Annotated in this window: 52 protein-coding genes (1 of these 52 running past the window's edge); 38 read left to right on the top strand and 14 right to left on the bottom strand. The window is 67.0% G+C overall.

Translation table 11 applies throughout. The annotated features are described in order from the left end of the window. Both EJE94_RS04305 and EJE94_RS04300 read left to right on the top strand, forming a co-directional pair. Positions 1-473, top strand: partial view of an SGNH/GDSL hydrolase family protein gene (locus EJE94_RS04305; protein ID WP_121240232.1) — the 3' portion only. It extends 301 nt beyond the left edge of the window; 473 of the gene's 774 nt are visible here — the last part of the coding sequence; its start codon lies beyond the left edge, outside the window; its stop codon occupies positions 471-473. Then, entirely contained in the window at positions 470-1297 is an 828-nt protein-coding gene (locus EJE94_RS04300; RefSeq protein ID WP_124962393.1) for a class I SAM-dependent methyltransferase, read from the top strand. Before EJE94_RS04305 ends, EJE94_RS04300 begins: the two co-directional genes overlap by 4 nt. 142 nt (positions 1298-1439) lie before the next feature. On the opposite strand, the gene EJE94_RS04295 is transcribed toward EJE94_RS04300, so the two are convergent. Further along, on the bottom strand, positions 1440-2201 hold the full coding sequence (locus tag EJE94_RS04295) for a class I SAM-dependent methyltransferase (RefSeq protein ID WP_121240626.1): 762 nt from the start codon (positions 2199-2201) through the stop codon (positions 1440-1442). Between the two features lie 24 nt (positions 2202-2225). Here EJE94_RS04295 and EJE94_RS04290 point away from each other — a divergent pair, with 24 nt between their 5' ends. From EJE94_RS04290 to EJE94_RS04270, 5 genes are read left to right on the top strand one after another with little or no spacing between them, the layout of a single operon-like run. Then, complete coding sequence (locus tag EJE94_RS04290; protein WP_165904758.1) at positions 2226-3356, top strand: glycosyltransferase family 9 protein; 1131 nt, start codon at positions 2226-2228, stop codon at positions 3354-3356. Continuing rightward, complete coding sequence (locus EJE94_RS04285; protein ID WP_121240229.1) at positions 3353-4582, top strand: glycosyltransferase; 1230 nt, start codon at positions 3353-3355, stop codon at positions 4580-4582. Before EJE94_RS04290 ends, EJE94_RS04285 begins: the two co-directional genes overlap by 4 nt. Beyond that, positions 4579-5706 carry a glycosyltransferase family 9 protein gene (locus EJE94_RS04280; protein WP_121240228.1) on the top strand — a complete coding sequence of 376 codons (1128 nt, stop codon included), beginning with the start codon at positions 4579-4581 and terminating at the stop codon, positions 5704-5706. The genes EJE94_RS04285 and EJE94_RS04280 overlap by 4 nt, the downstream gene beginning before the upstream one ends. After that, positions 5703-7004: an O-antigen ligase family protein gene (locus EJE94_RS04275; protein ID WP_165904757.1), complete on the top strand. Its 1302-nt coding sequence runs from the start codon at positions 5703-5705 to the stop codon at positions 7002-7004. The genes EJE94_RS04280 and EJE94_RS04275 overlap by 4 nt, the downstream gene beginning before the upstream one ends. Continuing rightward, entirely contained in the window at positions 7001-8077 is a 1077-nt protein-coding gene (locus tag EJE94_RS04270) for a glycosyltransferase family 9 protein (protein ID WP_121240226.1), read from the top strand. Before EJE94_RS04275 ends, EJE94_RS04270 begins: the two co-directional genes overlap by 4 nt. On the opposite strand, the gene polA is transcribed toward EJE94_RS04270, so the two are convergent. Further along, on the bottom strand, positions 8055-10775 hold the full coding sequence (gene polA / locus EJE94_RS04265) for a DNA polymerase I (protein WP_121240225.1): 2721 nt from the start codon (positions 10773-10775) through the stop codon (positions 8055-8057). The two genes, EJE94_RS04270 and polA, sit on opposite strands and share 23 nt — an antisense overlap. Positions 10776-10792: 17 nt before the next feature. Here polA and EJE94_RS04260 point away from each other — a divergent pair, with 17 nt between their 5' ends. The 12 genes from EJE94_RS04260 (at position 10793) to EJE94_RS04205 (ending at position 20291) form a co-directional block, all read left to right on the top strand. Continuing rightward, a complete protein-coding gene (locus tag EJE94_RS04260; protein ID WP_121240224.1) occupies positions 10793-11521 on the top strand; it encodes an LOG family protein in 729 nt (242 codons plus the stop codon). A gap of 47 nt (positions 11522-11568) precedes the next feature. Beyond that, a complete protein-coding gene (locus tag EJE94_RS04255) occupies positions 11569-11910 on the top strand; it encodes a DUF2782 domain-containing protein (RefSeq protein WP_121240223.1) in 342 nt (113 codons plus the stop codon). A 7-nt stretch (positions 11911-11917) separates the two neighbouring features. Beyond that, on the top strand, positions 11918-12337 hold the full coding sequence (locus tag EJE94_RS04250) for a DUF4870 family protein (RefSeq protein WP_243642524.1): 420 nt from the start codon (positions 11918-11920) through the stop codon (positions 12335-12337). A gap of 21 nt (positions 12338-12358) precedes the next feature. Beyond that, positions 12359-13171 (top strand): BPSS1780 family membrane protein, encoded by an 813-nt coding sequence (locus tag EJE94_RS04245; RefSeq protein WP_121240222.1) that lies wholly within the window; start codon positions 12359-12361, stop codon positions 13169-13171. Next, positions 13164-13805, top strand: a complete 642-nt coding sequence (gene nadD / locus EJE94_RS04240) for a nicotinate-nucleotide adenylyltransferase (protein WP_121240221.1) — start codon at positions 13164-13166, stop codon at positions 13803-13805. Before EJE94_RS04245 ends, nadD begins: the two co-directional genes overlap by 8 nt. 132 nt (positions 13806-13937) lie before the next feature. Beyond that, the gene (gene rsfS / locus EJE94_RS04235; RefSeq protein ID WP_121240220.1) at positions 13938-14405 is read left to right on the top strand and encodes a ribosome silencing factor; all 468 of its coding nucleotides are present in this window, start codon (positions 13938-13940) and stop codon (positions 14403-14405) included. Continuing rightward, entirely contained in the window at positions 14402-14872 is a 471-nt protein-coding gene (rlmH, locus tag EJE94_RS04230; RefSeq protein WP_121240622.1) for a 23S rRNA (pseudouridine(1915)-N(3))-methyltransferase RlmH, read from the top strand. The genes rsfS and rlmH overlap by 4 nt, the downstream gene beginning before the upstream one ends. Beyond that, positions 14869-15486 carry a Maf family protein gene (locus tag EJE94_RS04225; RefSeq protein ID WP_121240219.1) on the top strand — a complete coding sequence of 206 codons (618 nt, stop codon included), beginning with the start codon at positions 14869-14871 and terminating at the stop codon, positions 15484-15486. The genes rlmH and EJE94_RS04225 overlap by 4 nt, the downstream gene beginning before the upstream one ends. Before the next feature lie 18 nt (positions 15487-15504). Next, a complete protein-coding gene (locus EJE94_RS04220; RefSeq protein WP_121240218.1) occupies positions 15505-15972 on the top strand; it encodes a CZB domain-containing protein in 468 nt (155 codons plus the stop codon). Between the two features lie 11 nt (positions 15973-15983). Then, positions 15984-17438, top strand: coding sequence for a ribonuclease G (rng, locus tag EJE94_RS04215; RefSeq protein ID WP_121240217.1), 1455 nt, complete (start codon positions 15984-15986; stop codon positions 17436-17438). A 128-nt stretch (positions 17439-17566) separates the two neighbouring features. Continuing rightward, positions 17567-19264, top strand: a complete 1698-nt coding sequence (locus EJE94_RS04210) for a ShlB/FhaC/HecB family hemolysin secretion/activation protein (RefSeq protein ID WP_121240216.1) — start codon at positions 17567-17569, stop codon at positions 19262-19264. Between the two features lie 157 nt (positions 19265-19421). Beyond that, the gene (locus EJE94_RS04205) at positions 19422-20291 is read left to right on the top strand and encodes a dienelactone hydrolase family protein (RefSeq protein WP_121240215.1); all 870 of its coding nucleotides are present in this window, start codon (positions 19422-19424) and stop codon (positions 20289-20291) included. A 26-nt stretch (positions 20292-20317) separates the two neighbouring features. On the opposite strand, the gene EJE94_RS04200 is transcribed toward EJE94_RS04205, so the two are convergent. Continuing rightward, positions 20318-20845 carry a C40 family peptidase gene (locus EJE94_RS04200; protein ID WP_121240214.1) on the bottom strand — a complete coding sequence of 176 codons (528 nt, stop codon included), beginning with the start codon at positions 20843-20845 and terminating at the stop codon, positions 20318-20320. A gap of 58 nt (positions 20846-20903) precedes the next feature. Here EJE94_RS04200 and EJE94_RS04195 point away from each other — a divergent pair, with 58 nt between their 5' ends. Continuing rightward, positions 20904-22355 carry an NAD-dependent succinate-semialdehyde dehydrogenase gene (locus EJE94_RS04195; protein ID WP_121240213.1) on the top strand — a complete coding sequence of 484 codons (1452 nt, stop codon included), beginning with the start codon at positions 20904-20906 and terminating at the stop codon, positions 22353-22355. Here EJE94_RS04195 and EJE94_RS04190 read toward each other — a convergent pair. The 5 genes from EJE94_RS04190 to EJE94_RS04170 form a co-directional block, all read right to left on the bottom strand. Further along, a complete protein-coding gene (locus tag EJE94_RS04190) occupies positions 22330-23934 on the bottom strand; it encodes a B12-binding domain-containing radical SAM protein (protein ID WP_121240212.1) in 1605 nt (534 codons plus the stop codon). The genes EJE94_RS04195 and EJE94_RS04190 overlap by 26 nt on opposite strands. Positions 23935-24141: 207 nt before the next feature. Beyond that, the gene (locus tag EJE94_RS04185) at positions 24142-24474 is read right to left on the bottom strand and encodes a YqjK-like family protein (protein ID WP_121240211.1); all 333 of its coding nucleotides are present in this window, start codon (positions 24472-24474) and stop codon (positions 24142-24144) included. Continuing rightward, positions 24471-24863, bottom strand: coding sequence for a phage holin family protein (locus tag EJE94_RS04180; protein WP_121240210.1), 393 nt, complete (start codon positions 24861-24863; stop codon positions 24471-24473). The genes EJE94_RS04185 and EJE94_RS04180 overlap by 4 nt, the downstream gene beginning before the upstream one ends. A 19-nt stretch (positions 24864-24882) precedes the next feature. Beyond that, positions 24883-25194, bottom strand: coding sequence for an ElaB/YgaM/YqjD family protein (locus tag EJE94_RS04175; RefSeq protein WP_121240209.1), 312 nt, complete (start codon positions 25192-25194; stop codon positions 24883-24885). 75 nt (positions 25195-25269) lie between these two features. After that, positions 25270-26052, bottom strand: a complete 783-nt coding sequence (locus EJE94_RS04170) for an exodeoxyribonuclease III (protein WP_121240208.1) — start codon at positions 26050-26052, stop codon at positions 25270-25272. 44 nt (positions 26053-26096) lie between these two features. Between EJE94_RS04170 and pyrE the strand changes: the two genes are divergently transcribed. Both pyrE and EJE94_RS04160 read left to right on the top strand, forming a co-directional pair. Further along, positions 26097-26741: an orotate phosphoribosyltransferase gene (gene pyrE, locus EJE94_RS04165; protein WP_207855765.1), complete on the top strand. Its 645-nt coding sequence runs from the start codon at positions 26097-26099 to the stop codon at positions 26739-26741. Then, positions 26731-27399 carry a hypothetical protein gene (locus tag EJE94_RS04160; protein ID WP_124962392.1) on the top strand — a complete coding sequence of 223 codons (669 nt, stop codon included), beginning with the start codon at positions 26731-26733 and terminating at the stop codon, positions 27397-27399. The genes pyrE and EJE94_RS04160 overlap by 11 nt, the downstream gene beginning before the upstream one ends. Here EJE94_RS04160 and gatB read toward each other — a convergent pair whose 3' ends face one another. From gatB to gatC, 4 genes are all read right to left on the bottom strand, one after another. Then, positions 27400-28842: an Asp-tRNA(Asn)/Glu-tRNA(Gln) amidotransferase subunit GatB gene (gene gatB, locus EJE94_RS04155; protein WP_207855715.1), complete on the bottom strand. Its 1443-nt coding sequence runs from the start codon at positions 28840-28842 to the stop codon at positions 27400-27402. Between the two features lie 17 nt (positions 28843-28859). Next, positions 28860-29390 (bottom strand): hypothetical protein, encoded by a 531-nt coding sequence (locus tag EJE94_RS04150; protein ID WP_207855714.1) that lies wholly within the window; start codon positions 29388-29390, stop codon positions 28860-28862. Positions 29391-29424: 34 nt separating this feature from the next. Next, on the bottom strand, positions 29425-30882 hold the full coding sequence (gene gatA / locus EJE94_RS04145; RefSeq protein WP_121240203.1) for an Asp-tRNA(Asn)/Glu-tRNA(Gln) amidotransferase subunit GatA: 1458 nt from the start codon (positions 30880-30882) through the stop codon (positions 29425-29427). A 105-nt stretch (positions 30883-30987) separates the two neighbouring features. Continuing rightward, complete coding sequence (gene gatC, locus EJE94_RS04140; protein WP_121240202.1) at positions 30988-31275, bottom strand: Asp-tRNA(Asn)/Glu-tRNA(Gln) amidotransferase subunit GatC; 288 nt, start codon at positions 31273-31275, stop codon at positions 30988-30990. A 93-nt stretch (positions 31276-31368) separates the two neighbouring features. Here gatC and EJE94_RS04135 point away from each other — a divergent pair, with 93 nt between their 5' ends. The 13 genes from EJE94_RS04135 to EJE94_RS04075 all read left to right on the top strand — a co-directional run bounded on the left by EJE94_RS04135 (position 31369) and on the right by EJE94_RS04075 (position 44399). Next, on the top strand, positions 31369-32412 hold the full coding sequence (locus tag EJE94_RS04135; RefSeq protein WP_121240201.1) for a rod shape-determining protein: 1044 nt from the start codon (positions 31369-31371) through the stop codon (positions 32410-32412). Positions 32413-32551: 139 nt separating this feature from the next. Next, positions 32552-33469 (top strand): rod shape-determining protein MreC, encoded by a 918-nt coding sequence (gene mreC / locus EJE94_RS04130; protein ID WP_121240200.1) that lies wholly within the window; start codon positions 32552-32554, stop codon positions 33467-33469. Then, positions 33466-33990, top strand: a complete 525-nt coding sequence (mreD, locus tag EJE94_RS04125; RefSeq protein ID WP_121240199.1) for a rod shape-determining protein MreD — start codon at positions 33466-33468, stop codon at positions 33988-33990. Before mreC ends, mreD begins: the two co-directional genes overlap by 4 nt. Then, positions 33990-35879 (top strand): penicillin-binding protein 2, encoded by a 1890-nt coding sequence (gene mrdA / locus EJE94_RS04120; protein WP_370685655.1) that lies wholly within the window; start codon positions 33990-33992, stop codon positions 35877-35879. Before mreD ends, mrdA begins: the two co-directional genes overlap by 1 nt. Beyond that, positions 35876-36961 carry a rod shape-determining protein RodA gene (gene rodA, locus EJE94_RS04115; protein ID WP_121240197.1) on the top strand — a complete coding sequence of 362 codons (1086 nt, stop codon included), beginning with the start codon at positions 35876-35878 and terminating at the stop codon, positions 36959-36961. Before mrdA ends, rodA begins: the two co-directional genes overlap by 4 nt. Then, a complete protein-coding gene (locus EJE94_RS04110; RefSeq protein ID WP_121240196.1) occupies positions 36958-37893 on the top strand; it encodes a septal ring lytic transglycosylase RlpA family protein in 936 nt (311 codons plus the stop codon). The genes rodA and EJE94_RS04110 overlap by 4 nt, the downstream gene beginning before the upstream one ends. A 13-nt stretch (positions 37894-37906) precedes the next feature. Further along, positions 37907-39040, top strand: a complete 1134-nt coding sequence (locus EJE94_RS04105; protein ID WP_121240195.1) for a D-alanyl-D-alanine carboxypeptidase family protein — start codon at positions 37907-37909, stop codon at positions 39038-39040. Next, complete coding sequence (locus EJE94_RS04100; protein WP_121240194.1) at positions 39037-39897, top strand: D-amino acid aminotransferase; 861 nt, start codon at positions 39037-39039, stop codon at positions 39895-39897. Before EJE94_RS04105 ends, EJE94_RS04100 begins: the two co-directional genes overlap by 4 nt. A gap of 4 nt (positions 39898-39901) precedes the next feature. Next, a complete protein-coding gene (locus tag EJE94_RS04095; RefSeq protein ID WP_121240193.1) occupies positions 39902-40168 on the top strand; it encodes a YbeD family protein in 267 nt (88 codons plus the stop codon). Then, positions 40165-40761 carry a lipoyl(octanoyl) transferase LipB gene (lipB, locus tag EJE94_RS04090; protein WP_243642523.1) on the top strand — a complete coding sequence of 199 codons (597 nt, stop codon included), beginning with the start codon at positions 40165-40167 and terminating at the stop codon, positions 40759-40761. The genes EJE94_RS04095 and lipB overlap by 4 nt, the downstream gene beginning before the upstream one ends. Beyond that, entirely contained in the window at positions 40758-41693 is a 936-nt protein-coding gene (lipA, locus tag EJE94_RS04085) for a lipoyl synthase (protein ID WP_121240191.1), read from the top strand. Before lipB ends, lipA begins: the two co-directional genes overlap by 4 nt. Positions 41694-41718: 25 nt before the next feature. After that, the gene (locus EJE94_RS04080) at positions 41719-42411 is read left to right on the top strand and encodes a DUF4197 domain-containing protein (protein ID WP_121240190.1); all 693 of its coding nucleotides are present in this window, start codon (positions 41719-41721) and stop codon (positions 42409-42411) included. Between the two features lie 8 nt (positions 42412-42419). Beyond that, positions 42420-44399 carry a UvrD-helicase domain-containing protein gene (locus EJE94_RS04075; RefSeq protein WP_121240189.1) on the top strand — a complete coding sequence of 660 codons (1980 nt, stop codon included), beginning with the start codon at positions 42420-42422 and terminating at the stop codon, positions 44397-44399. A gap of 32 nt (positions 44400-44431) precedes the next feature. On the opposite strand, the gene EJE94_RS04070 is transcribed toward EJE94_RS04075, so the two are convergent. Next, positions 44432-46489 carry a TolC family outer membrane protein gene (locus tag EJE94_RS04070; RefSeq protein ID WP_165904756.1) on the bottom strand — a complete coding sequence of 686 codons (2058 nt, stop codon included), beginning with the start codon at positions 46487-46489 and terminating at the stop codon, positions 44432-44434. A gap of 97 nt (positions 46490-46586) precedes the next feature. Between EJE94_RS04070 and EJE94_RS04065 the strand changes: the two genes are divergently transcribed. Genes EJE94_RS04065 through EJE94_RS04055 form a run of 3 tightly spaced genes read left to right on the top strand, consistent with a single transcriptional unit; the run spans position 46587 to position 48268 of the window. After that, positions 46587-47144 carry a transglutaminase-like cysteine peptidase gene (locus EJE94_RS04065; RefSeq protein WP_207855712.1) on the top strand — a complete coding sequence of 186 codons (558 nt, stop codon included), beginning with the start codon at positions 46587-46589 and terminating at the stop codon, positions 47142-47144. A 21-nt stretch (positions 47145-47165) separates the two neighbouring features. Next, the gene (locus tag EJE94_RS04060; protein ID WP_207855711.1) at positions 47166-47714 is read left to right on the top strand and encodes a LapD/MoxY N-terminal periplasmic domain-containing protein; all 549 of its coding nucleotides are present in this window, start codon (positions 47166-47168) and stop codon (positions 47712-47714) included. After that, positions 47711-48268: a hypothetical protein gene (locus tag EJE94_RS04055; protein ID WP_121240187.1), complete on the top strand. Its 558-nt coding sequence runs from the start codon at positions 47711-47713 to the stop codon at positions 48266-48268. The genes EJE94_RS04060 and EJE94_RS04055 overlap by 4 nt, the downstream gene beginning before the upstream one ends. A gap of 74 nt (positions 48269-48342) precedes the next feature. Here EJE94_RS04055 and EJE94_RS04050 read toward each other — a convergent pair. After that, positions 48343-57038 (bottom strand): cadherin-like domain-containing protein (locus EJE94_RS04050; protein WP_124962391.1); only part of this gene is annotated, 8696 nt, incomplete at its 5' end.

Below are 57038 nucleotides of genomic sequence, written 5' to 3'. Positions count from 1 at the left end.
ATGACACCATGGTCATCATGCTGGGCGAGGTGGATTGCTGTGTCGCCATGTGGAACCGGGCGGAGCGGCGGCAGGAACCGGTGTTCGAGCAGATCGAGCCTGCGTTGCGCGGCATCCAGCGCCTCATCGACTGGCTGCAGGCGCAGGGCAAGCGGGATATCGTCATCCTCGGCTCCATCCTGCCGACCGTCGCCGATGCCGAGCGCGCATTGCAGCTCGACCCGATGCGCCAGGCGATCCGCGCCAGCCAGCGCCAACGCACCGATCTCGTGCTCGCCTTCAACGAGCAGCTGCACCAGCTCGCGCAGCGCAACGGCCTGCCCTACATCGACGTGACGGCGGAAACCCTGAATCGCGACAGCGGCCTCGTCGATCCGACCTTCCTCATCGATGGCGCCGTCGACCATCATCTGGCGCAGGAAAAGAGTGCGCCGCTGTGGGCGACCAGGCTGCGCGCGGTGCTCGACAGATGAACGCTCCCAACACCGACTGCCCGCTGTGCCGCCGTGGGCCGCTGCGCGTGCTCGACGCACATGCCGCGCGCTGCGACGCCTGCGACCTGCTGGTCAACCTCGACACCGCGCCGCTCGACTATGCCGAGGGCGGCGGCCAGGCCGTGCCCGATGCAGGCAAGATGCGCTGGCGCCGCGAGAACGCGCGCGGCCGCTTCCGCCTGCTCGAACCGTGGCTTGCCGGCGTCGAGGTCTTCGTGGACATCGGCTGCGGCTCGGGCGAAATGCTCGATGTCGCCGCCGCCCGCTTCGCCCGCGTCGTCGGCTTCGACACCAACCGGCCGCTGATCGCGCACATCCGCGCCGCCGGCCGCGCCGTCGCGATCGAGGGACATTTCGATGCTGCAACCCTGCCGCCCGAGGCAACCGGCAAGCGCACGCTGTTCGCGGCATCGCACGTGATCGAGCACCTCGAGCAGCCGCTCGCGCTGGTGCGGCAGATCGCCGCGGCGATGAAATCCGGCGACCTGCTCTACCTCGAGGTGCCGCTGTTCACCGGCGCCTCGTTCAGGAAGCTCGGCTACCGCTGGTCGCTGTGGAACCGAGAGCACCTGATGCTGTTCTCGCCGCAGGCGCTCGCCTACGTCGCCGACCACAGCGGGCTGGCGACGCTGGCGCAGGGCACGCGCATCTTCGCCCGCGGCTCGCACAGCACCAAGACGCGCCTCAAGCTGCTTGCGCGCCGTCCCCTCGACTTCGTGCGCACGGCGTTTTCCAAGGGACGCCACAGCTTCGCCGACGTGATGATCGCCGACTACGGTTATCTGGTGCTCCGCAAACCCTAAACCGGAGCCGCCGCAGGCGGCGAACACCCGTCACCTCCCCGCGAGGGGGCGAAGGCGGGGTTTCGCGAAGCACCGCTTCGCGCCGCCGCAGCCGGCTGGCTATGCAAAGCCTGCCGTGGGGGTGGGAGGGGCGAGTCTTTGGTTAGCGCTTCTTCGCGACGAGGACGTAGCCGAGCGTGAAGCGCCGGTTGCGGTCGAGCGGATCGAGCGCGAGCAAGGCCGGCGCCAGCAGGTAGGTGCAGCACAAGCGTGCCAGCGGCTTCATCAGGCGCGCGAAGCCGCCGCCGTTGCGCACCAATTCGTCCGGCACCCGCGCTACCAGATAGGCGGCCAGGGTGAAGAAGCCGCCGCGCGCTTCCAGCGACTCGATGTCGAAGCCGGCGTCGGCCATCAGGCGTTCGAGCGCGTAGCGCGTGAAACGATGGAAGTCCCAGGGCTGCATGTGCTCGCCGTAGCAGAGCGGGCTGGTCAGCAGCAGGCGCGCACCGGGCGCGAGCACGCGGGCGAGCTCGGCGAGGAACTCGCGGGTCTCAAAGACATGTTCGATCACCTCGACGCACATGGCCGCGGCGACGACGCCATCGGCGATGGGTAGGCGACGGATGTCGCCGGCGACGTCGAGCCCGGCGTAACCCGGCTGTTCAAAGCCGCGATCGACGGCGACGTAGCGCTGCGCGGCGAAATGGCGGCGGTAGTGACCGCCGCCGGCGCCGACGTCGAGCATGGCGATGCCCGCCGGCAGCGAACCGGCGAAGGACGCGACGGCGCGGTCGATCAGATAGCGGTTGAGGTTCTTGAGTCGAGCTCTCACGCGGCGGCGGTGTGGCGGGTCGGGGTGGACGCGATGGTAGAATCCGCCGGCTATTCCGGCATCTCCGGTCTCCACCGCGGCAGCAGGCGCCATTCTATCCTCCTCTCCCAGACCGCCGTGCGCATCCGCCCCCTCGATACGCTGCTAAGCTGGTCACTGCGTCTCGCCAAGGCGCTCGATCGCCGCACCGACAAGCTCGGCGACATCGACCCCGCTGCGGTACGCGGCGTGCTGCTGATTTCCTCCACCGCGCTCGGCGACACCGTGCTGTCGACCGCGGCCTTCGCTCCGCTGCGCCGCCGCTTTCCGGTCGCGCGCATGGTCGCGCTGATCCATGCTCCCTACGTGCCGCTGTTCCGCCACTGCGTGGAACTCGACGAGGTTGTTCCTTCACGCGGCGCCTGGCGCGGCTTCGTTGGCCTCGTGCGGCGGCTGCGCCGCGAACGGCCGGATCTCGCGCTGATACTGCACGGCAACGAACCGCAGGCCACGCCGCTGGCCTACCTCGCCGGCGCGCGCTGGATCGTCAAACTGCCCAACGCCAGCAACCCCTTCCGTTTCCTGCTCGCCAATCGCGAGCCGCCGGTGGCCTGGGCCGCGCTCGGCCACGGCCTCAACCAGCGCCTGCGCACGGCGGAACTCGTCGGCGCCGACGTTCACGGCGCGCGCATGACGCTGCCCGTGCCGAAGGCAGCGGTCGCGGCCGTCGATGCCTTCCTCGCCGATGGCGGGCTCGCCGGCCGGCGGCTGATCGGTTTCCAGTGCGGCGCCTCGGCGGCGAGCCGCATGTGGCCGGCCATGCATTTCGCCGAACTCGGGCGGCGGCTGCTGGCGTCGCATGCCGATGCGGCCATCGTGCTGACCGGCTCGCCGGCCGAGCGCGACTATCTCGAAAATCTCTGCCGCGATCTCGGTGAGCGCTGCCACGTCGCCTGCGACCTGCCGATCGAAGCCCTGCCGGCGCTGATCGGCCGCTTCGACGTCCTCGTCAGCGGCGACACAGGCAGCATGCACGTCGCCGTCGCCACCGGCACGCCGACCGTCTGCCTGTTCGCGGTGTCCGACCCGGCCACCTCGGGTCCGGCCTACGACAATGGGCACGATGGGCGGCATATCGTGATTTACCACCCCTGCCCGGACCTCGCGATCGGTACCAAGACCGCCGATCCGCGCTGCATCGCCCGCATCGGCGTCGACGAAGTGCTGGCGGCTGTCGAAAAGCAGCTGGCGCGGGAGCGGACGCGATGACGCGCGTGCTGGTTCTCGACACCGGCAAGGAGTGGGGCGGCGGCACCAACAGCCTGCTCGAGCTGCTCAAGCGCATCGACCGCAAGCGCTTCGACATCAGTGCCTGCTTCTACCATGACTACGCGCGTGGCGAGGGTTCGTCGATCTCGCGAGAACTCGCGGCGCTCGGCATCCCCTTCACCCGCCTGCCCGACCTGCGCCAGCCGCTCTGGGCCAAGCTCGCCAAGGAGCTGGCGCGCGGCCTGCTCGGGTGGCACCGCGGGCTGCGCGCCCGCGCCGTGTTCGCCATCGAGCGCGCCTGGCGCATCGAACCGCGCGCCGCGCAGGTCGAACAGTTGCTGCGCGAGGGCGGTCATGGCCTGCTTTATCTCAACAACCAGCCGTCGTCGAACCTCGAGGGCTATCTCGCCGGCGAGGTGGCCGGCGTGCCGGTCGTGCAGCATTGCCGCATCGACGCGGCGCTCAACGCCGCGGAGATCGCGGCGACGAACCGTATGGCACGTGCGGTGATCTGCGTCTCGCAGGGCGTCGCCGACTCGCTGCGGGCGCAGGGCATCGATGCCGGGCGGATCGTCGTCGTGCATAACGCCATCGACGGCGCCCAGCCGCTGCCGACACCCCAGCCGCTGCCGCAGGTGCCCACGGGCGCACTCGTGGTCGGCACCGTCGGCCAACTGGTGAAGAGGAAGTCGGTCGACGACCTGCTGCACGCCCTGAAGAAACTCGGCGGTAGCGGGACGGCGGCCGACCTGCCCGCCCCGACGACGGGCACGCCGCTCCATGCCCTGATCGTCGGCGCCGGCCCCGAGGAGCAGGCGTTGCGCTCCCTGGCAAGCGAGCTCGGGCTGGCCGATCGCGTGCATTTCGCCGGTTTCCAGCGCGAGCCGCTGCCCTGGCTCGCGGCGATGGACATCTTCGTCCTCGCTTCGAGCAAGGAAGGCCTGCCGCGCGTGATCCTCGAGGCCATGCTCCTTGGCAAGCCCGTTGTCGCGGCGCGGGCGGTGGGCTCGACCGAGCTGGTATCCGACGGCGATACCGGCTTCCTCTACGCCCATGGCGACGTCGCGGCGCTGGCCGCCCGCATCGACGAGCTTGCCGGCAACGCCGCGCTGCGCGCCCGGCTCGGCCAAGTCGGGCGCACGCGCGTGCTGGCGGAATTCTCGATCGAGGGCTACGTCGCCGGCGTCGAGCGGGTGCTGGCCGCTGCGGCTGGAGCGACGGCATGATCTACGCCCTGCTGACCCTGCTGCTGGCGCCGCTGCTGCGCCTCTTCGAGCGTCGGCCGGCGGTGCCGCCGCGGCGCGTCCTCGTGGTCCAGGTCGCCAAGATCGGCGACGCGATCTGCACCACGCCGCTGCTGCGCGAATTGCGCGCCGGCCTGCCGGATGCCCGCATCACCGTGCTCGCGGGCGCCGCCGCCGCGCCGCTGCTGCGCGTCAATCCGCGCATCGACGAAGTCCTCGTCGCCGACGCCGCCGACTGGAAGGGCCTGGCGGCGAAGTTCGGGCTCGCGGCGCGGCTGCGGCGCGGCGCCTTCGACGCCGTGCTCTGCTGCAACGGCGGCGCGACCTGGCCGGTGGTGCTGGCCTGGGCCGGCATCGCACGGCGCATCGGCCTGATCCCGAACTTCGGCGGCCGCAGCCAGCGCCTGGCCGAACGGCTGTGGACGAGCGGCATCGCCCACCGCGGCGAGCGCATGATCGTCGAGACCTATTTCGAGATGCTGCGCGCACTCGATCTCGCACCGACCGATACGCGCAAGGAGGCCCATGCCGCCGAGGGCGCTGCCGCGCGTGCCGCCGCACTGCTGCCCGAGGCCGGCCGGCCGCTGATCGGGCTGGCGATCGGCGCCGCCAACAAGCTGAAGGAACTCGGTACCGACAAGCAGGCTGAACTGGTCGTCGATCTGCTGGCCGCATGGCCGGCCGCACGCATCGTGCTGCTCGGCGGCCCCGGCGATCGCGACCAGGCCGCCGCACTGCTCGCGGCCGTGCCGGCTGGCGTGCGCGCGGCGCTGATCGACAGTTGCGGCGCGCTGGCACTCGCCGACCTGCCGGCGCTGCTCTCAAGACTCGACCTCTTCATCGGCGTGGATTCGGGGCTGACCTACATCGCCGACGCACTCGAGGTGCCGCTGGTGTCGGTGGCCGGCCCGTGCAACATGAAGGAGACCGGCCCGGTCGGTCCGCGCGCACGCATCGTCCAGCATCCGCTGCCCTGCGCACCCTGCGCCCACATCTTCCGTGCGCCCTACGCCTGCCGCATCGGCACGCGCGAATGCATCCGCGATGTCGGCAGCAGCGAGATCATGGCGGCGGCGCGGGACGCCATGGCGGGAGGCGCCGCATGAGCGACCGCATCGCCTTCGGGCTAAGCCTCGCGCTGCTCTTCGTCTGGTCGCTGCCGGGAACGGTCGCGCTGCGCATGGCGCTGCTGCTCGCCGCGCTGGCGCTGCTGGCGCGCCGTCTCGCCAGCGCCGGGTTCCAGCTCGGTGTGCGCGCATCGGCGCTGCCGTTGGTGCTGCTCGCCACGCTCACGTTCTGGCTGCTGCTGCAGGCGGTGTTCGTGTCAGCCGACACGGCCTGGGCACTCGGCGAACTGCGTGGACAGTGGCTGCCTGCGCTACTGGCCCTGACGCTGGGGTTCCTGCTGGCGTACCGCGTCGACGCCAGGCATCTTGTCACCGCGGTCGCGCTGGTGTTCGCAGCACAGGCGGCGATCGCCGTCGGTCATTCGCTCTGGCACTGGTTCGCTCACGGTCAGCTGCTGGTCCAGCTGGTGCCGCTGACCGGCGGCAAGCTCGAAATGAGCTTCGTGCTCAACATCCTGCTGGCCATCCTCACCGTGGATGTTTTCTGCCGTGCGAGCGGGCGCGATGCGCTGCTGCGGTTGCCGCTCGCTGCGGTTGCCGCGATGGTGCTGCTGGCATTGGCCGGCAGCCTGCTCGCCGCTGCCCGCAACGGCATCATCGGCATCGCCTTCCTGGCGGTCCTGGCGCTTTCGCTATTCGTTTTTGACCAGCGCCGCCACCTCGGGCGGACGCGCACTCTCGCCGCTTCGATGGCCATCGTGGCAGGATTGGCCGTCGCGGCCACGGTCAATTTCCGCACCGATTCGCGCTGGCAAGCCTTCACCGAAACAGCCGCGATTGCCTGGGACATCGATCGCTATTCGGCCTGGTTCGCCCCGTCGCAGCACCCTTGGCCCAAGCTGGCCGACGGCCGCAATGTCGATCACTCGACCTACACGCGCATCGCCTTCGTTCGCGGCGGGCTGCGCCTCATCGCGGAGGAGCCCCTGGGCCACGGTTACGGCCGCAATGCCTTCGCGCATGCGCTGCGCCAGCGCCACCCCGAGGCGCAACTAGGTCATGCCCACAATGGCTGGGTCGATCTCGGCGTCGGCGGCGGGGTTCCGGCGCTGGCCTTGTGGGCGGCCTTCCTCGGCGGTCTGATGTGGCGTGGCTGGCGCGCCTTCTTCGCCAGTGACAATCCCCACGGCCTGCTGCTGTTCTTCCTGGCCACCGGCTACGCCGGGCGCATGGTGCTCGACAGCGTCAACAAGGACCACATGCTGCAGATATTCATGTTCCTCGCCGGGCTGCTGCTGATGCTGACGACACCACGGCGCGAGGAGGCCGGGCCATGACCCCCGCGCTGCGCCGGATCCTAGTCGTGCGCCGCGACAACATCGGCGACCTCGTGTGCACCACGCCGCTGATCGACGCGCTGCGCGCGGCCTTGCCCGACGCGCACATCGCCGCGCTGGTCAATTCCTACAACGCCGAAGTGCTCGCGCGCAATCCGGCGCTCGATGCCGTGCACATGTACACCAAGCTCAAGCACCGCACGCCCGGCAGCTCGGCGCTGGCGCCGCTGCTGGCACGCGTCGGCCTGGTCCGCCGGCTGCGGCGCGAGCGCTTCGACCTCGCCATCCTGGCGCGCTCGGGCTTCGACCGCCACGGCCTCAACTTCGTGCGACTGCTCGGCATCCCGCGGGTGATCGGCTTCGTCCCGGCCGCTGGCGCGATCCCGCGCGGCATCACCGATCCGTTGCCGGTGCCGGACAACGCGCGCCTGCATGAAGTCGAGGCGGTGTGGAAGCTGCTCGACCCGCTCGGCATCGATGCGACGCCAGGGCCGCTCAGGGTGTTCCCGGAGCCGTCGCAGGTGGCGGCATGGCGTGGAAAAGTGATGCGAAGCGGTAGCCCTCGGGACGGCACTGGCGCGACGGTGGTCGTCGCCGTTCATGTCAGCGCACGCGAGGCGACGCGACAGCTTTCGGCCGAGAAGTGGATCGCCTTTCTGCACGGGCTGCGCGCAGCGTTGCCGGCGGCAACCGTCGCGCTGTTCTGGTCGCCCGGCGCCGAGAACGATCCGCGCCATCCGGGCGACGACGCCAAGGCGCAGCGCATTCTCGATGCCTGCGGCGACCTCGGCGTGATCCCCTGCCCGACGAAAGCGCTCGATGATTTGATGGCCGGACTGGCCTGCTGCAATACCTTCGTCGGCGCCGACGGCGGCGCCATGCACGCCGCCGTCGCCTGCCGCCTGCCGACCGTGGGGCTGTTCGAGAACTCTCCGTTCAAGCTCGCTCACTGGTACCCGTGGCAGGTAAGGCATGAACTCGTCGCGTCGCCGACCTTCGCCATCGGCGACATCGAACCGCAGTCGCTGGTCGCGGCAACGCTGCGACTACTTAATGGGCTTCGTCCCAGTTAGCACCGATCCCGATTTCCACCAGCAGCGGCACCGCCAGCGTCGCCACGCCGCCCATCAGCCTCGGCAGCTCGTGGCGCACCGCGGCAATCTCGGCGTCGGGCACTTCGAGCACCAGTTCGTCGTGCACCTGCAGGATCAGCTTCGACTCCATGCGCGCATCGTCGAGCCAGCCTTGCACCGCGATCATCGCCAGCTTGATGAGGTCGGCGGCGGTGCCCTGCATCGGCGCGTTGATGGCGGCGCGCTCGGCGCCCTGGCGGCGGCCGACGTTGCTCGATCTGATCTCGGGCAGCCACAGGCGGCGGCCGAAGACGGTCTCGACGTAACCCTTTTCCTTGGCCAGCTGGCGCGTCTCCTCCATGTACCTGGCCACGCCGGGATAGCGCGCGAAGTAGCGCTCCATGTAGGACGCGGCGGCGGCGCGCTCCAGCCCGAGCTCACGGGCGAGGCCGAAGGCGGACATGCCGTAGATCAGGCCGAAGTTGATGACCTTGGCGGCGCGGCGCTGGTCGGGGCCGACCTCGAGCGGCGTCACGCCGAAGATCTCGGCGGCGGTGGCGCGATGCACGTCCTCGCCGCGGGCGAAGGCCTCGAGCAGGCGCGCGTCGTTGGACAGATGCGCCATGATCCTCAGCTCGATCTGCGAATAGTCCGCGCTGGCGATACGGCAACCGGACGGGGCGATGAAGGCCGAGCGGATTCGGCGGCCCTCGGCGGTGCGCACGGGGATGTTCTGCAGGTTGGGCTCGGACGATGCGAGGCGGCCGGTGACGGCGACCGCTTGCGAGAAGCTGGTATGGACGCGGCCGGTGGCGGCATTGACCATCTTCGGCAGTTTGTCGGTGTAGGTGTTCTTGAGCTTGGCGACGCTGCGGTAGTCGAGGATCAGCCGCGGCAGCGGGTAGTCGAGGGCGAGCTGCTCCAGCACCTCCTCGTCGGTCGAGGGCGCCTTGGTCGGCGTGCGCTTGATCACCGGCAGGCCCTGGCGCTCGAACAGGATCTCGCCGAGCTGCTTGGGCGAGTTGAGGTTGAAGGGCTGGCCCGCCGCTTCATGCGCGCGCGCCTCGAGCTCGAGCATGCGGCGGCCGAGCTCATCGCTCTGCCGCGTCAGCGAGGCGCCGTCGATCAGCATGCCGGTACGTTCCATGCGGTAGAGCACCTCGGCCACCGGCAGCTCGATGTCGCGGTAGAGGCGTTCGAGCTTCTCTTCGGCCGCCAACCGCGGCGCCAGCGCCTCATGCACGCGCAGGGTGACGTCGGCATCCTCGGCCGCGTATTCGGCGGCCTGCTCGAGAGCGACCTGGGCGAAGGAGATGCGCGACGCGCCCTTGCCGGTGACTTCGTCGTAGCTGATGGTCTCCAGCCCGCAGTGGCGCATGGCCAGCGCACCGAGGTCGTGCGACTTGTCCGATTCCAGCACGTAGGACTCGAGCAGGGTGTCGTCGACAATGCCGCGCAGTTCGATGCCGTGGTTGCTGAGGACGTGGCGGTCGTACTTGAGGTGCTGGCCGACCTTCCTGTGCTGCGGCGACTCGAGCCAGGGCTTGAGCTGCGCCAGCGTATCGTGCAGCGGCAATTGGTCGGGCGCACCGGCATAGACATGGCCGAGCGGCAGGTAGGCCGCCTCGCCCGGCGCGATGCAGAACGAGATGCCGACCAGCCGCGCCTGCATCGGGTCGAGGTCGGTGGTCTCGGTGTCGAGCGACGTCAGTTGCGCCTGGCCGATCTTCGCCAGCCAGGCATCGAGCTGCGCCGGCGTCAGGATGGCTTCGTAGCCGCTGCGGTCGGGCGCGGCCGAGGAGGTCTGCTCCAGCACCGCGGTGGCCGGACCAGCGGCATCGGCTGCGGCGGCTCCGCCCTCGACCTCGCGCAGCCAGGTGCGAAAGCCCAGCTGCGCGAACAGCTCGGCCAGGCGTTCACGCGCGTGCGGCCGTGGCGCGAGATCGGTCACCGCCAGGGGCAGCGCGACGTCGCAGGCGACGGTGACGAGCTTCCTGCCCAGCGGCAGGAAGTCGAGGTGCTTCCTCAGGTTCTCGCCGACCTTGCCGCCTATCCTGTCGGCATTGGCGACGACGCCGTCGAGCGAACCGTACGCGTTCAGCCACTTCACGGCCGTCTTGGGCCCGACCTTCTCGACCCCCGGCACGCCGTCCACGGCGTCGCCGACCAGCGCGAGGTAATCGACGATGCGTTCCGGCGGCACGCCGAATTTTTCCAGGACCGCGGCCGCGTCGAGCGTCTCGTTGCTCATGGTGTTCACCAGCCGCACGTGGTCGTCGACGAGCTGCGTCAGGTCCTTGTCGCCGGTCGAGATCACCGTCTCGATGCCGGCGGCGGCAGCAGCCCGCGCCAGCGTGCCGATGACGTCGTCGGCTTCCACCCCATCGATCATCAGCAGCGGCCAGCCCAGCGCCTCGACGCAGGCGTGCAGCGGCTCGATCTGGGCGACGAGGTCGTCGGGCATCGGCGGCCGGTGGGCCTTGTATTCGGGGTACCAGTCGTCGCGGAAGGTCCTGCCCTTGGCGTCGAACACCACCGCGCGGTAATCTGATTTATAGTCGGATTCGAGGCGGCGCAGCATCGAGATCACGCCATAGACCGCGCCGGTGGGCGCGTTGCTTGGGCTCCTCAGGTCGGGCAAGGCGTGGAAGGCGCGATAGAGGTAGCTGGAGCCGTCGACGAGCAGCAGTGTGGCCATCAGGAACGAGGATAGAAATGAGCGCTAAGGACAAGCTGCCGAACGTCGCCGATCCCTGGCTGGCGCAGCCTTCGACCACGGCCCGCGAGGCGTGGCGCATCTTCGGCATTATGTCAGAGTTCGTCGAGGCGACCGAACGCCTGTCCTCGGTGCGGCCGGCGGTATCGATCTTCGGCAGCGCGCGCATCGCGCCCGATTCGGAAACCTATCGGCTCACCGAGAAGATCTCGCGGCTGCTGTCCGACGCCGGCTTCTCGGTGGTCTCCGGCGGCGGCCCCGGCGTGATGGAGGCGGCCAACAAGGGCGCCTATCACGGCAAGGGCGTTTCCATCGGCCTCAACATCCAGCTGCCGCACGAACAGCAGGCCAACCCCTACCAGGACATTTCGCAGTCCTTCCGCCATTTCTTCGCCCGCAAGTACATGTTCGTCAAGATCGCTTCGGCCTACGTGGTGATGCCCGGCGGCTTCGGCACCGTCGACGAGCTGCTCGAGGCGCTGACGCTGATCCAGACCAACAAGACGCCGAAGATCCCGCTGATCCTCGTCGGCAGCGCGTTCTGGGGCGGCCTGCTCGACTGGTTCCGCGACCGCCTGGTCGGCGAGGGCATGATCAGCCCAGCGGACATGGGCCTGCTGCAGGTGATCGACACGCCGGAGGACGTGGTGGCCGCGATCTTCCAGCACTACCAGACGCGCGGCTTCGACCGCCTGCCGGTGGAGCACGAGCTGCTCCTGAATCTCTAACCTCCCTGCCTTTGATAGAATCGACGCGTCCTCCGAGGAATCCCGCCATGCGCCGCCCGCTCCGCCACCTGCTTCCCGTCCTGCTGCTGTCCGCCGCCTTCGCCGCACCGGCGCAGAACCGCCCCGCCGACCTGCAGCCGCTGCCCGAGGCGCCGCCGCCGCCGGGCATGGTCGACCAGGCGCTCGAGCCTCAGGTCACCATCATCAAGCGCGGCGAGGACAGGGTCGAGGAGTTCCGCCTCAACGGCAAGCTCTACATGCTCAAGGTGACGCCGCCGCACGGCGTGCCCTACTACCTCATCGACGAGCAGGGCGACGGCACCATGTCGCGGCGCGACTCCTTCGAGTCCGGCGTCCGCGTGCCGATGTGGGTCATCGGCACCTTCTGAGCGGTTCGTGAACGCCGCAGTCCCGCCGCCCGACGCCCCGTCCGCAAGGAATGCCGCCCCCGGCGCTGCCGTGGACATAAAGGAAGTCCTCTTGGGGGACGAAGAGTCGCTGCGCAAGCTGAAGAACGTCGCGCTGGCCGGCTATGCCTTGCAGGCACTGGCATTCTTCCTCGGCGGCATCCCCTCGATCGTCGCCATCGTGCTGGCCTACGTCAAGCGCGACGACGCCAGGGGCACCTGGCTCGAATCGCATTTCCGCTGGCAGATCCGCACCTTCTGGTTCGCGCTGCTCGGCGGCTTCATCGGCGTCGTCACCCTGATCATCCTGGTCGGCTGGCTGGTTTTGGTCGCCACCACCGTCTGGGTGATCTACCGCATCGTCAAGGGCTGGCTCGCGCTCAATGACGGCAAGCCCCTGCCGCAATAAATGCGGCTCGCTGGTTAATCCATGCAGGCACGGCAGCTCCCCGCACGTCACGGCGTCGCCTGGCTCCTCGCCGGGCTGCAGCTGTTCCGCCGCAGCCCGCCGCTGCTGACGGCGCTGACCTTCGCCTACCTCTTCGTCGTTCTCTTCCTCAACCTGCTGCCGCTGATCGGCCCATTCCTGCTACCGCTGGTGCTGCCGGCGCTCACTGCCATCGTCGCCAACGGCGTCCGCGCACTGGAACAGGGCCGGCCCGTCAACAAGATCACCCTGCTGCACGGCCTGGCCGCCAACCACATCGGCCTGCTGCGCCTTGGCGGCCTCCATGTCCTCGGCTCGATCGCCATCCTCGCCATCAGCATGCTGATCGAGGGCGGACCGCAAAATCTGGGCAAGCTCGAGGACGCCGACCCCGGGGCGATGCTCGCCATGCTTGGCCGGCTGCTGGTCGTCGCCGCCCCCGTACTGATGGCCTTCTGGTTCGCGCCGCTGCTGGTCGCCTGGGACGGCGTGCCGGCGTTGAAATCGGTGTTCTTCAGCTTCATCGCCAGCATCCGCAACTGGCGGGCCTTTGCCGTCTATGGCCTCGCCGTCGCCACGCTCGGGATCGCGATCCCCGGCCTCATCCTGCTCCTCGCCGGCCTCATCTCGCCGGTCCTGCTCAACATCCTCTCGGTCGCGCTGCGCATGGTGCTGGTTTTCGTCATGGCGCCGGTGCTGATGGCCAGCGTCTACCTCTCCTACCGCGACGTCTTCCAGAACGCTCTGACGCCCGCCGGCGAAGCGCCGCCGTCGGACCAGCCGGCGGACGTCCCGCAATCCCCGCCCGATGCCTGAAACGGCCATCGGCATCCTCGGCGGCACGTTCGACCCGGTGCACAGCGCCCACCTCGCCCTCGCCGAGACGGCCCGGCAGCGGTTCGCGCTCGACCGCGTGCTCTGGATTCCAGCCGGACAGCCGCGCCACCGCGACGCGCCGCGGGCCACTGCCAGCGACCGCCTGGCCATGGTCGAGATCGCCATCGCCAATCGACCAGGCTTCGAACTCGATGCCAGCGAAGCCCGCAGCGACGCGCCGAGCTACACCGTGCCGACGCTGCTGCGCCTGCGCGAGCGCTTCGGCGCGACGAAGCCGTTGGTCCTGCTGGCCGGCGCCGACGCCTTCCTCGGCCTCCCTTCCTGGCACCGCTGGCGCGAAATCTTCAGCCTCGCCCACCTCGCCGTCGCCACCCGCCCCGGCTATGTGCTCGATGCGGCCGTCATGGCGCCGGAACTGGCCGCCGAGTTCCTGCAGCGGCAGCACGGCAGCCTCGCCGCAGCGGCAGGCGCCATCATGCCCTTCACCCTCGTCGCCGGCACCGTTTCCGCCACCGAAGCCCGGACCATGATCAAAGCTGGCCGCGACCCCGGCGACTGGCTGCCGCCGGGCATTCTCGATTACATTCGCACCCATCATCTCTACGGAACCTAAGCTATGACCCCCTACCCCCACCCCCCTTCCCGCCGAAGGGGGTGCCTTCGGTTCAGTTCTTGCGCCCGAGGACGCAAGAACTTCCGGTAATCACGCTGTCGCCTCCTTGGGGCGGCCCGGCGGAGGCTTGAGATGGACATCCGCAAGCTGCAGAAAATCGCCGTCGCCGCCCTCGAGGACATCAAGGCCGAGGACATCGAGGTCATCGACACCCGGAAGCTGACGGCGCTGTTCGATCGCATCATCGTCGCCACCGGCAATTCCAACCGGCAGACGCGGGCGCTCGTCCGCAGCGTGCACGACAAGGTCAAGGAGGCCGGCGGCGAAGTCTATGGCACGGAGGGCGAGGAGAGCGGCGAATGGGTGCTGATCGACCTCGGCGACGTCGTCGTCCATGTGATGTTGCCGGCGGTACGCGCCTACTACAACCTCGAGGAGTTGTGGCAGGCGGCGCCCAAACGCGCGAAGGACGGTGCCGCCGCCGCTCCGCCGAAGCCCGCCAAGGCCTCGCGCCGCGCGACAGCGGCTGCCGCCGCGACGCCCAAAGAACCTGCGGCAGCCGCTCCGCGCCGCCGCGGCACGCCGGGGAAGACCAGCTGAAGCTGATCGTCGCCGCCGTCGGCACCCGCATGCCGGCCTGGGTCGAGGCGGGCTTCGACGACTACGCCCGGCGCATGCCGCGCGAATGGCTGCTCGAGCTGCGCGAGATCAAGGCCGAACCGCGCACCATGGGCAAGACGGCTGCGGCCATGATGGCGGCCGAGGCGACGCGCCTGCGTGCCGCGCTGCCCAGCCACTGCCACCTCGTCGCCCTCGACGAACGCGGCCGCGACCTGAGCACCCAGGTGCTGGCCGACAGCCTTGCCCAGTGGTCGGGCGCGGGCGAGGACGTCGCCTTCGTCATCGGCGGTCCCGACGGCCTCGATCCCGGCCTGAAAGGCGACGCCCGCGCTATGATTCGGCTTTCCAGCCTGACGCTGCCGCATGCGCTGGTGCGCATTATCCTCGCCGAGGCGCTCTATCGCGCGGCCAGCGTGCTCAAGGGTCACCCCTACCACAGAGAATGACGCACCTCGAACCGAGAATCTATCTGGCCTCGAAGAGCCCGCGCCGTCGCGAGCTGCTGGCGCAGATCGGCGTGCATTTCGACCTCATGCTGTTTCGCGCCGGCACGCGCGAGGACCCGGAGACCAACGAGAACAGCCGCCCCGCCGAAACGCCCGACGACTACGTTCGCCGCGTCGCCATCGCCAAGGCGACGCATGGCGCGCGGCTGATCGGCATACGCCGCCTGGCGCCGCGCCCGGTGCTGGCGGCCGATACCACGCTGGACGTCGACGGCGAGATCATCGGCAAGCCGAAGGACGAGCAGGACGCCATGGCCATCCTCGCCCGCCTGTCCGGGCGCACGCACCGCGTGCTCACCAGCATCGCCGTCGCCCATGGCGAGCGCGTCGAGGAACGCACCAGCGTCAGCGAAGTGCGCTTCCGCCCGCTCGACGACGACGAGATCCGCCGCTACGTCCTCAGCGGCGAGCCGATGGACAAGGCCGGGGCCTACGGCATCCAGGGTCGCGCGGCGATATTCATCGAGGAGATTCGAGGCTCGCACTCCGGCATCGTCGGCCTGCCCTTGTGCGAAGCTGCCTTGCTGCTGCGATCTTTCGGCTATCCGGTTTGACGCGGGAGAAGAAGCGACATGGGGCTGATGGACTGGTTCAGGAATCTGGCGGGGGGTGCCGAAGGCGCCGCTGCCGACATGGCGCCATCGCCGCCGGCCGATCGGCATGCCGGGGAAGCGGGCGGCCTCAATTTCATGACGGCGATCGATGCCCACATGAAGTGGAAGACGCGGCTGGAAAACTACATCAACGGCACCAGCGACGAGGATCTCAAGGTCGAGGTGGTTTCGTGCGACGACAAGTGCCCGCTCGGCCAGTGGCTCCACGGTCCCGGCGGCGAGTCGTACGGCGCGATCCAGACCTTCGACGACATGAAGGCGATGCATGCGCACTTCCATACCTGCGCCGGCCACGTCCTGACCACGGCCCAGCAGGGCAGGAAGGACGATGCGCTGCGCATGCTCGACCACGGCGACTACGTGCGCGCCTCCGAGCGCTTGAAGATGCAGCTGGCCAAGCTCTATGTGTACATCTCTGAACGCTAGTCGCTGCCGCCGTGGCTGAAGAGTTCCTCATCAACTTCACCCCGCAGGAGACGCGGGTCGCCCTGATGCATCAGGGCGTGGTGCAGGAGCTGCACATCGAGCGCACCCACGGCCGCGGCATCGTCGGCAACATCTATCTCGGTCGCGTCGCCCGCGTGCTGCCCGGCATGCAGTCGGCCTTCGTCGACGTCGGCCTCGAGCGCACCGCCTTCCTCCACGTCGCCGACATCTGGGAAGAGCGCGGCGGGCAGGAACCGGCGCGGCCGATCGAGCGCATCCTCAGCGAGGGCCAGAACATCGTGGTGCAGGTGCTCAAGGACCCGATCGGTTCCAAGGGTGCGCGGCTATCCACACAGGTCTCGATCGCCGGCCGGTTGCTGGTGTTTCTGCCGCAAGAAAAGCACATCGGCATTTCGCAGCGCATCGAGGACGAGGTCGAGCGCGAGGCGCTGCGCACGCGCATCCAGGGCCTGGTGCCGGCGGAGGCGCCGGGCGGCTTCATCGTGCGCACCATGGCTTCCTCGGCCAGCGACGAGGAACTCGCCACCGACATCGCCTACCTGCGCCGCCTCTGGTCCGAGATCGTCCAGCGCTCCAAGGGCGCCCAGCCACCGACGCTGCTGCACCACGATCTGACGCTGGCCGAGCGCGTGCTGCGCGACCTCGTCAGCCCGGAGACGACGCGGATCACCGTCGACTCGCGCGAGAACTTCCAGAAGCTCTCCCTCTTCGCCCAGGAGTACATGCCGCAGCTCGCCGGGCTGCTCAGCCACTACATCGGCGAGCGGCCGCTGTTCGATCTCAACGGCGTCGAGGACGAGATCCAGAAGGCGCTGGCGCGCCGCGTCGAGCTCAAGTCCGGCGGCTACCTCATCGTCGACCAGACCGAAGCGCTGACCACCATCGACGTCAACACCGGCGGCTTCGTCGGCGCCCGCAACTTCGACGACACCATCTTCAAGACCAACCTCGAGGCGGCGCAGGCCATCGCCCGCCAGCTGCGCCTGCGCAATCTCGGCGGCATCATCATCCTCGACTTCATCGACATGGAAAACGCCGAGCACAAGGAAGCCGTGCTCGCCGAACTCAACAAGGCGCTGGCGCGCGACCACACCCGCATCACCGTCAATGGCTTCACCCAGCTCGGCCTGGTCGAGATGACGCGGAAGCGCACGCGCGAATCGCTCGCCCACATCCTCTGCGAAACCTGCCCCACCTGCGGTGGCCGCGGCGAGGTCAAGACCGCGCAGACCGTCGCCTACGAGATCCTGCGCGAGCTGCTGCGCGAGGCCCGCCAGTTCAACGCCAGGGAATACCGCATCCTCGGCTCCCCCGCCGTCATCGATCTATTCCTCGACGAGGAATCCCAGGCACTCGCCATGCTTTCCGACTTCATCGGCAAGCCGGTATCCCTTCATCCCGAGGCCAGCTACACTCAAGAGCAGTTTGACATCGTGCTTTTGTAGCAATAACCTGACATCGGGCTCAAGACGCTGCGGATTTTTCTTGGCAAAAAGCACTAAAAAGCAGTAAGTTAGGCGCTATTGTTAAGTCAAATTTGAACTTGCGTCGCAGGGGGTTCGGGGGAAACAACATGCAGATCAGGACAATTTTTTCGGCGCTCGCCGTGGCGGCCTTCGCCACGGCAGTCCAGGCGCAGAACGATGTGCGCTTCGACATCACGAAATTCCAGGTGGAGGGCAACACCCTGCTGCCGCAGGCGCAGGTCACTGAACTGGTCGCTCCCTTCGCCGGGAAGCAGCGCGTCTACGGCGACGTGCAGAAGGCGCTCGAAGCGCTCGAGAATGCCTATCGCAAGGCCGGCTACGGCACCGTGCAGGTGTTCGTCCCCGAACAGGAACTCAGCGCCGGCGTGGTCAAGCTGGTCGTAACCGAAACGGTCATCGGCAAGATCACCCTGGCCGGCAACAAGCATTTCGATTCGGCAAACATCTTCAACACCCTGCCCGGCCTGGTCGAGGGCAAGGCGCCCAACATGCGCCTGATCTCCGAGAACATCCAGCTCGCCAACGAGAACCCGGTCAAGCAGATCGAAGTCACTCTCGGCATCGCCGAAGAGGCAGGCAAGGTCAACGCCGGAATCAACGTCAGCGACGAGGATCCGAGCCGTTTCATCGTCACCGCCGACAACACCGGTACGCCATCGACCGGGCGTCACCGCATCGGCCTCGCCTACCAGCACGCCAACCTGTTCAACGCCGACCACATCCTCACCCTGGCGATCACCGGCTCGCCCGACCTGCCGGACACGCCATCCGTGAATAGGGCCCCCGGCAGCGAGACCGCCCGCGAGATGGCCGTGGCCAGCATGGCCTACCGGCTGCCGCTGTACTCCATCGGCGACGCCATCGATTTCGCCTACGGCAAGTCGAACAGCAACAGCCCGGTGCCGACCGCGGGCGTCACAGGCGCAGCCACAGGTCCGGGCATCGTCGGCAAGGGCGAAGTCTACGCCCTGCGCTGGAACCATTACCTGCCGCGACTCGGTGAATACACCTCCAAGGTCATCATCGGCTACGACCTCAAGGACATGATCGTCGAGAACTGCGTGCCGGCCGGCAATTGCGCCGCCGTCACCACCCAGAAGAACCGCATCCAGCCTGTCTCCTTCACCTATGCCGGCCAGCGCATGCAGCCGGGCTCCCTGCTCGACTACAACCTCGGCGTCGCCTTCGGCGACCAGCAGGACATGCTGCCGACCAACCTCGGCGCCAACAACATTCCGAGTTTCTCGGCCTACCGGCTCAACACCAGCTACCTGCAGGTGCTGAAGAGCGACTGGGCACTGCGCTACAACTTCAGTGGCCAGTACGCCCCCGCCAATCACCGCGGCTCGCTGCAGGTTGGCCTGCCCGCCGTCGAGCAGTTCGGCGTCACCGGCGCCAACATGGTCCGGGGCTTCTTCGAGCGCACGGTCACCGGCGACAGCGGCTATTTCATGAATTTCGAGGCCTACACCCCCGAAATGGCCAAGGAGTTCAACGCCCCGGGCAGCCTCAAGTTCCTGGGTTTCATCGATTGGGGACAGGGCTTCATCTATACCGGCGTGAGCAACGCCCCACCGCTGATAACCGATGCCGGCAGCACGGGTATCGGCCTGCGCTACAGCTATGCCAAGGACGCGGTCTTCCGCTTCGACATCGCCTATGTCTTCGCCGCCGGCACGCCCAATGCCAACGCGTCGGGCAGCGGCACCCGGGTCGGCACCGGCGACAGCCAGGTGGCTACCGGCGACTTCCGTGGCCATTTCAACTTCCAGTACGTTTTCTGATCTCCTGACCCCCGAACAGCGGCGGACGCATCCGCGCCGTTGACTTCGGTCGCGTCCGGACGCTCTTTTTCGCGGTGGCCGGGTCGATGGAAGCGTTTGCCATTCGGCCGCGGCAGGCGTATTTTTTCCCGGCCCCATCACCTTACGGAGACAAAAAATGAACCAACCCAACCCCGAATTCGACAGCCTCTTTCCCGCTGCGAAGCTTGACCGCCGCGGCTTCATCGTCACCGCCCTGGGTACCGGCTTCGCGCTGGCGACGCAGCCGATCATGGCGCAGACCGCGGTCAAGACCGACACCAAGGGCCTCACCGCCGGCGAGATCAAGATCCCGACGCCGGACGGCAAGATGCCGGTCTACCGCGCCCAGCCGGCGACGGGTTCGAACTTTCCCACAATCCTCGTGGTTTCCGAGATCTTCGGCGTCCACGAATACATCGCCGACACCTGCAGGCGCCTGGCCAAGCTCGGCTACCTGGCGATCGCGCCGGAGCTGTTCGCCCGCTATGGCGAGCCGTGGAAGTTCTCGAATGTCCAGGATCTCATTGCGAGCGTCGTCAACAAGACGCCGGATACGGGCGTGATGGCCGATCTCGACGCCTGCGCCGCCTGGGCGGCGAAGAACGGCGGCGATGCCGAGCGGCTCGGCATTACCGGCTTCTGCTGGGGCGGACGCATCACCTGGCTCTACGCCGCCCACAACCCCAAGCTCAAGGCCGGCGTGGCCTGGTACGGCCGCATCGACGACGCGCCGACGGTAGAAAGGCCGAAGCAGCCGCTGGAACTCGCGGCGAACATCAAGGCGCCGGTGCTCGGCCTCTACGGCGGTAAGGATCAGGGCATCCCGCTCGACGACGTCGAGGCGATGAAGGCGGCGCTGGCGAAGGCCGGCAGCAAGTCGCAGCTCCATGTCTATCCGGACGCCCCGCACGCCTTCCACGCCGACTACCGGCCGACCTACCGCAAGCCCGAGGCCGAGGACGGCTGGAAGCGTCTGCAGGAATGGTTCAAGGCCAACGGCCTCTAGCCACCGAGCGCACCGTCGGAGGACGACTACTCGAAGTAAGTGCGCGCTTCCTCGAAGCGCGCCGCGAACCATCCGGCCTGAAGGCTATCGGTGCGTACCTTGCCATTGCTGTTGGGCGCATGGACGAAGCGGCCGTCGCCGATGTAGATGCCGACGTGCGAATAGGGCTTGTTGCGGGTGTTGAAGAAGACGAGGTCGCCGGGTCGCAGCTCGGGGACGCCGACCAGGCGGCCGCGCTGGGCGATGTCGGCCGCCGAGCCGCCGAGCCGCAGGCCGGCGGCCCTGTCGAAGACATAGCTGACCATGCCGCTGCAGTCTAGGCCGGCTTCCGGGTTCTTGCCGCCGAAACGGTAGCCGGTCTCGACCAGGCCCAGCGCGTAGAGCACCACGTCCTGCGCCCGCTCGGGAACGGCATGGCGCGCGGCGAAACTGCTTTTTGCGCCACCCGCGACGGGTGACGACGATTGCGAGAGCGACAGCAGACCGCAGCCCGACAGCACGAGGGTCGAACTGGCGGCGACGATGGTCAGGGCCGGAAAGGAGCGGTGCAGCATCTCGCAATCCTATTCCGGTAGACTCGCCGGCACCCCGAGAAACAGCGGAGAAAACAACATGCAATTGCGTGATCCCGGCCTGCTGCGCGAGCGGGCTTTCGTCGCCGGCATCTGGACGGGTGCCGCGGCCGCCTACGCCGTGCGCAACCCGGCCAGCGGCGAACACCTCGCCGACGTGCCCGACATGGGCGCCACCGAGGCGCGCCGCGCGATCGATGCGGCCGATGCCGCCCTGCCGGCGTGGCGCGCGCTGACCGGCAAGGAGCGCGCGACCATCTTGCGCCGCTGGTTCGAACTGATCATGGCCAACATCGACGACCTCGCGACCATCATGACGTCCGAGCAGGGCAAGCCGCTGGCCGAGGCGCGCGGCGAGGTCGCCTACGCCGCGAGTTTCGTCGAGTGGTTTGCCGAGGAGGGCAAGCGCGTCTATGGCGACACCATGCCGGCGCCGACCGGCGACCGCCGCATCGTGGTGCTGAAACAGCCGATCGGCGTCTGTGCCGCGATCACGCCCTGGAATTTCCCGGCGGCCATGATCACCCGCAAGGTCGCCCCGGCGCTGGCCGCCGGCTGTACCGTGGTGGTGAAACCGGCCGAGCAGACGCCGCTCACGGCGCTGGCGCTGATGGAGCTGGCCGACCGCGCGGGCTTCCCCGCCGGGGTCATCAACGTCGTCACCGGCTCGGCCGCGAGCGCCCCGCTGATCGGCGGCGAGCTGACCTCCAACCGCGTCGTGCGCAAGCTCTCCTTCACCGGCTCGACCGAGGTCGGGCGGCTGCTGATGGCGCAGTGTGCGCCGACGATCAAGAAGATCTCGCTCGAACTCGGCGGCAACGCCCCCTTCATCGTCTTCGACGACGCCGACGTCGACGCGGCCGTGGACGGCGCGATGGCGTCGAAATACCGCAACGCCGGCCAGACCTGCGTCTGCGCCAACCGCCTGCTGGTGCAGGAGGGCATCTACGAAAGCTTCGCCACGAAGCTCGCGGCCCGCGTCACGGCCCTCAAGGTCGGTGCGGGCAGCGAGGAAGGCGTGAACCAGGGGCCGCTGATCGACGCGGCCGCACTGGAGAAGGTCGAGGCCCACGTCGCCGATGCGCTGGCCAAGGGCGCCCGCATCCTGACCGGCGGCAGGCGCCATGCGCGCGGCGGCACTTTCTTCGAGCCGACCGTCCTGGCCGACGTCACGCCCGAAATGCGCTGCTCCCGCGAGGAGACTTTCGGACCGGTGGCGCCGCTGTTCAGGTTCAGGGACGAGGCCGAGGCGATCGCGCTGGCCAACGCCACCGAATACGGACTCGCAGCCTACTTCTACGCCCGGGACGTATCTCGCGTCTGGCGCGTGGCCGAGGCGCTCGAGTACGGCATGGTCGGCATCAACGTCGGCATCATCGCCAACGAGGTCGCTCCCTTCGGCGGCGTCAAGCAATCCGGCATCGGCCGCGAGGGCTCGCGCTACGGCATCGAGGAATACCTCGAACTCAAGTATCTGTGCCTTGCGGTGTAACGACCGTCTGCAATGAGAAAAGTCGGCGCTGGCGATACGGCGTCGGGAACGACTCGTTGAGCTTGCGCTCGAGGATTTCCATCGTCGCCCGGCCGACGTAGTCGCCTTCGACGTTGGCGCCCTCGTCGAGCTTGGACGAGCACTCCAGCGCCTCGAGATAGGCGCGGCCGATCATCGCGCCCAGCGGCTTCGGGTTGTAGAGCAGCTTCTTGATGGTGAAGGGGTTGAGCGTCAGCGGGTCGTAGCCGCGCGGCAGGTAGCCGGACGCGAGCAGTTTCTCCTCGATCGGCGTGTTGGGCTGGACGCCGATGAAGAAAATGAAGGGCAGCACGTTGTCGCGGCCGAACATTTCGTAAAGCTCGCGGATGCGCGCCATGGTGGCTCGCAGCGTGTCCGGCGTCTCGCCCGGCGCGTTGAGCGGCATGTAGAGCTTGATCTTCTGCTTGTCCCAGCCCTCGACCGCGGCATCCTTGAACAGGCGGAAGGCGGCCATCTGCTGCTCGAGGTCGTAGCCGAGCGTCAGGCTGTCGATGATGTCCTGGGTGCCGGTGAATGAGAGGTCGATGCTGGTCAGGCCCGAGGCGAGCATCTTGCGGGCGACTTCCGGTGTCAGGTAGTTGAGGCGCAGGTAACCGGTCCAGCGCACCTTGACCTGCCGCGCCAGCATCTCGTCGAGGATGTGCTCGACATGTTTCATGCTGCGCCGGGTCGAGCAGAACTGGGCGTCTGTGAACCAGATGTCCTTGACGCCATAGACCTTTTCTAGGGTCTCGATTTCCTTGGCCACCTCGGCCGGATCGCGGTAGCGCTGGCGACCGCCCTCGATTTTGTTGTAGAGGCAGAAATGGCACTGGAAGGGGCAGCCGCGCTTGGTATGGACGCCGATGGTGCCGCCCAGATAGTCGCGGAAGCCGGGGAAAATGGACTCGACGTAACCGAAATCGACGGCGGTGAGCCGGGAAAGGTCGAAACTTTCCTCGGCCGGATGGTGGCTGACGCGGCCGCTGCTGTCCTTGTAGTAATGGTTGCCGGCGGGATCATTGAAGCCGTCGACGATGGACAGCATCGCCTCCTCGCCCTCCCCCACGACCACCACGGTGTCGCTCGGGCATTTCTCGGCGACGTACTTGCCAAAGATGGATACCGCCGTGCCGCCGACGACGATGCGCGACTCCGGCAACAACTGCCGGGCCAGGCGGAACCAGGCGAAATTGCGCAGCCGCGCCACGGCGTAGTCGCGGATGATGCCGATTGCCTGCCATGCGGCCTTGATCCGCCGCCACGGCTTGGGCGAGTGGTCGAAGTTCATCACCACGTCGAGCGCATCGTTCTCCGGGTGCGGCCCGAAGGTCTGCATGTTGCGCCAGGAGAAGGCGACCACGTCGGGGCGGAACTCGAGCAGGCGGCGCTTGAGTTCGGCCCCGCGGCTTGGCGGGGGAATCAACGCGAGGTCAAGGATCTCCTGGCGGATGCCCGGGCGCTGCTTGTGGATGAAGTCGGCGACATAGACCACGCCACCGGGCCAGATCTTCCAGACCGGCAGGCGAACATAGAGGATCGATCGCGCAGCATTAGACATAGCTGGGGGTGACGCATGGGGTTATCGACAGCCGCATCCTAAAACATTAGCGAGCGCTAATGTTGCGAAAGATCAAACTTAAAGCAGAAAATTGGTGGTATCAGTCCCCACCAGATGGAGCCATGAGCGCCGGTGGAAGCAGCCGAACGGGACGCGCAACGGGCCGGGCGTGGGCCCGCGGCCCTTCATTCCTCCCGAACCGGGGCATCAGGTACGACGGAAGCGTGCCAGTGCCTTGAAGGGGGTCTCTGGCGAAGACGCCCGCCACTCGCTGAACTTGCGCCACAGCTGCCAGGCGAAGAAGCCCCGTTCGGCCAGGCGCAACACGGCACCAGGACGCACGACCAGCAGCGTCACTATGCCGCCGGCCAGCCACTCGGGGTGGTGGCGGAGCCAGCGGAAACCATCGCGCACGCCGTCGACGACGGCGAAAGCCGGGGCGAGCTCGGCGACGGCCGCCATCAGCGCACCGCGCTGCTCGGCGCTCTTGAGCTGGAGGCGCTGCTTCTGCAGCGCCAGTTCGATCACGTTGGGACTCACTGCTTCGATTCACCCCGCAGGGCGGCGCGATCCTGCGCCAGCTCGGCGATGCTGGCCGCGAACAGTTTGGACGGGGTATGCGCCTGGCGCAGCATGGCGACCAGGGCGATCAGGCCGCCGGTCAGGAAAATGGCCGTAAATATGCCCAGCGCCAGCAGGCGGTGACTATCCCATAGCAGCACCGTGACCAGCAGGGCCAGGAACATCAGGCCGAAGCTCAGCAGCACGAAGGCAAGTGCGCCATAAGTGAGCAGCGAGAGCAGGCGCACACGTTCTTCCTGCGCCTCGATCGAGAGCAGTTCAAGCCGCGTCTGCAACAGCGCGAGGCCGTTGCCAAAAAGGCTGCGCAGCGAGGATGCCACCCCGCCGCGCGGCGCCGATTCGGACATCGCGAGGGTCAGCCGGGAATCAGCGGCGACCGATCAGCAGGCCGACGATGAAGCCGATGCCGGCGGCGACGCCGACGGAACGCCAGGGATTGTCATGCACGTAGTCGTCGGTGGCATGGCCGACGGCCTTGGCGCGTTCGACCACGGCCGCCTGCGCTTCGGCCAGCGAGGCCTTGGCATTGTTGAGATGGTCCTGGATCTTGGCGCGGGCATCGGCGATCTTGTCGCCGGCCTGGCCGGCGGTGGCGCGCAGCAGTTCCTCGGCATCGGCAATGACGACCTTGACGTCGGAGATCAGCTTTTCCTTGGAAACGGTGGTCATGTCGCTCATGGTCTTCTCCTTGAAAATTGGCTTTCTTGAGAGACGAAGGCTACCGGACTCGGCGCTGTCGCGCAATGACGGCAGTCAAAGGCCCACGTCATAGTCGATGATCAGCGGCGCATGATCCGAGAAGCGCTGTGCCTTGAACACCGATGCGTGCCGTGCCTGCGCAGCGATGCCGGTTGTGGCGATCTGGTAGTCGATGCGCCAGCCGACGTTCTTCGCCCGGGCCTGTCCCCGGTTCGACCACCAGGTGTAGGCCTCGCCGCCGGCGTCGGGGCAGAGCCGGCGATGAACGTCGACCCAGCCCAGCTCGTCGAAGACGCGCGTGAGCCAGGCACGTTCCGCCGGCAGGAAGCCGGAATTCTTCAGATTGCCCTTCCAGTTCTTGAGGTCGATTTCCTTGTGCGCGATGTTCCAGTCGCCGCAGATCACCACCTCGCGACCGGCCCGCCGCAATTCCTGGAGTCGCGGCCAGAAGCGCTCCATGAAGCTGAATTTCGCCGCCTGCCGTTCCTCGGAACTGGAGCCCGAAGGCAGATAGACCGACACTACAGACAGCCGTTCGAAGTCGACTTCGATGTAGCGTCCTTCGGCATCGATGTCGGCGATGCCGAGTCCCTCGATGATCCGGTCGGGCTGGCGGCGGCAATAGATGCCGACGCCGCTGTAGCCCTTCTTCTCCGCGTAGTGGAAATAGCCGAAGAAGCCGGGCGGGTTGAGCAGGGTCGCGCGCATGTCGCCGACCTGGGCCTTGAGTTCCTGCACGCAGACGACATCGGCGTCCTGCCCGGCCAGCCAGTCGAAGAAGCCCTTGGTCGAGGCCGAGCGTATCCCGTTGAGGTTTGCGGTGATGATGCGTAGCATTGCAGTCTTTCAGGAACCCCGACGTGACATTCAGCCAGGATTTTATTGCCTTCGCCTGCGACAAGGGCGTATTGCGCTTCGGCGAATTCAAGACCAAGGCCGGCCGCATGTCGCCCTATTTCTTCAATGCCGGCCTGTTCGACGACGGTGCATCGCTGGGCCGCCTCTGCGACTTCTACGCCGACACCATACTCGCCGCCGGCATCGCTCACGACATGCTGTTCGGCCCGGCCTACAAGGGCATCCCGCTCGCGGCCGGCACCGCCATCGCGCTGGCGCGGCGCGGCCGCAACCTGCCCTTCTGCTTCAACCGCAAGGAAGCCAAGGACCACGGCGAGGGCGGCACGCTGATCGGCGCCCCGCTCGCGGGTCGCGTGCTGATCCTCGACGACGTGATCTCGGCCGGGACCTCGATCCGCGAGTCGGTGAACATCATTCGCGCGGCCGGCGCCACTCCCGCAGGCGTGGTGATCGCGCTCGACCGCCAGGAACGCGGCCAGGGCGAACTGTCCGCCGTGCAGGAGGTCGAGCAGGACTTCGGCTTGCCGGTCGTCGCCGTTGCCAGCCTCGCCGACCTCATCGGCTACCTGCGCCGCGAAGCAAGTACCCTTGGGGTACGCGGCCATGCCGAACTCGAACGCAATCTCGACGCAGTCACTCGTTACCGGGAGAACTATGGTGTCAGCTAAACATTTTTCGATCGCGGCGGGACTTGTCGCCGTCCTCGGTCTCGCAGCGGCCGGCGACGCCAGCGCGCGCAGTTCCTACTGCTGCAACGATGCCAACGGCAAGCTCACCTGCGGCGACATGCTGCCGGTCGCCTGCCACAAGCGCGCCTACCGCATCCTCGACGAGCGCGGCCGCCTAGTGAAGGAAGTCGAAGCGCCGCTGACGCCCGAACAACGCGTGTTGCGCGATGCCGAGACGGCAAAGAAAGTCGAGGAGGCGAAGAAAGCGGCCGAGGACAAGCGCCACAACGAGGCGCTGCTGGCGACCTATCCTAGTGAAAAGGACATCGACGTAGCCCGCGACCGCGCGCTCGCCGACTTCGACAAGGCCTCGGCCGACACCCAGAAGCGCTACGACGAAGCGACGAAGGAGAAGAAGAAGCTCGACGCGGAGAAGGAATTTTACGTCAAGAAACCGATGCCGACCAACCTCAAGAGGCAGGTCGAGGACAACGAGGCGGCGATCAAGGCCGCGCAGGCGGCGCTTGACGGCCGCAAGCAGGAGCGCGACGCCCTGCTGGCCAAGTACGGCGACGAGAAAAAGCACTACATGGAACTGCGCTACGGCAATACTCCGCGGACCGCCGATACGCCGGCCGCCGACAAGCGGCCGCGCTGATCAGCCGCCGGCCAGTTTCTGCCGCAACCGGTCGTTGACCTGTTGCGGATTGGCCTTACCCCTGGTCGCCTTCATCACCTGACCGACGAGGGCGTTGAAGGCCTTCTCCTTGCCGGCACGGAATTCCTCGACCGACTTCGGGTTGGCGGCGAGCACCTCGTCGATCAGCGCCTCGATCGCGCCGCTGTCGGAAATCTGCTTGAGGCCACGCGCCTCGATCACCGCATCGGCATCCTTGCCTTCCCCCGCCCACAGCGCCTCGAACACCTCCCTGGCCAGCTTGTTGGAGAGCGTGCCATCGGCGATGCGGCGCACGATGCCGGCCAATAAAGTCGGCGCCAGCGGCACGGCGGCGATCTCCATGCTGTCCCGGTTCATGCGGGCGGCGAGTTCGCCCATCACCCAGTTGGCGCAGGTCTTGGCGTTCTCGCGGCCCGCGGCGACGATGCAGTCCTCGAAGTATTTGGCCATGTCCCGCGTCGCCGTCAGCGTCGCGGCATCGTAGCCCGAGAGGCCGTAGTCGGAGACAAAGCGGGCCTGCATCGCCTGCGGTAACTCGGGCAGGCCGCGCTTCACTTCCTCGATCCACGCCGGCGTGATCTCGAGGGGCAGCAGATCGGGGTCGGGGAAGTAGCGATAATCGTGGGCATCTTCCTTGGAACGCATCGCCCGCGTCTCGCCGGTGTCGGGGTCGAACAGCACCGTGGCCTGCTGGATGGCGCGGCCTTCCTCGATCTCGTTGATCTGCCACTGGATCTCGAAATCGATCGCCTGCTGCAGGAAGCGGAAGGAGTTGAGGTTCTTGATCTCCCGGCGGGTACCGAGCGGCGCGCCCGGCCGGCGCACCGAGACGTTGGCGTCGCAGCGGAAGGAACCCTCCTGCATGTTGCCGTCGCAGATGCCGATCCAGGTCACCAGCGAATGCAGGGCCTTGGCGTAGGCGACGGCCTCAAGCGAGGAGCGCATGTCCGGCTCGGTGACGATCTCGAGCAGCGGCGTGCCGGCACGGTTGAGGTCGATGCCGGTCTTGCCGTGGAAGTCCTCGTGCAGGCTCTTGCCGGCGTCCTCCTCGAGGTGGGCGCGGGTCAGGCGCACGGTCTTTTCTGTTTCGCCGACGCGGATGGTCAGGCTGCCGCCCGAGACCACCGGGATCTCGAACTGGCTAATCTGATAACCCTTGGGCAGGTCGGGATAGAAGTAGTTCTTGCGGGCGAAAACCGAGCGCGGCGCGATCGAAGCATTGACGGCGAGGCCTAACTTGATGGCGCAGACCACGGCCTCGCGGTTGAGCACCGGCAACACGCCGGGCAGCGCGATGTCGACCGCACAAGCCTGACGGTTGGGCTCGGCGCCAAAGGCCGTCGCCGCACCCGAAAAGATCTTAGATTGCGTGCGCAACTGGGCATGGGTTTCCAGCCCGATGACGACTTCCCACTGACTCATGCGAATTCCATTCTCTTTCAGAAGCAGCGGCCGCTCGGCGCCTCAACGAGGATCGGCCACAGATAGTCGAAGGTCCCGCCATCGCATTGCGCCTGGCAGTCCGAGAAAGCCACCGTCACCTTGCTGCCCTGCTCCCACATCCTCACCGTGCAGCGGCTTTGGGCGCCGGTCAGCGTGATCGTCGGCAGCGACGTCGCCTGGCGGAAGTCGGCCAGGTCGAAACGGCAGCTGCCGCGCCGGGGCACGTCAACCCTGGCGGCGAAGCGGCGCACGTCGGCATCCCGGACCTCGAGATCGAGGCGGCCGGCGTAGCCCAGTTCGTCACGAAAGCTGCAGTCGGCCCGAACGTTGAGCGGACGTTCCTCGATCACCTCGTGGCCGCGACTGGCCAGATAGCGCCGGGTGCGTTCCGACAGCGGCCGCGGTTCCGCCCGCGGCTCCGCGCGCGGCGCCTGTCTTGGCTGCTCCGGTTCCGCCGGCGACGGCGGCTTGCCGAAGGGCCAGAGGCCGCAACCGCCGAGAAGCAGCGCCGGCGCAACGGCGGTCATGCAGGACAGGGCACGCCGCAACCGCATCGCTCGCCTAGAGGCCGGCCGGCATCCGCAGATGCCAGTCCGTCGCACGCTGGTAGCGGTGGGCGACGTTGAGCATCTTCGCCTCGGCGAACCAGGGCCCGATGAGCTGCAGGCCGACAGGCATGTCGCCGGCACCAAAGCCGCAGGGAATCGACATCCCGGGCAGGCCGGCGAGGTTGACGGCGATGGTGTAGATGTCCGAAAGGTACATCTGCACCGGATCGGCGCTCTTCTCGCCGAACTTGAACGCCACCGAGGGCGTGGCAGGCCCCATGATGACGTCGCAGGACTTGAACGCCTCGGCAAAATCGTTGGCGATCAGGCGGCGTACCTTCTGCGCCTGCAGGTAATAGGCGTCGTAGTAGCCGTGCGACAGGACATAGGTGCCGATGAGGATGCGGCGCTTGACCTCGTCGCCGAAACCCTGTGCGCGACTCTTGCTGTACATGTCGGTGAGGTCGGCGTAGTCGGCGGCACGGTGGCCGTAGCGCACGCCGTCGAAACGGGAGAGGTTGGAACTCGCCTCGGCCGGTGCGATGACGTAATAGGCCGGCACCGAGAGGCCCGAGTTCGGCAGGTTTACTTCCACCGTGGCGGCGCCGAGCTTGCGGTACTCGGCCAGCGCCGCCTCGACCGCCGCGCGCACGTCGGCATCCATGCCCTCGCCGAAGAACTCCTTCGGCAAGCCGATGCGCAATCCTTGCAGGGGCTTATCGAGGTCCCGGGCATAGTCCTCCGTCGGACGCTCGAGGCTGGTCGAGTCGCGCGGATCGAAGCCGGCCATGGCGTTCAGCAGCAGGGAGCAATCCTCGGCCGACTTGGCCATCGGCCCGCCCTGGTCGAGGCTGGATGCGAAGGCGATCATGCCGTAGCGCGAAACCAAGCCATAGGTCGGCTTGAGCCCGGTGAGGCCGCACAGCGCCGCCGGCTGGCGGATCGAGCCGCCGGTGTCGGTGCCGGTGGCGGCCGGCGCAAGGCGCGCCGCCACGGCCGCGGCCGAGCCGCCCGAGGAGCCGCCGGGTACCCGCGAGGTATCCCAGGGATTCTTCACCGGGCCGAAGAACGAGGTCTCGTTCGACGAGCCCATGGCGAACTCGTCCATGTTGAGCTTGCCCAGCGTGACCATGCCGGCGGCCTTGAATTTCTCGACCACGGTGGCGTCGTAGGGCGAAACGAAGTTCGACAGCATCTTCGAGCCGCAGGTGGTCCGCCAGCCTTCGGTGCAGAAAATATCCTTGTGCGCCAACGGGATACCAGAAAGCGGCGTGTCGCTGGCGCCGACTTTTCCCGAGGCGTCGGCCTCGCGTGCCATGGTCAGCGTCTTCTCGCGATCGACGGTGACGAAGGCGTTGAGGGTCGGGTTGAGCTTCTCGATGCGTTCGAGGAACAGCGTCGCCAGTTCGACCGCCGAGGCCTTTTTCTGCGCCAGCGCAGCGGATAACTCTTTGAGGGAAGCGTTAATCATGTCACCTCGCCTCCGCAGCGCGGGGGCGCAAATCAGTCGCCCCCGCCCTCGGGGCGGGGGTCGGGGGATGGGGGGCCATCATGGCAGACGAATGAATCGTCAGATTCATTCGATCACCTTGGGTACCAGATAGAGCCCCCCCTCGGTCTCGGGCGCGACCGCCTGGAAGGCGTCGCGGCGGTCGGCCTCCGCCACCGCGTCGGGGCGCAGGCGCTGCACCACGTCGACGGCATGGGCCATCGGCTCGATGCCGGCGGTGTCGACCGACTGCAACTGCTCGATGAAGGCGAGGATGCCGTTGAGCTGATCGCGGGTCGTGTCGAGCTCCGCGGCGGAGACGTCCAGACGTGCCAGCCGCGCGATGCGGCGTACGTCATCCAGGGTCAGGGACATGCTTGATACTTAATGGGCAAAGCTGAATAGGGTATCATAAGACTTTTGTCGTCGCGCCTTCCCGTCGCGGCAAACCCATTACCGGAAAACTCGATGTTCGGCCTCCTGCGCTCCTATTTTTCCAACGATCTCGCCATCGATCTCGGCACCGCCAATACGCTGATCTACGTCCGCACCAAGGGCATCGTGCTCGACGAGCCCTCGGTCGTCGCCATCCGCACCGAGGGTGGCCCCAACGCCAAGAAGACCATCCAGGCCGTCGGCGCCGCCGCCAAGCAGATGCTCGGCCGCAACCCCGGCAGCATCCATGTCATCCGGCCGATGAAGGACGGCGTGATCGCTGACTTCACCGTCACCGAGCAGATGCTCAAGCAGTTCATCAAGAAGGTGCATGACAACCGCCTGTTCTCGCCCAGCCCGCGCATCATCATCTGCGTGCCCTGCGGCTCGACCCAGGTCGAGCGCCGCGCCATCCGCGAATCGGCCTTGGGCGCCGGCGCATCCCAGGTCTATCTGATCGAGGAGCCGATGGCCGCGGCGATCGGTGCCGGCCTGCCGGTCTCAGATCCGACCGGTTCGATGGTGGTCGACATCGGCGGCGGCACCACCGAGGTCGGCGTCATCTCGCTCGGCGGCATGGTCTATTCGGGCTCGGTGCGCGTCGGCGGTGACAAGTTCGACGAGGCCATCATCAACTATATCCGCCGCAACTACGGCATGCTGATCGGCGAGACCACGGCCGAATCGATCAAGAAGGAAATCGGCTCGGCCTTCCCCGGCTCCGAGGTCAAGGAGATGGAAGTCAAGGGCCGCAACCTCGCCGAGGGCATCCCGCGCAGCTTCACCATTTCCTCGAACGAGATCCTCGAGGCGCTCAACGATCCGCTCAACCAGATCGTCGGCGCCGTCAAGATCGCGCTCGAACAAACCCCGCCCGAACTCGGCGCCGACATCGCCGAGAAGGGCATGGTGCTCACCGGCGGTGGCGCGCTGCTGCGCGAGATAGACCGCCTGCTTATGGAAGAGACCGGCCTGCCGGTGATCGTCGCCGACGAGCCGCTGACCTGCGTGGTGCGCGGCTCAGGCCTCGCCCTTGAAAAGATGGACAATCTCGGCAGTATTTTCGCCAACGAGTAACGCCTCGCCCAAGTAGTGTGCAAGTCGGTGCAAAGGGTGCGCCGCGAGGGTTTTGTAGTTTCGGCCGCTGCGCTTAACGCGGGAAAAACCGGCGTTAGCCTGCACTGAAACTGCGTTTTCGGGGAGCGTTACTGAGTTGATGTCCGTCGTCGGCCACACGCCGCCACCGTTTTTCAAGCGGGGCCCGGCGCCGCTCGCCCGGCTGACCTTCTTCGCCGCGCTTTCCATCGTCCTGCTCGTCGCCGACCTGCGCTTCCATACCCTCGAGTGGGCCCGCCTGGTCCTCGCCACCATCGCCTGGCCGGTGCAGCGCGTCGCCCAGATGCCGGTCGAAGGCGCCGCGGGCGCCGGCCAGTACTTCGCCAGCCTGATCCAGTTGCAGCAGGAGAATGCCGCGCTGCGCAGCCGCAGCCTGGCCACCGCCAACCAACTGCTGCGGCAGGAACATCTCGAACAGGAAAACCGCCGCCTGCGCGCCTTGCTCGACATGAAGGAGCGCCAGCCGGCCGAAGGCCGCGTCGCCGAAATTCTCTATGCCGCGCGCGACCCCTTCTCGCGTCGCGTCCTCATCGACAAGGGTCTCCAGGCCGGCATCGCCGCCGGCCAGGCCGTGATCGACGACCTCGGCGTAATCGGCCAGGTCACGCGCGTGTTTCCGCTGATGGCCGAGGTCACGCTGCTCACCGACAAGGATCAGGCGATCCCGGTCCGGGTCCAGCGCAACGGCTTGCGCGCCGTCGCTGCCGGCGCCGGCGCCGGCAGCATCGAGCTGCGTTTCCTCGCCGCCAATGCCGAGATCCAGGTCGGCGACATCCTCGTCACCTCGGGTCTCGACGGCCTTTATCTGCCAGGTCTGCCGGTCGCCCGCGTGGCCCATATCGACCGCGACAATTCGTTCGCCTTCGCCCGCATTCGCTGCGAGCCGATCGCCGGCGTCGAGCGCCACGGCCATGTCCTGGTGCTGGGCTCCCGCATCGTGCCGCCGCGGCCGGAGGAAGCCAGCACCACCGCCGACGTCCCGGGCAAGGGTCGCAGAGTGAAGAAGGCGGTGCGATGAACCAACCGACGCATCGCTCCAACCGCATCCTGCTGCCGGCGCGCAGCTGGTTCATCACCGTCACGCTGCTGCTGGCGCTGCTGCTCAACCTCGTTCCCCTCGGGCGGCTGCCCTTCGTGCCGGACTGGGTGGCGCTGGTGCTGATTTTCTGGTCCATCCACCAGCCCCTCAAGGTCGGCATGGGCACGGCCTTCTTCTTCGGCATCGCCATGGACGTCGGCGATGCCAGCGTGATGGGCCAGCACGCGCTCGCCTATGTCCTGCTCGCCTTCGCCGGCTGCGGGCTGTCGCGCCGCATTCTCTGGTTCCCCCTGCTGCTGCAGGCGGCTCACGTGCTGCCGATGCTGCTCGGCGCGCAATTGGTGATGCTGGCCGCGCGCATGATCGGCGGCGCCGAGTTTCCCGGCCTGCTCTGGTTCACCTCGAGCTTCGTCGCCGCGGCGCTGTGGCATCCGCTGACCTACCTGCTGCTGCTGCCGCAGTACCGCCCTGTCGAACGGGATGACAACCGTCCGATCTGATGGAATTCAAGAACCCCCAGGAGGAACTTGAACGGTTCGGAGGACGCCTCGCCTTCGCCGGCGGCTTCGTGCTGTTCTGCTTCGCCCTGCTGTTCGCGCGCTTCGTCTGGCTGCAAGTGATCCAGCACGACTACTACCAGACCCGCGCCGAGGAGAATCGCATCTCGCTGGTGCCGATGGTGCCCAACCGCGGCCTCATCGTCGACCGCAACGATGTGGTGCTGGCACGAAATTACTCGGCCTACACGCTGGAGATCACGCCATCGAAGGTAAAGAACCTCGAACAGACCATCGACGAACTGGCCACGATCCTCGACGTGCAGGCGAAGGACCGCAAGCGCTTTCACAAGCTGCTGGCCGAGAGCAAGAACTTCGAGTCGCTGCCGATCCGCACCCGGCTGTCGGACGAGGAGGTGGCGATCTTCATCGCCCACCGCTACCGCTTTCCCGGCGTCGACGTCAAGGCGCGGCTGTTCCGCCAGTATCCGTTCGGCGCCTTCGCCTCGCACCTGCTCGGCTACATCGGCCGCGTCAATGACCGCGACCTCGAGAAGATCGAGGAACGCGACGCCGAGGACAACTACCGCGGCACCGAGCACTTCGGCAAGACCGGTCTCGAGCAGCACTACGAGTTCGAACTGCACGGCATCACCGGCTTCGAGCAGGTCGAGGTCGACGCCGGCGGCCGCGCGGTGCGCACGTTGGCGCGCACCGCGCCGGTGGCCGGCAACAACCTGACACTCACCGTCGACGCAAAATTGCAGGAGATTGCCGAGAAAGCCTTCGGCGACAGAAAAGGCGCACTGGTCGCCATCGAGCCTTCAACCGGCGGCATCCTCGCCCTGGTGGCGGTGCCGAACTACGATCCCAATCTGTTCGTCGATGGCATCGATTCGCAGAACTGGGACATGCTCAACACCTCGCCCGACAAACCCATGGTCAACCGGGCGCTCAACGGCGCCTACCCGCCCGGCTCGACCTTCAAGCCCTTCATGGCACTGGGCGCATTGACCCTGGGCAAGCGCCGCGCCGAACAGACGATCTTCGATCCCGGCTTCTACAACTTCGGCGGCCATACCTTCCGCGACGACAAGAAGGGCGGCCACGGCTCGGTCGACATGTACAAGTCCATCGTCCACTCCTGCGACACGTATTACTACATGCTCGCCAACGACATGGGCATCGACAATATCGCCAGCTTCATGGGCAGCCTCGGTCTGGGTAGCCGCACCGGCGTGGACATCGACGGCGAATCCGAGGGCGTGCTGCCCTCGCCGGAGTGGAAGAAGAAGCGGTTCAGGAAACCCGAGCAGCAGAAGTGGTATGCCGGCGAGACCATTTCCATCGGCATCGGCCAGGGCTACAACGCCTACACCCCGATCCAGCTGGCCCAGGCCACGGCAACGCTGGCCAACAACGGCGTGATGTTCCGCCCGCACCTGGTCAGGCACATCACCGACACGCGCACGGGCAAGCAGACCCTGATCGAGCCGCAACCACTCAAGACCTTGCCGCTCAAGCAGGAGCACATCGACGTCATCAAGAACGCCATGGTCGGCGTGAACAAGGAAGGCACCGGCGCGCGCGCCTTCGCCGGCGCCGAGTACGTGTCGGCCGGCAAGACCGGTACGGCGCAGGTATTCTCGCTCAAGGGCGCGCAGTACAAGGAGGGCGGCATGAAGAAGGAGCTGCGCGACCACGCGCTGTTCATCGCCTTCGCCCCGGCCGACCAGCCGAAGATCGCATTGGCGGTACTGGTCGAGAACGGCGGCTTCGGCGCCCAGGCCGCCGCGCCGATCGCGCGCCAGGTCCTCGATTACTACCTGCTCGGCAAGTTGCCCAAGGCACCGGCACCGGCCGACGAGGATGCCGTGGAAGAAGACGAATGATCCGCAATTTCTGGCTGAAGCTGATCGCGCCGATCGACGGGCCGCTGCTGGGCTTTTCGGCGCTGCTGCTGCTGGTCGCCCTGATCGCCGTCGGCAGCGCCTCGCCCGAGCGCGTCACCGCGCAACTGCTGAATATCGCCGTGGCGCTGACGGTGATGCGTATCGTCGCCCAAATGCCGCCGCAGCGCCTGATGCACCTGGCACTGCCCGCCTATGCCTTCGGCATCCTGCTGCTGATCGCGGTGGCACTGTTCGGCGACGTCTCCAAGGGCGCGCGACGCTGGCTCAACCTCGGCTTCATGCGCATCCAGCCCTCCGAGGTCATGAAGATCGCGATGCCGCTGATGCTGGCCTGGTACTTCCAGAAACACGAGGCGATGCTGCGCCTGCGCGATTACGCCGTCGCCGTGCTGCTGCTCTTGCTCCCCGTGGCGCTGATCGCCCGCCAGCCGGACCTCGGTACGGCGGTCCTGGTTTCCGCCGCCGGTTTCTTCGTCATCTTCCTCGCCGGTTTGCCATGGAAGGTCATCATCGGCCTCGGCGCGGCCGGTGCCGCCGCGGCACCCTTCGCCTGGAACCTGCTCCACGACTACCAGCGAAGCCGCGTCCTCACCCTGTTCGACCCGGAGCGGGACCCGCTGGGCAAGGGCTTCCACATCATCCAGTCCACCATCGCCATCGGCTCGGGCGGCATCCTCGGCAAGGGATGGGGGCAAGGCACCCAGGCGCAGCTCGAATTCATTCCCGAACGCCATACCGATTTCATTTTCGCCGTCTATTCCGAGGAGTTCGGCCTGCTCGGCAACCTCGTGCTGCTGTTTCTCTATGCCCTGCTGATCGGCCGCGGCCTGATGATCGCCGCCAACGCCGCGACGCTCTTCTCCCGGCTGCTGGCCGGCGCGATCACGCTGATCTTCTTCACCTATGCATTCGTCAACATGGGCATGGTCAGCGGCATCCTGCCCGTCGTCGGCGTGCCCTTGCCACTGATCAGCTATGGCGGCACCGCGCTGGTGACGCTGTTCCTCGGCATCGGCATTCTCATGTCGATTCACAAGAATCGCATGCTCGTTCAGAAATGAACCGTCATTTCGCGCCCCTGCTCGCTTGCCTGCTCGCCGCCTGCGGCTCGGTGCCGAGGCAACCCGCGGTGGAACGCGCGCCGTCGGCCGCCGTGCCGCCGGCGCCGACTTCCGCCAAGCCCGCCTGGGTGCTCAAGAAGGGCGGCGGCTATTACCAGGACGACGGGCCGGGCGACAACGCGCCCGACAAGCTCGACGCGATTCCCGACGCCGTGCCGCGCGAAGAGCCGCTGCACCGCTTCGCCAACAATCCCTACTCGGTGCTCGGGCGCGACTACGTGCCGTTGCGCAGCCACCAGGATTTGAAGGAGAAAGGCGTCGCCAGCTGGTACGGTCGCAAGTTCCACGGCCAGAAGACCTCGTCGGGTGAGCGCTACGACATGTACGGCATGACCGCCGCCCATCCGACGCTGCCGATTCCGTCCTACGCGCGCGTCACCAACCCCGCCAACGGCAGGTCGGTGGTGGTGCGCGTCAACGACCGCGGCCCATTCCACGCGGGACGCATCATCGATCTCTCCTACACCGCGGCCTGGAAGCTCGGCTACATCGGCACCGGCAGCACGCTGGTCGAGGTCGAAAGCGTCCGCCCGGGAACCACGATGGTCGCAGCCGCGCCCGCCGAGGATCCCGATCCGATCGCCCGCTTCGCCAACCTGCCCGAGCCGCCGCCACCGCCGACACCCCTGCCGGCAGAAGCGCGCGGCACTTTCGTCCAGCTCGGCGCCTTCGGCAATCCCGACAACGCGGAAGCCTTCCGCGCCCATGTCGCGCGCGAACTCGACTGGGCCGGCGACAAGCTGCGCACGCAGATCGCCGGCAGCCTGCACCGGGTGCAGATCGGACCCTACGCCTCGCGCACCGAAGCCGATCAGGCCGCGGAAAAGATCCGCCTGGCACTAGGCGTCAAACCGGCCATCGTCGTACGCTAAAATTGCGGGTTCCATGATTCGACAATTCCTCGCCTGCGCGCTGCTGGCGCTCGCGCTGCCTGCGCTGGCCCAGTCCGTGCCACCTCCTCCCGTCGCGGCTCGCTCCTGGCTGCTGCTCGACCACGCCTCCAACCAGCCGCTGGCCGAGCAGGCCGCCGACGAGCGCGTCGAGCCGGCCTCCTTGACCAAGCTGATGACGGCCTACCTCTCGTTCGCCGCCTTGCGCCAGAAGCGGATCGCCCTCGACCAGGTCGTTCCCGTCTCGGAGAGGGCCTGGAAGGCGCCCGGCTCGCGCATGTTCATCGAGCTCAACCGCCCGGTGACGGTGAAGGAACTGCTCTACGGCATGATCGTGCAGTCGGGCAACGACGCCTGCATCGCGCTGGCCGAGGCCGTCGCCGGCTCGGAGGAAAGCTTCGTCGTCGCCATGAACCGCGAGGCGCAGCGCCTCGGGCTGAAGAACACGAAATTCATGAACGCCACCGGCCTGCCCGATCCGCAGCACTACGCCACGGCCCGCGACCTCGGCCTGCTGGCGCAGGCCATCATCCGCGACTTCCCCGAGTACTACCCGATCTACGCGACGAAGGAATACAGCTACAACAAGATCACCCAGCCCAATCGCAACCGTTTACTGTGGCTCGATCCAACGGTGGATGGCGTGAAAACGGGCCATACGGAAGCGGCCGGCTACTGCCTGATCGCCTCCTCCAGACGCGGGCCGCGGCGGCTGATCTCCGTCGTGCTCGGCACCGCCTCCGACAGCGCCCGCGCCCAGGAGTCGCTCAAGCTGCTCAACCATGGCTTCCTCGCCTTCGACGCCGTCAAGCTTTACGACCGAAATTTCGCGCTGTCCCAGCTCAAGGTGTTCAAAGGCACGCAGAATACCGTCAAGGCCGGCTTCGCCGAGGACTTCGTGCTCTCGCTGCCCAAGGGCGCGGCCGTGGGCAAGGACGCCATCAAGGTCCAGCTCGAGAGCCGCCAACCCCTGCTGGCACCGGTGCAGCAAGGCGACCGTATCGCGACCCTGAAGCTCACGGTCAACGACAAGCCCTGGGGCGAGTACCCGGTGGTCGCCCTAGAGGCCGTGCCCATCGCCGGCATCTTCGGCAGGGCATGGGACTCGCTGAAACTCTATTTCCAATGAACACCGCCTATCTCAACGGCGAATTCCTGCCGCTGGCAGAAGCCCGCGTGCCGGTGATGGATCGCGGCTTCCTCTTCGGCGACGGCGTCTACGAGGTGATCCCGGTCTATTCGCGCCGGCCGTTCCGCCTAGCCGAGCACCTGCGGCGGCTGGCCGCGAGCCTCGCCGCGATCCGCCTCGAGGTGCCGCTCGCCGACGCCGAATGGACGCACATCATCGAGCGCATCGTCGCCGCGGCCGAGTTCCAGGACCAGTCGGTATACCTGCAGGTCACCCGCGGGCCGATGGCGGTGCGCAACCACGCCTTCCCCGCAGTCGCCACGCCGACGGTGTTCGTCATGACCGAGCCGCTGGTGACGCCGCCGGCGGAGCTGCGCGAGCACGGCATCGCCGCCGTTTCCGCCGCCGACAACCGCTGGCACCGCTGCGACATCAAGGCCACCTCGCTGCTCGCCAACTGCCTGCTGCGCCAGCGCGCGGTCGACCATGGCTGCGCCGAGACCGTGCTGTTCCGCGATGGCTTCCTCATCGAGGGTGCGGCCTCGAACATCTTCGCGGTGAAGGACGGCGTGCTGCTGGCGCCGATCAAGAACCACCTGATGCTGCCCGGCATCACCTACGACGTCGTGCTCGAACTGGCGGCGCAGCACGGCCTGCCGACCCAGGTGCGCGACGTGCTCGAGGACGAAGCGCGCAATGCCGACGAGCTGTGGATGACCTCGTCGACCAAGGAAGTGCTGCCCATCGTCATGCTCGACGACCGGAAAGTCGGCGCTGGCGGCACGCCAGGGCCGGCGTTCAAGCAAATGTACGGCTGGTACCAGCAGTTCAAGGCTTCGGTGATGCGCGGAGCCTGAAATCATGGCCGACAGCGACACCCTGCTCGAGTTTCCCTGCGACTTCCCGCTCAAGATCATGGGCGCGACGCGCGACGACTTCGCCCAGGCCATCGTCGCAGTCGTACTGAAACACGCACCCGATTTCGATCCTGCCGGCGTCACCATGCGCCCCTCGAAGGCCGGTAACTACCTGTCGCTGACCTGCACCATCCGCGCCACCTCGAAGGCGCAGCTCGACGCGCTCTATCGCGAACTGTCGTCGCATCCTCTAGTCCGAGTGGTGCTGTGATCGTCCGGCGGCTCGGGCTCGCGGAATACGAGCCGACCTGGCGCGCGATGCAGGACTTCACCGCCCGCAGGGCGCCTGACACACCCGACGAAATCTGGCTTTGCGAGCACCCGCCGGTGTTCACGCTGGGACTCGCCGGCAAGGCCGAACACCTGCTGCGCGATATCGGCGTGCCGGTGGTGAAAATCGACCGCGGCGGCCAGATCACCTATCACGGGCCGGGCCAGGTCGTCGCCTACCTGCTGCTCGACCTCAAGCGCCGCGGCCTCACGGTCAAGGGCCTGGTCAACCGCATGGAGCAGGCTTTGATCGACCTGCTCGCCGGCCACGGCGTCGCGGCCGCGCGGCTGGCCGGCGCGCCCGGCGTCTACGTCGCCGGCGCCAAGATCGGCGCGCTCGGCTTGAAGGTGAAGAACGGCTGCTGTTACCATGGCCTCGCCCTCAACGTCGCCATGGACCTCGTGCCGTTCGAGGCGATCAACCCCTGCGGCTACGAAGGCATGGCCGTGACGCAACTCGCGGACTTCGTCCCCGGCATCACCGTGGAGCAGGCCGCGACGGCGCTCGTCGAGCAACTGGAAATGAAGCTATGACCGTCAAGCAGAAAGGCGAAGCCAAGACCGCGCGCATCCCGATCAAAGTGGTGCCGGCGGCCGTGCCGCTGAAGAAACCGGAGTGGATCCGCGTCAAGGCCGGCAACTCGGCCGCGCGCTTCGGCGAGGTCAAGCAGATCCTGCGCGACCACCAGCTGCACACCGTGTGCGAGGAAGCGACCTGCCCCAACATCGGCGAATGCTTCGGCAAGGGGACCGCCACGTTCATGATCCTCGGCGACCTGTGCACCCGCCGCTGCCCCTTCTGCGACGTCGGCCACGGCAAGCCCCTGCCGCCCGATGCCGAGGAACCCGCCAAGCTCGCCCGCACGATCGCCGCACTCAAGCTGAAGTACGTGGTCATCACCAGCGTGGATCGCGACGACCTCAAGGATGGCGGCGCGCAGCATTTCGCCGACTGCATCCGCGAGATCCGCACGCATTCGCCGCAGACGACGATCGAGGTGCTGGTCCCGGACTTTCGCGGTCGTCTCGAAATCGCGCTCGACATCCTCACCGCGCAGCCGCCCGACGTGATGAACCACAACCTCGAAACCGTGCCGCGCCTCTACAAGCAGGCCCGTCCCGGCGCCGACTATGCCCATTCGCTCGAGCTGCTGTCCGGTTTCAAGGCGCGCAAGCCCGCCGTGCCGACCAAGTCGGGACTGATGGTGGGCCTGGGCGAGACCGACGAGGAGATCCTCGAGGTGATGCGCGACCTGCGCGCCCACGGCGTCGAGATGCTGACCATCGGCCAATACCTCGCGCCCTCGGGGCACCACCTGCCGGTGACGCGCTACGTCCACCCCGACGTCTTCGCCATGTTCGAGCGCGCGGCCGCGGCCATGGGCTTCTCCCACGCCGCCTGCGCGCCGCTGGTGCGCTCGAGCTACCATGCCGACCAGCAGGCGCATGGCGCGGGCGTCGTCTGAACCACTTTCATCGGAGATTGCCATCATGAAACCGACCGCCTTCGTCGCGCCCATCGTCCTGTGCGCGCTGCTGTTCGCCACGGCCGCGCACGCGTTGTCGCTCGACGCGCTGAGCAACAAGGACGCCAGCGGCGGCCTCAAGGAAGCACTGGTGCAGGGTGCCGGCAAGGCGGTCGCGACGCTCGGCCGCCCCGACGGCTTCCTTGGCAACCCCAAGGTCAAGATTCCGCTGCCCGAGAGCCTGCAGCAGGTCGAAGGCATGATGCGCACCTTCGGGTTGGGCAAGCAGGCCGACGAACTCGTCACCACCATGAACCGCGCGGCCGAGGCAGCCGTGCCCGAGGCCAAGACCCTGCTGGTCAACTCCGTCAAGCAGATGTCGGTGCAGGACGCCAAGGGCATCCTCACGGGCGGCGACGATGCCGCGACGCAGTACTTCAAGCGCACCACCTCGGGTCCGCTGGCCGAGAAATTCCGCCCCATCGTCAAAAGCGCGATGCAGAAGGTGAAACTCGCCGAGAAGTACGACCAGTTCGCCGGCAAGGCGGCGCAGTTCGGCCTGGTCAAGGCGGAAGATGCCCACCTGGAGAACTACGTCACCCGCAAGGCGCTCGACGGCCTCTACCTGATGATCGCCGAGGAAGAAAAAGCGATCCGCAAGGATCCGGTCAGCGCCGCCGGCAGCCTCGCGCGCAAGGCCTTCGGCGTCCTGCAGTAGGCCCTTCGATGTCGCACCATCTCAACGCGCCGCAGCGCGAGGCGGTGCGCTATCTCGACGGTCCGCTGCTGGTGCTGGCCGGCGCCGGCAGCGGCAAGACGCGCGTCATCACCCAGAAGATCGCCTACCTCATCGAGGAGTGCAAGATCGCACCCTCGCACATCGCCGCCATCACCTTCACCAACAAGGCGGCGAAGGAGATGGCCGAGCGCGTCGGCAAGCTGATCAAGGGTCCGACCGAAGGGCTCACGGTCAGCACCTTCCATGCGCTGGGCGCGAAGATCCTGCGGCAGGAGGCGCGCCACCTGCACCTCAAGCCCTCGTTCTCGATCCTCGACGCCTCCGACACCGCGCAGCTGTTCCAGGAGATGCTTAAGGACGCCGACAAGGCGCGGGTGCGCATGATCCAGAACCGCATCTCGCTGTGGAAGAACGCGCTGGTCGGCCCCGAGGAAGCCGCGCAGGTCGCGGCCGACGATCTCGAGGCCGGCGCAGCCAGGGTCTATGCCGAGTACGAGCGCACGCTGCGCGCCTACCAGGCCGTCGACTTCGACGACCTGATCCGCCTGCCGGTGAATCTCTTCGCGGAACGCGACGACGTCGGCGGCCGCTGGCGCAGCCGGCTCTGGCACCTGCTGGTCGACGAGTGCCAGGACACCAACCGCTGCCAGTACCGCCTGATGCAGCTGCTCACCGGTCCGCGCGCCGCCTTCACGGCGGTCGGCGACGACGACCAGTCGATCTACGCCTGGCGCGGCGCCGACATCGAGAACCTGAAGGCCCTGCGCGACGACTACCCGAATCTCAAGGTGATCAAGCTCGAGCAGAACTACCGTTCGGTGCAGCGCGTGCTCAAGGCCGCCAACGCGCTGATCGCCCACAATCCCAAGCTGTTCGAGAAGAAGTTGTGGTCGGAGCATGGCCATGGCGAGATGATCCGCGTCACCGCCTGCCGTGACGGCGAACACGAGGCCGAGTGGGTGATCGCGCGGCTGCAGGCGCACAAGTTCGAGAACCGCACGAAGTTCTCCGATTACGCCATCCTCTACCGCGGCAACTTCCAGGCCAAGGCCTTCGAGCAGCAGCTGCGCGCCCACAAGATTCCCTACGTGCTCTCGGGCGGACAGTCCTTCTTCGACCGCAGCGAGATCAAGGACCTCACCTCCTACCTGCGCCTGCTCGCCAACCAGGACGACGACCCCGCCTTCATCCGCGCCGTCACCACGCCCAAGCGCGGCATCGGCGGCACCACGCTCGAGGCGCTGGGGCAGGCGGCCGGCCGCCGCCACCAGAGCCTGTTCGCCGCGGCCTTCGCGCCGGGGGTGGAAAACGAAGTGAAGGCTGCGCAACTCGCCGCCGTGCGCGAGTTCTGCCAGTTCATCAACCGCATGGAATGGCGCGCGCAGAAGGAGCCGGCCGGCCAGGTGCTCGAAGACCTGCTGCGCGCGATCGGCTACGAGGCCTGGCTGTTCGAGGCGCACGACCCGCGCGAGGCCGAGACGAAGTGGGGCAACGTGCGCGACTTCGTGCAGTGGCTCTCAGTGAAGGGCGCCGAGGAGAACAAGAACCTCGTCGAGCTGTCGCAGACCGTCGCGCTGATCTCCATGCTCGACAAGAACGAAGGCGAGCAGGATGCGGTGCAACTGGCGACGCTGCACGCCGCCAAGGGGCTGGAGTTTCCCCACGTCTTCCTCGTCGGCATCGAGGAGGGCGTGCTGCCGCACCGCGAGTCGGTCGAGTTGGGCAAGGTCGAGGAGGAGCGACGCCTGATGTACGTCGGCATCACCCGCGCCCAGCGCAGCCTCAACGTCACTTACTGCGAGCGGCGCAAGCAGGGCAGGGAAATCGTCACCCGCGAACCTTCGCGCTTCATCGTCGAAATGGGCGAGGACATCCAGCGCAGCGGCCAGGGCGAGGCCCCGGCGGTGACCAAGGACGAAGGCCGCGCGAAACTGGCGGCCTTCCGCGCGCTGCTGGCCAAGACCTGAAGCGCCGGCGTTGGCCGTTTAGGCGGCCGGGCTTACGGACGAACCGGTTCGGCAGTCTCGGCGACGATCAGCCACTTGCCGTCGATCTGCTGCCAGCTCAGCGTCTTGAGTACGACGTCGCTGAACGAAGGCGCGCGATAGCTCTGGCGGAAGCGGGCTTCGGCATGCTCGCCCTGCACGTTGAACTGAACGTCCTTCACCTCGATCGCGATCTTTTCGGTACGGCCCAGGACCTGCCGGCGCTTCTGCGACCAGGCTTCGCGCGAGATATCTCCGGCAGGCGTGAAGTTCGGGGCATAGGCGTTCAGGTAGGCCTCGACATCGCGCGTACTCCAGGCTGCGAGCCACTGCTTCAAGGCGTTGTCCAGCACCGCTTCGACGGTGGTCGCCGGCGGCGCGGACGGCACCGCCGCGGGCTCGGCTGGGGCAGGCGCCGGCACGGCGACAGGCTTGGCTTGCATGTCGGCCTTCGGTGCCGATGGTGTCGCAATCACGGCGGCGGGAGGCGACTTTTGCTGCGGGCGGGCCGCAGCCATCGCTGCCACCGTAGCCGCAGCGGACTCCTTCAGCATCTCCTGGGCACGCGCATCCAGCGCGGCCTTGTCGGCCACATAAATCTGCATGCCTTCCGGCGGACAGTATTCGGCGGCGTCCTGAGCAGGCGTCCAGTTGGCCAGTTCGGCCAGGGTCTGCTCGCCCGCGCGCGACAGGCCGAGAGCGGTCAAGAGGTTGCCCAGGCCTGCATGGGTGCGTGCGTAGGCGATGCTCAGATCGAAGGAACCGTTGGTATAGGCACGCTTGGCCTGGAACAGTTCGTTCTCGGTATCGAGCAGGTCGAGCAGGGTGCGCTGCCCGATGTCGAACTGCTTGCGGTAGGCTTCGTGCACCTTCTCGGTGGATAACTGGTGCTGATCGAGATAGTTCAACTGCTCGGTGAGCTTGCGGACATCGTTGAAGGCAATGGTCAGAACCTGGCGGGTATCGCGGCAGGTCTTGTCACGAATGTCGCGGGCGACGTTGTACTGCTCGGCGTACTGACGGGAACGGGCGACATCGGACAGTCCGTTGAGCAGGTTCCAGCTGAGGACCACCTCCGCCGTGTCATAGTTGCTGCGACCGGCGATGCTTCTCATGTTGTCGCCGTCGTCGCGCCGCACGCGCAGATCCAACCGGGGCTGGTAGGCGGCCTTGCGAACATCGCGTGCTGCGTCGGCGGCGCGCACGTTCTCGATCGCCGCCTGGAGGGTGGGGTTGCCCTGCTGCGCCTGGCGCAAGGCCCCGGCGATGTCCGGCGGCAGGTTCTTGGACAGCGGTGTCGGCTCTTCCATGGTCTTGGCCGGACCGAAACCGATGATGCGCTGGAAGCGCGCGCTGACGTCGTGCAGATTCGCCGTTTCGGTAAGCAGGTTCGATTCCGCCAGGGCGAGGCGGCCTGCAGCCTGTTCGAGGTCGACCCGGCGGCCGACGCCGACCTGCACCTTCTGCTGTATCTGGTCGAACACCGCGCGGTGCCGCACGTAGTTGTCCTCGGCCAGGGTCACCAGCCTGCGGTAGCGCAACACGTCCAGATAGGCGCGCGCCGCTTCGAGGGCGGCGTTCTCGGAGGCGTCGTACAGTTCGAACATGCGGACCCGTCGCGAATGGTCGAGACGCTTGACCTCATTGCGCGTGGCGAAGCCGTCATATAGCATCTGAGTAAGCGTCAGGCTGCGCGAATTCACCGTATATTCGTAGCTCAGCTTCGGCGCGTCCTGGCGCTCCTTGCCGTAGCCCGCGGTGAAGTCGAGCCGCGGCAGGTAGTTGCCGAACGCAGCATCACGCTCGCCGTCGGCGGCGAGATAGGCATGCCAGCGCTGCAGTACCTCCGGATTGCTCAGGATGGCCTGTTGCGCAATGTCCTTCAGGCTCTGCGGCGCAGCCGGCTGCGCCAGCGCCAGGGCCGGGAGCGAAAGCAGCACCGCGATCCAGCAACGGTATGACGACAACATACTGTGATCTTCAGTTAAATGGGTTTCGTAACCATTTGAATCGGCAATGATACCGCAAGGCCACCGCGAGCGGATGCCATGCAGCAAACTCATCGCGGCCATCGCGCGAAGGTGGCTGTTTGCCCCAATACTCATTGTCCTTGCCGTTGGCGTCGCGCATGCGCTCGATTTCGATCGCCTTCTGGACCGATTTCTCGGCTTGGGCGGAAGCGCGCCGGTCTTCCGTGAATGGCAGCAGCTGCTCACGGATGCCAAGTCGTTGGGGACGAAGGAGAAATTGCGGCGCGTCAATGACTTCTTCAACCGCGGCCTGCAGTTCGGCGACGATCAGGAGATCTGGGGGGAGAGCGACTATTGGGCGACGCTGCTCGAGACCCTGGCCAAGGGTCGGGGCGACTGCGAAGACTTCACCACCGCCAAGTACTTCACGCTGCTGAGTGCCGGCGTGCCCGGCGAGCAGTTGCGGCTCGTATACGTCAAGGCGAAGATCGGCGGCGCGTCCAGCCACGTGACCCAGGCCCACATGGTGCTCGCCTACTACGATACTCCCGAGGCGGACCCGATCGTGCTTGACAACCTCATCACCGAGCTGCGTCCGGCGGCACGCCGGCCGGATCTGCAGCCGGTATTCAGCTTCAACGGCCACGGCATGTGGCAGGGCGCAACCGGCAAGGCAGCGGCGGGCGGTGCGAGGACCGGCCGCCTGTCGCGCTGGGACGACCTGCTCAGGCGGGCGAAGGCCGAAGGCTTCGAATAAGCGATCTACCAGAAGAAGGAAATGACCATGTCGATGTACCGCCAGCTCTGGCTCGCCGCCGTCATCACCACCCTGTTCGCGCTGCTCGGCAGCGTGTTGGTAACGACGTTGTCGGCACGGGCCTACCTGATCGAGCAGCTCACCATCAAGAACGCCGACAATGCCTCGGCGCTGGCGGTAGCGCTCAGCCAGCATCAGCCGGACGCCGTCTCGGTGGAACTGGCGGTTGCGGCACTGTTCGACAGCGGTTACTACGAACTCATCCGCGTGACCGACCCCCGGGGGAGGACCATCGTCGAACGCAAGTCTCCCGTGGGCGAATACGCCGCGCCCAGTTGGTTCGTCGACATGCTGCCCATCGATGCAACCCCCGGGCAGGCCAGGATCAGCGCCGGCTGGAAGCAGTTCGGCACGGTCACGTTGATCAGCCACAGCCGCTTCGCCTATCGTACCCTGTGGCAGAACGTGATCCAGCTGGTCGGCGTCATGACGCTTGCCGGCCTGGTCGGCGGCTTTCTCGTTACGAAGATCCTGCGCCGCTGGTGCCAGACCACCAAGGCGTCGGAATGAGCAAAGAGCCTGCGGCAACCACCCCGCCGACCGGACTGCGCCAGCTAAACGCCAACTACGTCGCGCTGGAGGACCGGATTCGCCTGTCGCTCACCACTCAGGACGGGAACGAATTCCGCTTCTGGCTGACGCGACGCTATCTCCAGTTGCTGTGGCAGGCGCTGGGTCGCGTCGTGACGCGGTTCGCCGAGTTGAAAGCCGCCGGTGATCCGCTGCTGCAATCGGCCCTGGCCGGCTTCGCCGAAGCCAGGGCAATGAACCGCGCCGATCTGAGCACGCCCTATGAAGCCGGAGCGAACTTCCCTCTGGGCGAAAGCCCGATGCTGCTGAGCCGTGTCACCGTGGGACAGATCACTGCGGCCGGCACCCAGCCCCTCACGCTGCGACCGGAACAAGGCGCGGGCATCGACCTGGCGCTGAACGAGGAACTGGCCCATGTGCTCTGCAATCTTCTGCGGCAGGCCGCAATCGCTGCCGAATGGGGATTGAACCTCGACGCGGCGCTGGCAGCTTCCCCTGCCGGCACGGCAGCCGGCGCGCTCCTTCTGCACTGATCGAGCGACCAGGCCGCCAAGGCCGTCCCTCCCGCTGGCACCGAGTTTTCGGCGCCAGCGGGGAACGGCACGGGTCAGTCGGTGACGAGCTTGCTCTTGTTGAGCAGGTCCTGGATGATCTGCTGGTCGGTGGCATTGGCGCCGACGATGGCGTAGAGATCGACGCCCTGCAGGATCACGGTCTGGTCTTCGGCCCCGCTCATGTAGCCGGCGTTGAAGCCGCCGGTGGAGCTGATGTGCACCTTGGTGTCCGCCCCGCTCTTCTCGAAGTGCAGATAGCTGGCCAGGTTGCCGGTCGCGATATCGTGGTTCTCTCCGGACAACAGGTCGCGCAGGTCGAGCACGTCGCCGCCGGAGGCTGCCGCCGCGGTGTCGAACTTCACGATGGTGTCGACGGCCGGCGCACCCTTGGCGCCGGCATCGGCGAACGACCACTTGAAGATGTCGGTAACCAGATCGGACACCAGCCCGTCGTTGCCCTTGAGGATGTCGTTGCCGGCGCCGCCGATCAGCGTGTCGGCACCCGTGCCACCGGTGAGGACGTCGTTGCCGGCGCCGCCCTCGAGCCGGTCGTTGCCGCTGCCGCCGTCGAGCGTGTCGTTCCCGTCGTCGCCGCGCAGGATGTCGTTGCCGGTCCCGCCGATCAGGATGTCGTTGCCGGCGCCGCCCGACAGGACATCGTTGTCGGCACCGCCGTCGAGCGTGTCGTCTCCGGCTCCGCCCTGCAGGATGTCGTTGCCGGCCAGGCCGCTCAGCGTGTCGTTGCCGTCGCCGCCGCTGATGGAGTCGTTGGCGCCCGACCCGCTCAGGGTGTCGTTGCCTGCGGTGCCGGCATACGAATTGGACACGACATTGAGGGTGAGCGAGGCGCTGGACGTATCGCCATCGGTGTCGGTCAGCGTGTACTGGATGACCTCCGGCGCGATCGGCCCATGGAGAGAATCCGCGATGACGTCCTTGTACTCGACGGTGCGGATGTTGATCGTGGTGCCCGTGTCTGCCAGCGCGGTCACCCGGCCGACGCCGCTGAAGTCCGTCGGCATCGCGATCCAGCCGGTGCCGGCGACGGTGTACTGGCCGAGTTCGTGGCCATCGACGTGATAGAAAGTGTAGGTGACGGCGTCGGTAGCGCTGCCGTTGGTGACTTCGAAGCGCAGCTTCTGTACGCCCAGCGGGTGTGACGCGGCATTGAAATTCATCACCAGCGTTTCGAGGTTGGCAATGCCGCCGGCCGCCGCCGCACCGACCGAGGCCCCGTTCGTCGCATCGTAGCGCACCCCGATGTCGGTCGCATCGGTGTAGGTGGCGTTGGTCACCCGGAAGCGTGCGGTCAGGGCCTGGATGTCGACCCGGCCGACGTGGCTGTAGCCCGCGAGCGAGAGCGTGGCCGCCGCCGCGACCGTGGTCGGGCCGCCGATGACGGCGCCACTCGTGTCGTACACCGTGTAGCGCAGGTTCCCGGCGGTGCCGATATTGATCGCGAAGGATGGATTGTTGACCCCCTGTGCATACGAAGCGGCGTCGAAATTGACCCGCAGGATTTCGTTGGTGTCGAAACGGGTGTTGTCGACGTCGCCGGTGGCGGAATTGAGGCCGACGCCAGTCGCCTGGTAGGACAGCGCTCCCTCGGCCGTGGTCAGGCCATCGCTGCCGATGCCCTGCAGGGTGATGTTGGCCGGTGCGGCCGTAAATGCCGTCGTGATCGGGATCGTCGCGACCGCGTCGACGTTGGTCAGGCCTTCGAGTCCCATGCCGCCGGCGCTGACGTTCGCGGCACTGGTCAGGCTGACCGTCGACACCGCCGCCGGATTTTCGGTCGGCAGATCGGCCGTCGGCGGCGCGTACTTGTAGTAACCGTCCTCCTTGAAGACCAGGCTGCTGCCGTTGCTCGCGTGGGTCCAGGTCAGGGTGCCGCCGCTGATGGTGTAGTTGCCGCCGGCGCTGGTGCCGGAACTGTTGACCGTCAGGTTGAAAGTGACGCCCTTGAAGACGATGGAACTCACCTGGGCATTGTCCTGCGCATCGTCGACGCCGGACGCCTGGGGCGTGAAGGAGGTGAGTTGCGAACCCAGGGAGATGCCGCCGTCGGTGCCGACGCCCGTCATGACGTTGCCTTCGAGGAATTGCTGCAGCGCCACGAGCGTATCGGAATCGTCGTTGGCGGTCGGCTTGCCGTCGACGATGTTGACGGTCTGACTCCCCGCCGCCGTGTCGCCGTCCCGGTCCGTCGCGATGAAACTGAGCTTGAAGGTATCGCCCTGCACCGCGAGGCCACCCTTGAAGTAGGTGTAGTCGCCGGTGTCGAAGTTGAACACCAGCGTGCCGTACTGGAAGCCGTTGGCGCCCTTCAGCGTCAGCAGGTTGCCCGCCATGGGCGACGTCAGGCCCGGGATGGTTCCGGTCCAGCTGATCTGGTTGGTCGCGTTGTTGTAGCTGAACACCACGTCGACCGGCGCCGTGCCGGCATTCAGGTCCGTGTCGAGGGCCATCGTCAGCTGACTGATATGGCCGAGGTCCCCGCCGAAACTGACCTTTTGTCCGCCGCCGGTGGAGATGACGTTGCCGCCGTAGGCCGCCGGCACCGTCGACAGCAGGGAATCCTCCAGCTTGTTGACGTCCGCCACGATCAGCGCCGGATCGCGCACGCCGTCGCCCATGGCATCGACGTTGTGGATCTGGTTGAGGTGGGTCACGTTGGCGATGCCCGAGCCGACGCCGATGCCGTAGGAATTGATCTCCGGATGCAGCGCCAGATAGGTCGCGTAGCCCGAACTGGTGACCGGCGCAACAGTATCGCCGCTCGTCGGATCGCCGTCCGAGAGGAAATAGATGTTGTTCGACTTCGTCGGGTCGATCGTGGCGCCCATCGCGGTCTGCGCCTTGGCCAGCGCGTCCGCGTAGTTCGTGTTGCCGCCGGACGCCAGGCCGTTGATCGCCGCGATGGCCGCGTCCTTGGTCGCATAGGCCGCGCCGCCGTTGAGAATGGTGGCCGCCGTGCTGAACGAAACGATCTTGACTGAGACGTCCGAGGACTGGCTGTAGTACTCCTCGATAAGGGACGTCAGTGCCGTCTTCATCACCGCCAGGCGGGTCGTCAGCGTCACCGTGCCGTCGGCCGCGATCGACTGGACCTGGTCAGCCATGCTGCCGGAGACGTCGACCACGAACACCAGCGAGAAGGACGGCAGCACGTTTTCGGGAATATCGACCGACTCCGCGGTGGCGACCGGCCGGTCGTCCTGCACCGTGACGCGCACCGTGGCGCTGGCCGCGTTGCCGACGTAGCTGAACAGCTCGTCGACGGCGAGGCCGCTGGCGGTGTTGTCGGCAGGGTGGTCGAGCGTATAAGTGTAGTCGCCCGTCGTCTTGTCCACCACCAGGGTGCCGATCTGGCTCTTCACCGTGATGATGTTGCCGACCGTCGTATTGCTGACGGTATTCACGTCGCCGGTGAAGCCGGTGTTCGTGCTGGTGAGTGTCACGCTGGTGACGCTGGTGTTGCCGATGTCGTTGGCGAAGAGATTGCCGGAAATGGTATTTGTGCCCAGGCCGCCGACCAGCGCGGACTCCTGCACGGTGCCGATGTCGTCGCTCGAGGCATAGACGCTGATGTTGACGCTCGCGTTCCGGGCTGTCCCGTCATCGTCGGTGATGGTGTAGGTGAAGCTCTGGACGCCGGTGCTTGCCGGCGGCGTGTAGAGGTAATAGATGCCGTTGGCATCCGTCAGCTCTCCGCTCAGCGTGCCGTTGGTGGGGGAACCCACGGCAGTGATCGCCGCATGGTCGGTCAGGGTGTCGTTGGCCAGCAGATCGGCCTTGTAGATCTTGATCGCGTTGGTATTGGCGGGACTGACGTAACCGAGGGTGCTGTAGGTGTCGTTGACCGCCACCGGCGCCCCGTCGTCCACCGGGGTGACGGCGATCGTGACCGTCGACGCTGTCGACAGCCCGCCGAGGTTGTCGGAAGCTTGGTATTGATAGCTGAGCGTGGTCGTCAGGCCGGGTCCGCTGTTCCAGTCGGGCAGCGGTTTGAAGTACACCGTCAGCGAACCGCCCGACGCGGCGAGCAGCGTGCCCGTGGGCACCAGCTGCGTCATGGCCGCGTCGAGGTAGAGCAGGCCGTTGTCCGGCAGCGTCGAAATCATGAAATTGTCCACCGTGCCGTCGGCATCGCTGCCGTGCAGGGTGATCGGGATCAGCGTGTCCTCGTTGCCGCTCGGCGTCAGCGTGTCGGCCGTCGGCGCCGCGTTGGCGATCGGCGTGATCGTGGCCGTGGCGGTATTGCTGTTGCTGGTGCCGTCGGTCACCGTGATATCGATGGTGCGGGGCGTCATGTCGGGCGAGGTGCTGTCGAAGCTGATCGCCCGGATCGCCGTCTGGTAATCGGTGATGAACGCACTGCCGGAAAGCGTCACCACGTTGCCGACGATGCTGGCGGTAATGCCGGGCGGCAGGGCGCCGACGACGAAGGTATCGCCGGCCTTGGCGTTCGTCAGCGTGATCGTCGCCCCGGTGATGTTGCTGTTGTCCACGTCGGTGACGCTGATGTCGGTGTCGGCTATGGGCACCGCGGCACCGGTCGTCACGCTGAAATAGCCGGCGTAGCCGCTTCCCGCCGCGCTGGCGTCGAGGTCGAGGACCGGCGGGCTGTTGGTATCGATCACGGTCACCGTGGCCGTGGCGACATTGGACGTCACGGCTCCGTCATTGACCGCGATATCGATCGTGCGCGGCGTGGTGTCGGGCGTGCTGGTGCTGTTGCTGAACATGATCGCGTGGATCGCCGCCTGGTAGTCGGCCGGCGTGGCCGTGCCGGAGAGCGATACCGTGTTGCCGGCGACGACCGCCGTGATGCCGGCGGGCAGGGTGCCGACCGAGAGGACATCACCGGCCTTCGGATTGGTCAGCGTGACCGAAGCGCCGACCAGGGTGCCGTCGGCGTCCGCGACGGTAATGTCGGTGTCGCTAAGCCGCACCGGACCGCTGACGTTGTCGGTATAGGTGACGGCATAGCCGGTTCCTGCCGCACTGGCATCGAGGTCCAGCGTCGGCGCCCGGTTGATGCTGATGGTGCTGACGGCGGTATTGCTGTTGCCGGTCCCGTCGTTGACGACGACGTTGATGACACGGTCCGAAAGGTCCGGGGACCCCAGCGAATTCGCGAAGGTTATGGCGCGGATCGCGCTCTGATAGTTCGCCAGCGTCGAGGCACCGCTCAGGGTGATGACGCCGGTCGCCGGGTTGTAAGCACTCGCCGTGATCCCGGCCGGCAGCGTGCCGGCCGCGAGCACGTCGCTGGGCTTGAAGTTGCTCAGCGTGATCGTGGCGCTGGCGATGGTGGTGCCGTCGTCGGTGATGGCCACGTCCGTGTCGGCGATCGCGACAGCGCTGGCACCGACCGTGAATTTGCCCTTGTAGGAGGTGGTGGTGGCGCCGCTGCTATCGTTGGCGTCGAGGTCGAGCACCGGGGTGGTGCCGGCGCCGAGGATCGTTACCGACGTAGTGGCCGTGTTGCTGTTGAGGCTGCCGTCGTTGACGACGACGGTGATGCCGCGCTGCGCAACGTTCGTCAGGTTCGTCGTGTCGAAGTTGACCGCGCGGATCGCCGCCTGATAGCTCGCCAGGCTGGCCGCGCCCGTCAGCGTCATCACGCCCGTCGCGGCGTTGTAGGCGCCGGCCGTGATGCCTGCGGGCATGGTGCCCGCGACCAGGAGGTCGGCAGCGTCGCGATTGGTCGCGATGGTGATGGTCGCGCTGTTGATGGTCGTATTGTCGGGATCCGTCACGCTGACATCGACGTCGCCGATCGGCACCGGATTGCCGGTATCGACGTTGAAGACCGTGGCGAACCCGGTGCCCGCCGCACTGGCGTCGAGATCGAGCACCGGCGCATCGTTGACCGGCGTTATGTTGATCGTCGCCGTGTCGCTCGCGGTCAGCGCGCCGCCGCTGCCCGTGTTGGCATTGTCGTTGACCAGCAGCGTCAGCGTGGTGCTCGCGCTCGGGTTGTCGCTGCCGTTGATGTAGGCCGCCGTGCTCGTGGCATCGCTGCCGAGGAGGGCGTTGATCTGCGCCACCGTGCCGCTGATGGTCACCGCCGAAGTGCCGCTGTTGGTCACCGTCGCGCCGCTGCCGCCGGCCGTCACGTTCAGCGTGCCCTCGCCGACCGACAACGTCACGGCCATCGTGCCGCCGCCGGCATCGATGTCGCTGATCGACAGGCCCGTCCCCTTGAGCGTCAGGCTGGTCTGCTCGGTCGCGCTGTAAGTCAGCGGCGTTATCGCCGCGCCCGGCGCGTCGTTGACTGCCGTCAGGTTGATGGTCACGCTGGTCGCCGTGCTGCTGAGCGCACCGTCGCTGACCACCACGTCGATGTTGCGCGGCGTCAGGTTCGGCGTGTCGCTGGTGTCGTTGTAGAGGATGCCCTGCAGGATCGATTCGTAGGTCGCCCGCGAGGCCGAGCCGCTGATCTGCAGCACGCCTGTGGCGGCCGTGTAGGCCACCGTCAGTCCGGCGCCGCTCGCCGCGGTGGTCGCTGCCGCGTTGAGTGAAAGGGACTCGACCGCGTTGCCGTCCGGCCGTGCCGTCAGCGTCAGCGTCATCGAGCTCAGGTTCGCGGAATCGACGTCCGTGAGCGTCGCCACCGGCGCGACCGCCACCGCCGTCTGCTCGGTGAAAGCCGTCGTTTCGTTGGTTCCCGCCCCGCCGGCGTTCAGGTCAGCCACCGGCGCGTCGTTGGTGCCGGTCACGGTGAAGGTGAGCGTGGCCGTGCTGGTCGCGCCCGCGGTATCCCGCACCGTGTAGGTGAAGGCGTCCGTCGCGGTCTGGCCCGCGCCCAGCGCCTGCGCCGATGCGGTGTTGGCCGTGTAGCTGTAGCTGCCGTCCGCGTTGAGCGTGAGCGTGCCGTAGGTGCCCGTCGTGGCGCCGCCCACCGTGCCGCCGGTGATCGCCGAGACGACCTTGGTCTCGCCGTTGGCCACACTGTCCACGTCGGTGTCGTTGGCGAGCACGCCCGTCGCGGCCGTGGCCGTCACCGTGGCGTCTTCGTTGACGGCACCCGTGTCATTGACGCCCACCGGGGCGTCGTTGGCGCCCTGGAGGGTGACCGTCAGGGTCGCCGTGCTGGTCGCGCCCGCCGCGTCCCGCACCGTGTAGGTGAAGGTGTCGGCGAGCGTCTGGCCGGCCGTCCTCAGCGCTTGCACGCTGGCGTTGGCATTGTTCACGGCGTAGCTGTAGCTGCCGTCCGCGTTGAGCGTGAGCGTGCCGTAGGTGCCCGTCGTGGCGCCGCCCACCGTGCCGCCGGTGATCGCCGAGACGGTCTTGGTCTCGCCGTTGACGACACTGTCCACGTCGGTGTCGTTGGTCAGCACGTTGCCGCTCGGGTTGGTCCCCGCCGTGCCGTTCGCCACCCCGCCCGCTTCCACCGCGGTCGCCGTGTCATTGACGCCCACCGGGGCGTCGTTGGCGCCCTGGATGGTCACGGTGATGTTGGCGCTCGAGGTCGCCCCCGCCGCATCCCGCATGGTGTAGGTGAAGGTGTCGGTCAGCGTCTGGCCGGCCGTGCGCAGCGCCTGTACCGTGGCGTTGGCGTTGTCCACCGTGTACGTGTAAGTGCCGTCGGCATTGAGCACGATGCTGCCGTAGGCGCCAGCCTTGGCCACGCCCAGGCTGCCGCCCGTGATCGCCGTCACCGCCTTGGTGTCGCCCGCATCCACGTCCGTGTCGTTGCTCAGCACGTTGCCGCTCGGGTTGGTCCCCGCCGTGCCGTTCGCCACTCCACCCGCTTCCACCGCCGTCGCCGTGTCCGCCACCGCCACCGGCGCGTCGTTAATGGCATTCACCGTCACATTAACCGTCGCCGTTTCGGCCACGCCGCCCGAGCTCACCGTGTAGGTGAAGCTGTCAGATCCGTTGTAGTTGGCCGTCGGCATGTAATCGAGCGTGCCATCGGCCTTCAGCGTCACTATACCGTTGGCAACCACCACGCTGCCGCCCACCGCAATGGCCGTGCCGTTGATCGCCGTGATGGCGTGACCGGCATTTTCGAAGCTGTCGTTGGCATTGACGTTGATGTTGAGCAGGGTGTCTTCGTTGGTGCTCACCGTGTCGTTGGCGATGTCCACCACTGCGCTTACCGTGACCGCAACCGTGTCGGTGTCGGTGAGGCTGCCATCGCTGGTCTGTACCGTCAGCGTCGCCGCACCGTTGTAGTCTCCGGTGGGCGCGTAGGACAAGCCGTTCAAGGCGACGTTGATCTGCGCCGCCGTACCCTGGATGGTCACCGTGGCGGTGCCGTTGTTGGTGATGGTGGCGCCGCCGCCGGTCACTGCCGTCAGCGTGCCATTGCCGATCGATACCATCGTCGTCAGCGTGCCGCCGTCTACGTCGGACACCGTGATGGCGTTCCCGTTGCCGCTGCTGAAGACCTTTGCCGTGTCTTCCGTGGTGCTCTGCGCCCCAGGCACCGTGTTCACCGGCGCGTCATTGACGGCATTCACGGTGATGGTCACCGTCGCCTGCGCCATGTTGCCGGCATCGTCGCGCACCTCATAGACGAAGCTGTCGGCGCCGTTGAAGTTGGCATTCGGCACGTAGGTAAAGGTGCCGTCCGCGTTCAGGGTCAGAGCTCCGTTGGTCACATTCACCACCGGCGTGGTGTTCAGGATCAGCGTGTCGCCGTCGAGATCGTTGTCGTTGGCGAGCACCGTGGTTGGCAGCGTCAGTGTCAGCGTCTGGTCTTCGTTGGTGCTGTAGCTGTCATTGACGAGTG

The sequence above is a fragment of the Sulfurisoma sediminicola genome (assembly GCF_003865015.1).
GTDB classification, from domain to species: Bacteria; Pseudomonadota; Gammaproteobacteria; order Burkholderiales; family Rhodocyclaceae; genus Sulfurisoma; species Sulfurisoma sediminicola.
The sequence above is the reverse complement of the archived record's forward strand: the minus strand, read 5'-3'. Positions and strand labels throughout refer to the sequence as shown.

Coding starts and splice junctions, on each gene's coding strand:
- polA (WP_121240225.1), bottom strand. CDS start 10,775: ATGGCCACACTGCTGCTCGTCGACGGCTCCAGCTACCTCTATCGCGCC.
- EJE94_RS04075 (WP_121240189.1), top strand. CDS start 42,420: ATGTCGCACCATCTCAACGCGCCGCAGCGCGAGGCGGTGCGCTATCTC.
- gatB (WP_207855715.1), bottom strand. CDS start 28,842: ATGAGTCAGTGGGAAGTCGTCATCGGGCTGGAAACCCATGCCCAGTTG.
- EJE94_RS04070 (WP_165904756.1), bottom strand. CDS start 46,489: ATGGCCGCGATGAGTTTGCTGCATGGCATCCGCTCGCGGTGGCCTTGC.
- EJE94_RS04210 (WP_121240216.1), top strand. CDS start 17,567: ATGCAGATCAGGACAATTTTTTCGGCGCTCGCCGTGGCGGCCTTCGCC.
- EJE94_RS04280 (WP_121240228.1), top strand. CDS start 4,579: ATGATCTACGCCCTGCTGACCCTGCTGCTGGCGCCGCTGCTGCGCCTC.
- EJE94_RS04175 (WP_121240209.1), bottom strand. CDS start 25,194: ATGAGCGACATGACCACCGTTTCCAAGGAAAAGCTGATCTCCGACGTC.
- EJE94_RS04060 (WP_207855711.1), top strand. CDS start 47,166: ATGACCATGTCGATGTACCGCCAGCTCTGGCTCGCCGCCGTCATCACC.
- EJE94_RS04200 (WP_121240214.1), bottom strand. CDS start 20,845: ATGCTGCACCGCTCCTTTCCGGCCCTGACCATCGTCGCCGCCAGTTCG.
- EJE94_RS04225 (WP_121240219.1), top strand. CDS start 14,869: ATGACGCACCTCGAACCGAGAATCTATCTGGCCTCGAAGAGCCCGCGC.
- EJE94_RS04260 (WP_121240224.1), top strand. CDS start 10,793: ATGAGCGCTAAGGACAAGCTGCCGAACGTCGCCGATCCCTGGCTGGCG.
- rsfS (WP_121240220.1), top strand. CDS start 13,938: ATGGACATCCGCAAGCTGCAGAAAATCGCCGTCGCCGCCCTCGAGGAC.
- nadD (WP_121240221.1), top strand. CDS start 13,164: ATGCCTGAAACGGCCATCGGCATCCTCGGCGGCACGTTCGACCCGGTG.
- EJE94_RS04150 (WP_207855714.1), bottom strand. CDS start 29,390: ATGACCGCCGTTGCGCCGGCGCTGCTTCTCGGCGGTTGCGGCCTCTGG.
- EJE94_RS04285 (WP_121240229.1), top strand. CDS start 3,353: ATGACGCGCGTGCTGGTTCTCGACACCGGCAAGGAGTGGGGCGGCGGC.
- gatC (WP_121240202.1), bottom strand. CDS start 31,275: ATGTCCCTGACCCTGGATGACGTACGCCGCATCGCGCGGCTGGCACGT.
- EJE94_RS04180 (WP_121240210.1), bottom strand. CDS start 24,863: ATGTCCGAATCGGCGCCGCGCGGCGGGGTGGCATCCTCGCTGCGCAGC.
- EJE94_RS04055 (WP_121240187.1), top strand. CDS start 47,711: ATGAGCAAAGAGCCTGCGGCAACCACCCCGCCGACCGGACTGCGCCAG.
- EJE94_RS04220 (WP_121240218.1), top strand. CDS start 15,505: ATGGGGCTGATGGACTGGTTCAGGAATCTGGCGGGGGGTGCCGAAGGC.
- EJE94_RS04190 (WP_121240212.1), bottom strand. CDS start 23,934: ATGTCTAATGCTGCGCGATCGATCCTCTATGTTCGCCTGCCGGTCTGG.
- EJE94_RS04080 (WP_121240190.1), top strand. CDS start 41,719: ATGAAACCGACCGCCTTCGTCGCGCCCATCGTCCTGTGCGCGCTGCTG.
- rodA (WP_121240197.1), top strand. CDS start 35,876: ATGATCCGCAATTTCTGGCTGAAGCTGATCGCGCCGATCGACGGGCCG.
- EJE94_RS04255 (WP_121240223.1), top strand. CDS start 11,569: ATGCGCCGCCCGCTCCGCCACCTGCTTCCCGTCCTGCTGCTGTCCGCC.
- EJE94_RS04195 (WP_121240213.1), top strand. CDS start 20,904: ATGCAATTGCGTGATCCCGGCCTGCTGCGCGAGCGGGCTTTCGTCGCC.
- EJE94_RS04275 (WP_165904757.1), top strand. CDS start 5,703: ATGAGCGACCGCATCGCCTTCGGGCTAAGCCTCGCGCTGCTCTTCGTC.
- EJE94_RS04205 (WP_121240215.1), top strand. CDS start 19,422: ATGAACCAACCCAACCCCGAATTCGACAGCCTCTTTCCCGCTGCGAAG.
- EJE94_RS04135 (WP_121240201.1), top strand. CDS start 31,369: ATGTTCGGCCTCCTGCGCTCCTATTTTTCCAACGATCTCGCCATCGAT.
- EJE94_RS04100 (WP_121240194.1), top strand. CDS start 39,037: ATGAACACCGCCTATCTCAACGGCGAATTCCTGCCGCTGGCAGAAGCC.
- EJE94_RS04245 (WP_121240222.1), top strand. CDS start 12,359: ATGCAGGCACGGCAGCTCCCCGCACGTCACGGCGTCGCCTGGCTCCTC.
- EJE94_RS04300 (WP_124962393.1), top strand. CDS start 470: ATGAACGCTCCCAACACCGACTGCCCGCTGTGCCGCCGTGGGCCGCTG.
- EJE94_RS04270 (WP_121240226.1), top strand. CDS start 7,001: ATGACCCCCGCGCTGCGCCGGATCCTAGTCGTGCGCCGCGACAACATC.
- mreD (WP_121240199.1), top strand. CDS start 33,466: ATGAACCAACCGACGCATCGCTCCAACCGCATCCTGCTGCCGGCGCGC.
- EJE94_RS04105 (WP_121240195.1), top strand. CDS start 37,907: ATGATTCGACAATTCCTCGCCTGCGCGCTGCTGGCGCTCGCGCTGCCT.
- EJE94_RS04170 (WP_121240208.1), bottom strand. CDS start 26,052: ATGCTACGCATCATCACCGCAAACCTCAACGGGATACGCTCGGCCTCG.
- EJE94_RS04095 (WP_121240193.1), top strand. CDS start 39,902: ATGGCCGACAGCGACACCCTGCTCGAGTTTCCCTGCGACTTCCCGCTC.
- lipA (WP_121240191.1), top strand. CDS start 40,758: ATGACCGTCAAGCAGAAAGGCGAAGCCAAGACCGCGCGCATCCCGATC.
- mreC (WP_121240200.1), top strand. CDS start 32,552: ATGTCCGTCGTCGGCCACACGCCGCCACCGTTTTTCAAGCGGGGCCCG.
- EJE94_RS04110 (WP_121240196.1), top strand. CDS start 36,958: ATGAACCGTCATTTCGCGCCCCTGCTCGCTTGCCTGCTCGCCGCCTGC.
- gatA (WP_121240203.1), bottom strand. CDS start 30,882: ATGATTAACGCTTCCCTCAAAGAGTTATCCGCTGCGCTGGCGCAGAAA.
- EJE94_RS04295 (WP_121240626.1), bottom strand. CDS start 2,201: ATGGCGCCTGCTGCCGCGGTGGAGACCGGAGATGCCGGAATAGCCGGC.
- mrdA (WP_370685655.1), top strand. CDS start 33,990: ATGGAATTCAAGAACCCCCAGGAGGAACTTGAACGGTTCGGAGGACGC.